Annotated in this window: 33 protein-coding genes; 5 read left to right on the top strand and 28 right to left on the bottom strand. The window is 45.3% G+C overall.

From position 1 onward, the window contains the following. Window positions 1-385 precede the first annotated feature (385 nt). On the top strand, window positions 386-772 hold the full coding sequence (locus tag ACK5MF_RS11890) for a DUF2061 domain-containing protein (protein WP_416922468.1): 387 nt from the start codon (window positions 386-388) through the stop codon (window positions 770-772). A 68-nt stretch (window positions 773-840) separates the two neighbouring features. Here the strand turns inward: ACK5MF_RS11890 and ACK5MF_RS11885 are convergent, their stop codons facing one another. The 28 genes from ACK5MF_RS11885 to ACK5MF_RS11750 form a co-directional block, all read right to left on the bottom strand. Beyond that, complete coding sequence (locus ACK5MF_RS11885) at window positions 841-1617, bottom strand: glycosyl hydrolase 2 galactose-binding domain-containing protein (RefSeq protein WP_416922466.1); 777 nt, start codon at window positions 1615-1617, stop codon at window positions 841-843. A gap of 122 nt (window positions 1618-1739) precedes the next feature. Beyond that, window positions 1740-2165: a ribonuclease E inhibitor RraB gene (gene rraB, locus ACK5MF_RS11880; RefSeq protein WP_416922464.1), complete on the bottom strand. Its 426-nt coding sequence runs from the start codon at window positions 2163-2165 to the stop codon at window positions 1740-1742. Window positions 2166-2268: 103 nt separating this feature from the next. Continuing rightward, window positions 2269-3714: a metalloprotease TldD gene (gene tldD, locus ACK5MF_RS11875; RefSeq protein WP_416922462.1), complete on the bottom strand. Its 1446-nt coding sequence runs from the start codon at window positions 3712-3714 to the stop codon at window positions 2269-2271. A 43-nt stretch (window positions 3715-3757) separates the two neighbouring features. After that, window positions 3758-4591 carry a carbon-nitrogen hydrolase family protein gene (locus ACK5MF_RS11870; protein WP_416922460.1) on the bottom strand — a complete coding sequence of 278 codons (834 nt, stop codon included), beginning with the start codon at window positions 4589-4591 and terminating at the stop codon, window positions 3758-3760. A gap of 86 nt (window positions 4592-4677) precedes the next feature. Continuing rightward, window positions 4678-8568, bottom strand: a complete 3891-nt coding sequence (locus ACK5MF_RS11865) for a YhdP family protein (protein WP_416922458.1) — start codon at window positions 8566-8568, stop codon at window positions 4678-4680. Between the two features lie 11 nt (window positions 8569-8579). Next, window positions 8580-10049 (bottom strand): ribonuclease G, encoded by a 1470-nt coding sequence (gene rng / locus ACK5MF_RS11860; RefSeq protein ID WP_416922456.1) that lies wholly within the window; start codon window positions 10047-10049, stop codon window positions 8580-8582. Between the two features lie 17 nt (window positions 10050-10066). After that, the gene (locus ACK5MF_RS11855; protein WP_416922454.1) at window positions 10067-10687 is read right to left on the bottom strand and encodes a Maf family protein; all 621 of its coding nucleotides are present in this window, start codon (window positions 10685-10687) and stop codon (window positions 10067-10069) included. A 1-nt stretch (window position 10688) separates the two neighbouring features. After that, window positions 10689-11177 carry a rod shape-determining protein MreD gene (gene mreD / locus ACK5MF_RS11850; RefSeq protein WP_416922452.1) on the bottom strand — a complete coding sequence of 163 codons (489 nt, stop codon included), beginning with the start codon at window positions 11175-11177 and terminating at the stop codon, window positions 10689-10691. Next, window positions 11167-12054 (bottom strand): rod shape-determining protein MreC, encoded by an 888-nt coding sequence (mreC, locus tag ACK5MF_RS11845; RefSeq protein WP_416922450.1) that lies wholly within the window; start codon window positions 12052-12054, stop codon window positions 11167-11169. The genes mreD and mreC overlap by 11 nt, the downstream gene beginning before the upstream one ends. Window positions 12055-12111: 57 nt before the next feature. Then, window positions 12112-13155: a rod shape-determining protein gene (locus ACK5MF_RS11840; protein WP_416922448.1), complete on the bottom strand. Its 1044-nt coding sequence runs from the start codon at window positions 13153-13155 to the stop codon at window positions 12112-12114. A gap of 149 nt (window positions 13156-13304) precedes the next feature. Continuing rightward, entirely contained in the window at window positions 13305-16592 is a 3288-nt protein-coding gene (locus tag ACK5MF_RS11835) for a DUF6701 domain-containing protein (protein ID WP_416922446.1), read from the bottom strand. Beyond that, window positions 16589-17026, bottom strand: a complete 438-nt coding sequence (locus tag ACK5MF_RS11830) for an MSHA biogenesis protein MshP (protein ID WP_416922444.1) — start codon at window positions 17024-17026, stop codon at window positions 16589-16591. Before ACK5MF_RS11830 ends, ACK5MF_RS11835 begins: the two co-directional genes overlap by 4 nt. Further along, on the bottom strand, window positions 17016-17705 hold the full coding sequence (locus ACK5MF_RS11825) for a PilW family protein (protein ID WP_416922442.1): 690 nt from the start codon (window positions 17703-17705) through the stop codon (window positions 17016-17018). The genes ACK5MF_RS11830 and ACK5MF_RS11825 overlap by 11 nt, the downstream gene beginning before the upstream one ends. Then, window positions 17705-18241 (bottom strand): type IV pilus modification PilV family protein, encoded by a 537-nt coding sequence (locus ACK5MF_RS11820; RefSeq protein WP_416922440.1) that lies wholly within the window; start codon window positions 18239-18241, stop codon window positions 17705-17707. Before ACK5MF_RS11820 ends, ACK5MF_RS11825 begins: the two co-directional genes overlap by 1 nt. Further along, window positions 18241-18708, bottom strand: coding sequence for a type II secretion system protein (locus ACK5MF_RS11815; RefSeq protein WP_416922470.1), 468 nt, complete (start codon window positions 18706-18708; stop codon window positions 18241-18243). The genes ACK5MF_RS11820 and ACK5MF_RS11815 overlap by 1 nt, the downstream gene beginning before the upstream one ends. Before the next feature lie 111 nt (window positions 18709-18819). Next, window positions 18820-19332 carry a type II secretion system protein gene (locus ACK5MF_RS11810; protein ID WP_416922438.1) on the bottom strand — a complete coding sequence of 171 codons (513 nt, stop codon included), beginning with the start codon at window positions 19330-19332 and terminating at the stop codon, window positions 18820-18822. A gap of 31 nt (window positions 19333-19363) precedes the next feature. Further along, window positions 19364-19927, bottom strand: a complete 564-nt coding sequence (locus ACK5MF_RS11805) for a type II secretion system protein (protein ID WP_416922436.1) — start codon at window positions 19925-19927, stop codon at window positions 19364-19366. Between the two features lie 137 nt (window positions 19928-20064). Next, complete coding sequence (locus tag ACK5MF_RS11800) at window positions 20065-21288, bottom strand: type II secretion system F family protein (protein ID WP_416922434.1); 1224 nt, start codon at window positions 21286-21288, stop codon at window positions 20065-20067. A 10-nt stretch (window positions 21289-21298) separates the two neighbouring features. Beyond that, entirely contained in the window at window positions 21299-23023 is a 1725-nt protein-coding gene (locus ACK5MF_RS11795) for a GspE/PulE family protein (protein WP_416922432.1), read from the bottom strand. Beyond that, window positions 23013-24248 (bottom strand): tetratricopeptide repeat protein, encoded by a 1236-nt coding sequence (locus ACK5MF_RS11790; protein WP_416922430.1) that lies wholly within the window; start codon window positions 24246-24248, stop codon window positions 23013-23015. Before ACK5MF_RS11790 ends, ACK5MF_RS11795 begins: the two co-directional genes overlap by 11 nt. After that, complete coding sequence (locus tag ACK5MF_RS11785; protein ID WP_416922428.1) at window positions 24248-25090, bottom strand: ExeA family protein; 843 nt, start codon at window positions 25088-25090, stop codon at window positions 24248-24250. Before ACK5MF_RS11785 ends, ACK5MF_RS11790 begins: the two co-directional genes overlap by 1 nt. 5 nt (window positions 25091-25095) lie before the next feature. Continuing rightward, the gene (mshL, locus tag ACK5MF_RS11780) at window positions 25096-26736 is read right to left on the bottom strand and encodes a pilus (MSHA type) biogenesis protein MshL (protein WP_416922426.1); all 1641 of its coding nucleotides are present in this window, start codon (window positions 26734-26736) and stop codon (window positions 25096-25098) included. A gap of 14 nt (window positions 26737-26750) precedes the next feature. Continuing rightward, window positions 26751-27095, bottom strand: a complete 345-nt coding sequence (locus ACK5MF_RS11775) for an MSHA biogenesis protein MshK (protein ID WP_416922424.1) — start codon at window positions 27093-27095, stop codon at window positions 26751-26753. Then, window positions 27088-27822: a type II secretion system protein GspM gene (gene gspM / locus ACK5MF_RS11770; protein WP_416922422.1), complete on the bottom strand. Its 735-nt coding sequence runs from the start codon at window positions 27820-27822 to the stop codon at window positions 27088-27090. The genes ACK5MF_RS11775 and gspM overlap by 8 nt, the downstream gene beginning before the upstream one ends. Continuing rightward, the gene (locus tag ACK5MF_RS11765) at window positions 27819-29270 is read right to left on the bottom strand and encodes an MSHA biogenesis protein MshI (RefSeq protein WP_416922421.1); all 1452 of its coding nucleotides are present in this window, start codon (window positions 29268-29270) and stop codon (window positions 27819-27821) included. Before ACK5MF_RS11765 ends, gspM begins: the two co-directional genes overlap by 4 nt. A gap of 6 nt (window positions 29271-29276) precedes the next feature. Then, window positions 29277-31268 (bottom strand): RNase E specificity factor CsrD, encoded by a 1992-nt coding sequence (csrD, locus tag ACK5MF_RS11760; RefSeq protein WP_416922419.1) that lies wholly within the window; start codon window positions 31266-31268, stop codon window positions 29277-29279. A 511-nt stretch (window positions 31269-31779) separates the two neighbouring features. Beyond that, window positions 31780-32610, bottom strand: a complete 831-nt coding sequence (locus ACK5MF_RS11755) for an Abi family protein (RefSeq protein WP_416922417.1) — start codon at window positions 32608-32610, stop codon at window positions 31780-31782. Window positions 32611-33216: 606 nt separating this feature from the next. Beyond that, on the bottom strand, window positions 33217-33759 hold the full coding sequence (locus ACK5MF_RS11750) for a single-stranded DNA-binding protein (protein ID WP_416922415.1): 543 nt from the start codon (window positions 33757-33759) through the stop codon (window positions 33217-33219). Between the two features lie 291 nt (window positions 33760-34050). On the opposite strand from ACK5MF_RS11750, the gene ACK5MF_RS11745 reads away from it, so the two are divergent. The 4 genes from ACK5MF_RS11745 to ACK5MF_RS11730 all read left to right on the top strand — a co-directional run bounded on the left by ACK5MF_RS11745 (window position 34051) and on the right by ACK5MF_RS11730 (window position 40779). Next, window positions 34051-34698, top strand: a complete 648-nt coding sequence (locus tag ACK5MF_RS11745; RefSeq protein ID WP_416922413.1) for a LuxR C-terminal-related transcriptional regulator — start codon at window positions 34051-34053, stop codon at window positions 34696-34698. A gap of 148 nt (window positions 34699-34846) precedes the next feature. Further along, window positions 34847-35716 (top strand): UTP--glucose-1-phosphate uridylyltransferase GalU, encoded by an 870-nt coding sequence (gene galU, locus ACK5MF_RS11740; protein ID WP_416922412.1) that lies wholly within the window; start codon window positions 34847-34849, stop codon window positions 35714-35716. 296 nt (window positions 35717-36012) lie between these two features. Beyond that, on the top strand, window positions 36013-38838 hold the full coding sequence (gene uvrA / locus ACK5MF_RS11735; protein ID WP_416922410.1) for an excinuclease ABC subunit UvrA: 2826 nt from the start codon (window positions 36013-36015) through the stop codon (window positions 38836-38838). A 174-nt stretch (window positions 38839-39012) separates the two neighbouring features. Further along, a complete protein-coding gene (locus ACK5MF_RS11730; RefSeq protein ID WP_416922408.1) occupies window positions 39013-40779 on the top strand; it encodes a PglL family O-oligosaccharyltransferase in 1767 nt (588 codons plus the stop codon). The last annotated feature ends 288 nt before the right edge of the window (window positions 40780-41067 follow it).

Here is a 41067-nt window from a genome sequence, read left to right as displayed (position 1 = left end):
CAATTAAAAATGAATTTGAACCATGCATAGTGAAAACATGAGCCCAATAACGAACATGTTTTGTTGGGACAGAATATTTTTCAGCGAGCTCTCGAGGAGTGGAGCCATCAAGATACTTTTTAGCTACTTTGAACTTTAACTCGCGACTGTATTTGGACATAAATAAAAGACCCCCAATAATTGGTTGTCCAACTATTGGGGGTCACTTCAGAGCATGGGAACGAGAGATTTTCTTAACTGATTGGCATTGCGCTTAATGCGCCTTTACCTATTTGTTTTTACCTATTAGCTTTTACCTATCACAGCAATTCAAAAATACCACTAGCGATAATGCGAATAATTATCAATAATAAGTTCAACAAAGAGATACAAGGTTGGACTTATTATGAAAAAGACTATCAGTTTTGCAGCATTACATTTCAGCATTGCCTTTACCGTTGCATACGTACTGACAGGCGATATCATTTTAGGCAGCCTGATTGCAATGTTAGAGCCAATGGTCAATACGGTGGCGTTTTACTTCCACGAAAAAGCGTGGGACAAATACACTCCGCTACAAGGTTATGCCCATAATCCAAGAATCAAAACCATGAGTTTTGCTGTAATTCACTACAGCGTGGCTTTCAACGTGGCATACATGCTGACAGGCAGTTGGTTAATTGGCGGAGTTATGGCATTGATTGAACCGAGCTTTAATACCTGTGCTTACTACTTCCATGAGAGATTCTGGCAAAACAAATTCCACAATAATCACTGGCGATGTGCGCACTAAGAAAATGCCCCAACTTTATGAAGTCACTTCAGAGAGCTGGGGCTTTTGGTTTCTATATTGGGTATAGCCTATACGAAGTGAGTCACGCAGAGCTCTCTAGATAAACCGAGCTGACACACTTTTCTCTGCCCATCCAACTGGATGCTTAACTCATAAAGATCGTTCGGATTTGGATTCGCTTTGTCGTAATACTTAGGGGCTTCAACCTGAAATAGAGCACTGACATGATCACTACGAATATCAATCGGTAGCTGATACGTCATACCATCAAATTTAACCGCAGCTGAAACTAATCCCGGAGTCAATGACGTGAAATGTAGATTGACCATCAGTTCGCAGCCGCCACCATGGTGCCAGATTTGTTCAGTGGTGACAGCGCCTAGACGCACATGGCGAATGAAGTGTAAATAAGGTTCACGCCAGATACCAATTCGGTCATCGTACTTTTTCACCTCTTCACTCAACAAACAGACTTCAGCATCTTCTTCATCCGGTTGCAGAAACAAAATCTCAAATCGGTTTCGCCCCAAATTCAATTGTGGAAGAATATCTTTTCGATAGATTTTTTGCGAGCCATCACAATCAAACAGAGCAACGCCGTTCAATCGAACCTCTGCGTGATAATCGATACCTTCAAGAACCAGATCAATAGCGCCAAAATTGAGCATGCTTTCATCCACATCAAGATCATGCATCAGATGCCACTCCTGCTGAGCGATCTCTTCTTCCGCCAAACAGTTAGGCAAAACCGCACTGAGCGGCGATGGAAAAGTAATATCGTCCTGTGGAATAGATAAGTCTGTGAGCGGTGAAAGTTGCCATAAACCGGCGAGAGAAATTTGCATAATACTTCTTATTGATTAATTGACTGACTGAATTTGTTTTTGTTTTGTTATATAAGCATCTTAATCATTTAAACATAGCAGCTATAAAAAATACCAGCCTAAGCTGGTATTTGTTTTATGACTTACTCTTCGTCGTCATCTTCATCTTCGGCAGGATCAGGATATAGAGCGTCTTCGCCCTCATAGTAGGTGCCCCAACCGTCATAAATGATGTCGTATTTTTCAGCCAAATTAACCAACTTCTCCACTTGCGCGTCGATTGTTGCGGGATCAAGAGCCGATTGCATTGTCGCATCAAAACAAAGCAGCTTGCTGCCGTCTTCATCTTCAGCTTCTTCCGCTTCAGCAACTTCAAAGCCCATTTTGAAAGCTTCAACAGCCACTTTTTCTAGCTTATCGAAATCTTCAGCGAAAAAGTGGTGCTCAATTTCATACAGCGCTTCAGGGTCACTGCCATCTTCCAGCAGTGCTTGAATGATTTCGCGAGTATCTTCCTTTTGAATTTCCAGCAAGTCTTCCACTGATAGATAATCATCTTGTTGAGACATAAAATGTGCTCCAAAGTGTACAAAAAGGGTAACCATTTAATTGCGCGCAATATCGCATGGATCGAGGTCAATTACCACTGAACTAATGATCTTAGAGCGATCTTTATTCTGTACCGCCCACAGTTAAAGCATCCAGTTTGAGTGTTGGCTGACCAACGCCGACAGGCACACTTTGACCAGCTTTACCGCACACGCCAACACCGCGGTCAATGCTCAAGTCATTACCGACCATTGAAACTTGCTGCATGGCTTCGATACCAGAGCCAATCAAGGTGGCACCTTTGATCGGACGAGTCACTTTACCGTTTTCAATTAAGTAAGCTTCTGAAGCAGAGAAAACAAACTTACCGGAGGTGATATCCACCTGACCACCGCCAAAGTTAGGTGCATACACCCCTTTCTTCACCGTAGAGATGATCTCTTGCGGTGTGTACTGACCCGGCAGCATGTAAGTATTGGTCATGCGAGGCATAGGCAGATGCGCGTAAGACTCACGACGGCCGTTACCGGTTGGTGCGACGCCCATTAAACGAGCGTTGAGCTTGTCTTGCATGTAGCCTTTAAGCACACCGTTTTCGATCAGCACATTGTATTGACCATTGACCCCTTCATCGTCCACGTTCAGCGAACCACGAAGATCTTTCAAGGTGCCATCATCGACAATAGTACAAAGATCAGACGTCACTTTCTGGCCAACTTTGCCGGCGAACACTGATGACTCTTTACGGTTAAAGTCACCTTCTAAACCATGACCGACAGCTTCATGCAGCAGAACGCCCGGCCAGCCAGAACCCAAGACGACAGGCATAGTCCCCGCAGGAGCAGCATCAGCCTCAAGGTTCACCAGCGCCTGACGAATCGCTTCATCCGCGTAAGAGAACACGATTTTCTGCCCATTCTCTTCATTGAGGAAGTAATCATAGCTGAAGCGACCACCACCACCAGCGCTGCCACGTTCACGGCGATCGCCACGTTGAGCGAGAACGCTAATCGACAAACGCACCAATGGGCGAATATCGCCAGCGTAGGTGCCATCCGTTGCCGCCACTAAAATTTGTTCATGCACGCCACTTAAGCTCACGGAAACTTCTTGAATCAATGGTTCTTTGGTGCGGATATAAGCATCCACCTGCTGCAATAGCTCGGTTTTTTTCTGTTTTTCCCAGCTTTCTAGTGGGTTTACCGCATCATAATAAGTTTGGTTACTGTTGCGTTTAAACGCCTGTACTGAGCCAGACTGACCTAGCTGCGCAATACCGCGAGCCGCAACAGCACTCTGTTGTAGCCCTTCTAACTGGATCTGATCGGAATAGGCGAAACCGGTTTTTTCACCCGTCACAGCACGTACACCCACGCCACAGTCGATGTTAAATGAACCATCTTTGATAATGCTGTCTTCTAACACTAACGATTCATGCCAGCTAGACTGGAAGTAAATATCGGCATAATCAATCTGACGGGTTGCGATGCTCGACAGAGTATCTGCAATGTCCTGCTCGGTGAGCCCTGCCGGTTTTAATAATGCTTCTTCAATGCGGGTAATACTCATGTTTAGCTCTTTTCTCTATGACATTGATTATGAAAAATATGGATTATGAAAAAATAAATTGATTGTGAAAGCGGGTGTGAGCACTAATAGGCATAGCGGCACGCACACTCTCTATTTGTTGTAACTCGATGTCAGCAATCAAACTTGCCGCCTCCTGACCTAGCGAAGCAATAACTTCACCCCATGGGTTAATCACCATTGAGTGTCCCCAGGTTTCTCTGCCGCAAACATGATGTCCGCCCTGACCGACAGCAATCACCCAACACTGGTTTTCAATCGCACGAGCTCTTAGCAGAACTTCCCAGTGTGCTTTACCGGTTACCGCAGTAAATGCAGCAGGGACTAATAATATTTGCGCACCTAAATGACGTAATTGCGAATAGAGATGCGGAAAACGAACATCGTAGCAAATAGACAATCCCAACATACCAAATGGCGTCTCAGTGACAACCACTTCATTGCCCGGCGTAAAGGTTTCCGATTCACGATAACGCTTATGGCCATCAGCGACATCAACATCAAACATATGCAGCTTATCATAGTGAGCGACAATTTGACCTTGCGGATTAAACAAAACAGACGTAGTCGTCACTCCATGATTCTCCGCTGAAGTTCGGAGAATCGGCATACTGCCGATAACAATCCAAACCTGCTGCTCTCCAGCTAAGCGCGACATTCTTGCCTGAATAGGTCCATCACCCAATATTTCTGCATGGCGGTGGTAATCCTCTTTTTTACCAAACACCACTGCATTTTCCGGGGTAATGACCAACTTAGCGCCTTGTTGCGTCAATAGTGCGGTTTGCTGTTCAATATAAGTAAGATTATCATTCACATCCGCGCTGGATGTCATTTGAATTAAACCAATACGTTCCATGTTGCCACCTTAGCTCCGCACTCCCTTGACTAATCTTAGTTCGTTATAAATCTTAGCTCGTTATAAACCTTAGTTCGTTATTGACCTTATTTCGCGAGATCTCTCAGTTTTTTCGGCAGCTTAAATTCACCACGGCTACGAGAAATTTCGTTGACTATTGGCGAATCCATTGGGCCTTTCACTTCGTAATTAACTTCCGTAAACACTTCCACTACAGGAGCAATCACGGTAGTAATCGCTAACACATACAAGACAGTTTGCGGTGTAACCGCAAAAGCGGTTAACACCGGGATGCCCGAGGTAATGTCCGGCACAAAGTTAACTTCAGCATCCACCGTACGAGTGTTGAGATCCGCTAATCCTTTAATCGTCATGTCACCCGCGACGGCATCCATCTTAATATCATTGGTAACAAAGACGCCTTTATCAACCTCTCCGCTACCGGTAATCGAGTCAAAAGCCATGCCTTTATCGAAAACGTCACTGAAATCGAGCTGCATTTTTCGAATAATGGAATCCAAACTGAACAAGCCCAGAAACTTAGCCGCGCCGCTAACATCAGATATCACGCCCTTGCCCAATTCAGTTTTTACCTTGCCTTGTACTGTACTGACCTTCATTGACCAAGGCGCACCTTCCCACTGTAAATCGCTCCACATGTTGAACGACGCTTTCTGAATGCCTGAACTGATACCAAACCGCTCCATCAGATCACTGTTGTTTTCACCCTGAACTTCCATTTTAAGCTGAGTGTGACTGCGACTATCGGTGAGTGTCCAGTTGCCGGTCATATGCACCGTATTGGTACCGCTGACCACATCAATCTTTTTCCACTCTAACGTGTCGCCTCTGCGTTGGAAGTCAACGTTGACGTTACCGACTTTATAGCCTTGCAACCAAAAATCTTGAATAGCCAAAGTAAGATTCGGCATTAAGCGATGGAATTCCCGGTCGAAGTCTGAAATTAACGGTTCAGCTTGATTATTATGCGCCGCAAGCAATGGTTTTGGCTGCTCTTCATCAAGAGCGGGGACAAACACATGCAGACGATCAAATGAGATGGACAGATCGTAAGGCTCGATGTAACTGGCTTGCCCTTGCGCTTCCTGGCTCGTCAAATTCATCACCCAGCCAAGTCCTTTCTGGCGGGCATTAAAGTCCACATCGTGCCATTCGATGCCAGCTAACGTGAGCTCCTGAGTCTTTACATCTACCCGCTGAGGAAGCGGTATTTGCGGAGTGTTCATTTTATCGAGACTCGACTTACCCGCTTTTTCTGCGGGTTGGTCATTCATCAGCGAGATCCAGTTATCCAGATTAAAACGGTCAATGCGAACTTGTGCATGATGCCCCACCACAGGACTGATTTTAAAACTGCCCTGACCAAGCACTAAGTTGCTTGCTGTTAACACTGGCGTGTCGGGTCTAATATCAATTTCAGCCTGATATTTCGTTTGTGGAAGCTGAAGACGAGCCGTGATGGACTCCTGATTACCGGAAGCCTGAAGCAGCGCTTTAGCGGCGACTTTCGACTTTTTCCTCAACGGATACGGATATTCACTGGCGACCATTTTCAGATCAGCAGAACTTTCTATCTGATAAGTAAAGCCAACATCATTCAGTTGCAAAGCGACGCGGGTTTGCCACGGTGCATGGCCCTTCAACGGTTTTAGCCAACGCTCGCCAACATAGGGCACCAACGGTTTCACATCCCAATCACCAATCACATCGATATTAACCGCATAACCTTGGGGGGTGCTTTCCCCCTGGAAGTCAAAAGAGATCGGCTGCGTTAACAGTTTCGACGATAACCCTGCCGCCGTGATCACATCATTGTCAAAATTGATTCGACCAGAAACGGAGTCGAGCTCCATTGGCGGAGCTTCAATATTGACATGGTTTTTAGACAGATCGGCCCATCCCCAAGCGCGCGGCTGTTGATCGTGAGTAAATGGAATGTTCAGTTGAAACTCAGAAGTCACTTCACCACTCACCTGCACCGCATTGAGAGCAGCACCGACAGAATCAACCAAAGGGGTTGCCGTCATATAAGCCCGAACCGCATTACCGTCGGCAACCGCGCTTGCTTCAATCTCGATATGACCATCGGGTGCTAAACTCGGTATGCGCCCAGTGATACGTTTTGCCGTCACATCCATCAAGGTTGCCGAGTGCGAATCCAGATACATGGCTTCGTTTTCAAATAACAAATCCAACTGTAAGTTGTTGATCGTCGGCCAAGAGGTATCAAAACTAAACTTGCCCTCTTGTAGCCCAACCCATGCCTGAAATACACCATTATGATTCTGATACGGAAATGAGCCTAAATCCCCATACCAAATCAGTTTGGCAGTATCGACACGGCCACCCTGAATGGCGGTCGACAAATAATCGGTCAGATCATCCCCTAACGCCAGAGTAGGCAAATAACGCCACGTTTCACCGGCATTATAAGCATCAGCTTCAAGGTAAAATGATAAGAATGGACTTTTATCATGAGGGAAATCGAGACGAAATGCGCCCAATGCCTGTAAATCCGGCGTGGCGACAGAGACTTTATCAGACCAAAGTGACCAGCCTTCACTATTGGTTTGCCAGACTAAATTCACATCACCATAGCGGATATTCAACGGAGCCTGAAAGACCTCGCCATAGGGCAGCGAGTCATCAATCAAGGTCGCATGAATGTTGGCGATATCCGCTGAGCCGGTGATCTTTGCCTGAAGTTGATGAACCTCAGGCAATAATTCCCATTGAGCGATACGACCTGCCGATAACTGCGCAGAATAGCGAAGAGAGTCGGTGCTTTCGCCCATGGAAACACGGATATCTTCCAATAAACCGCCCGGTTTCAGGTTGTCAACCATCTGAGTGGTCTGTTGAGAATCCGGCATTAAGCCAACCATAGGTAGTAATGATTCAATATCCAGTTGCGACAGGTTGAGCGTCCATCCTTCGGGCTGCCAATCCAAGGCGAGGTCCAAATCGGGCCAAGGAATATCATTGGTACGTAGCTGCAATGAATGGCCATTAACCTGCCACCCTTTATCCGCAGGAAGCAATTTCACTATCCCCGATTCGAGCAACAACTCGTTTGATTGACCGTCTTCACCCCAGATCAGTTCTGAGGGCTTCAATTCCACGTAACCATCAACCGGTTGGTTATGATCGAGTGTCATCCATGCATTAAAACTAATGCGTCCTCGTTCAATGCCGGTTTCTTCTTTGACGTAACGGGTCAGCCATGGCGTAACACGCAGGTTGTCAGCACTGACATAGAAATTCCCCGAAATATCAAGCAATGAACCGTGGTCTTCAAAGTCAGCACTGACTAACAAAGAGTTAATACTGGTATCGGCAAGGCTGACTTCACCTTCAGCAAAATGGCGAGAACCACGGTTTCGCCAGCGTAGCTTGGCAATATCCAACTGACGAATTTCGCCCGCGATCGTTTGATACAAAATGGTAGAATCAATCAGCGAGAAATTATCTAGCTGACGAAGGAACAAATTATCCAGCAGTTTAACAACCTGCCCTTCACCTTCACTAACGTCAGATGAGTTCGCTGGTGAATTATTACGCTTCAGTTTGTTCCAATCGATGGAGCTGATATCCAACTTCATGCCATGAATACTCATATCGGCAATCACCGGATTGCGCGTTAACAGAGACTCAAACAGGTCAAATTCGATATCAATTTGTTGCGTAGAAATGCGAACGTTACTGCTGGCAGGCAAATCAGCTCGCACAGCAGTCAGGGCAAGAGAAGGGTGAGTGTTTTTCCAGAAACCACGTACATCGGTAATCTTAAATTGGATGTTGGACTGATCGCTGACCCAGCGTTCAATCTCACCTTGATAGCGATTCATCTCAGGCAGCAGCATACGCAATGCTGTGACAGCAATAGCCAATAAAACCAGTAGGCTAACAATCAGCCATAACACAAATCGCCCAAGGCGGGTAAAGGTTGAGATCACTCAATATCCTTTTACATCATCACAACATCAAATTGTTCTTGGATATACAAAGGTTCGGCTTGAATACGAACTTCTTTACCAATAAACAGCTCCAACTCAGCCAGCGCATGAGACTCTTCGCCTTGCAAAGTATCTGCCACCGCAGGAGAGGCGTAGACCACAAACTTGTCAGAATCGTAAGCGCGGTTAACCCGGGTAATTTCCCGTAGAATTTCAAAGCAAACCGTCTCAACGGTTTTCACCGCACCGCGGCCTTCACAGGTTGGACAAGTAGAACACAGTACATGTTCAATACTTTCTCGCGTACGCTTACGCGTCATCTCAACTAAGCCCAACTGGGTAAATCCGTTGATGTTGGTTTTAACTCTGTCTTTGCTCAGTGCTGCATCCAACGAAGCGAGTACTCGCTTACGGTGGTCATCGGAAGCCATATCGATAAAGTCGATAATGATAATGCCGCCCAAATTACGCAGACGAAGCTGACGAGCAATCGCTTGTGTGGCTTCAATATTGGTGTTGAAGATGGTTTCTTCGAGATTACGACGACCGACAAAAGCACCGGTGTTGATATCAACCGTAGTCATCGCTTCAGTCTGGTCAATAATCAGATAACCGCCCGATTTAAGCTCAACCTTACGCTCGAGAGAACGTTGAATTTCGTTCTCGGTATCGTACATATCGAAAATAGGTTTATCGCCTTCGTACAATTCAAGTTTGTCGGTCAACTCGGGAACGAATTCGCAAGTGAACTCTTTTAAGTTTTCGAATTCCAAACGTGAATCGACCATAATGCTGGTCAGCTCGGTACCGACGAAATCACGAATAATACGCTGTGACAAGCCCGGTTCACCATACAGTGTTGAACGTGTTTTGTACTTAGAACGACGCTCCATCACTTTGACCCATAAGCGCTTTAAGAAAGCCGCGTCTTGCGCCAGTTCTTTTTCATCCGCACCTTCTGCCGCAGTACGAATAATAAAGCCACCGTTCTCATCGCAGTACTGGGCGACCACGGATTTTAATCGATTACGTTCCGCTTCGCTTTCTATACGTTGAGAGACGCCAACGTGCGCCGACCCTGGCATATAAACCAAGTAGCGAGAAGGTAATGTGATATCGGTAGTTAAGCGAGCCCCTTTGGTACCGAGTGGATCTTTCACCACTTGCACAACAATGTCCTGACCTTGGCGAACCAACTCAGAAATGTCACGCACTTGAAACTGCTGTTTTTCATTTTCCGCCACACATTCAGTGTGAGGAACGATATCTGAAGCGTGTAAGAAAGCGGCTTTATCTAAACCAATATCGACAAAAGCGGCTTGCATACCGGGTAAAACCCGACTGACTTTACCCTTATAAATATTTCCGACAATGCCCCGTTTTGCTTCACGTTCAATATGGATCTCTTGAAGAACACCGCCTTCAATCATTGCCACACGCGTTTCACTTGGTGTGACATTTAAGATCAACTCTGCACTCATGAGCGCACCTCAATGTTTTAAAATAATAAGAATTCGTGCAAGAGCTGGTCAGTTTCATAGAGTGGTAGCCCTACCACCGCGTGGTAGCTACCTTCAATCCTTGTTACAAATCGCCCACCCAATCCTTGAATGCCATAACTGCCAGCTTTATCGCAAGGTTCACCGCTTTGCCAGTATTGTTCTATTTCTTGCTCTGACAAGGGTTTGAACCATACGTCCGTGGTCACGACCACAGTATGATATTTTTCTTTTGCTGCGACCGTCACAGCCGTCATTACTTGATGTCGAGCACCGGATAGATACTCAAGCATCTGTTTGGCATGAGAAAAGCCTTGTGGCTTTTCTAATACTCGATCATCTTGAACCACTATGGTGTCTGATCCTAAAACCACATAGTTTTGCTCGTCTACATCGTGCTTAGTCGTGTTTTCTTTTGCTAGTTCTAAACCAGTTGCTAGTTCTAAACCAGCTAACGCTTTATCACGCGATAGACGCTCGACATACTGGACAGGAGACTCGCTGTCTAAACGCTTCTCTTCAATATTAGGCACTAACACATCAAAGTGATATCCCAATTGAGCGAGAAGTTCTTGGCGTCTGGGCGAGCCTGACGCCAGAATTAAGTGTTGTTTAGTCATGCTATTTTATGTGCCAATGGCGACGAACACGACGCAGCAATAAAAACATCCATGGCCAAAGTATACAGCTAATTAAACCACTCCAGAGAGATAATGGGTTAAACGTGACATCCCGAATGAGATATTCACCAAAGAATATCAGTACCTCAAGTGCCATCGCCAGCAATCCCATCACGAATGCTTGCTGCCACAGCGCCATATTTCGCATCACCAGGAAGTTCATTGCGACGAGATACACCACTATCGACATCATCATGCCGCGGATACCGAGAGTCGAACCAAGCAGTAAGTCCCAGAGAAGACCGAGAATTAACGCTGAACCGACATTAACACGGTGAGGAAGCGCCAAAACCCAGTAGCAAGTCACTAATAAAATCCATGAAGGTCTGAGTAGATCAAGTGTCCCCGGCCAGGGGATGGTTTGAAAAATTAAGGCAAAAACAAAAGAGCCCCAAATAACAAAGCGACCTTTCCAATGACTACTGGTCATCTGTTGTACCTTCTTCGATATCTTCAGGGTTGGCTAACAATACTTTTTGCTGGCGATCTTCATTTGGCCAGATCAGCAGCAGATAACGTAAGCGGTCAAAATCCACCACGGGTTTTGCTTTAATCGAGGCGAATTCGCGGCGAGTATCTTTATCGACGTCAGTAATGTAAGCCACCGGATAACCTTCAGGATAAACACCACCAAGCCCTGAAGTCACCAGCATGTCATCAACGTCAATGTCGGTACTGGTTGGGATGTGCTCTAACTGAATCTCATCGCTCTGTCCGTTGCCAGAAGCTATTACACGAATGTCATTACGAATATTCTGTACAGGAATGGCGTTGTTTGGGTCAATAAGCAGTAACACGCGGCTATTGTGCGCGGCAACGAATGTTACCTGACCGACAATGCCTTTTTCATTGATCACCGGCTGACCTTCATACACACCGTCCGTTCTGCCTTTATCGATCACCACTTGATGACGGTAAGGTGAGGTATCGACAGCCATGACTTCGGTAACCACTTTCTTCTCGTCACGGACAAATTCCGATCCAAGCAGTTTACGCAGACGTTGGTTTTCTTCACGGTATTGGTCAAGCAGCGTTATGTCGCTTCTTAGTATCATCACTTCGCGTTTCAGATTTTGATTCGAGCTCATCAGTTGATCACGCGTGCTAACCAACGAATAAAAATCGTTAAACATGGTACGCGGCAGATCCGCCGCATACTGAATGGGAGCCACTAAGCTATTGAGCAAATAACGTACATTTGCGAATGCTCCTAAACGACTATCAGCCAGCATGAGGCTGGCTGATAAAATGACTGCGAAAAATAGTCGTTGTTGGAGAGAGGGTCCTCGACCAAATATTGGCTTCATCTTATAACAATCCTAGATTTGTATAAGGCACCTCGTTACAAGGTGCCTGACAAGCCATTACTCATCGCTGAACAGATCACCGCCATGCATATCGATCATTTCCAGAGCTTTACCACCACCACGAGCAACACAAGTCAGTGGGTCTTCAGCAATAACAACAGGAATGCCTGTTTCTTCGGTTAATAGACGATCAAGATCTTTCAGTAGTGCGCCACCGCCCGTTAGCACCATACCGTTTTCAGAAATATCGGAAGCCAGCTCTGGTGGACATTGCTCAAGTGCAACCATCACAGCAGAAACAATACCGGTTAGCGGCTCTTGTAGCGCTTCCAGGATCTCATTTGAATTGAGAGTGAAACTGCGTGGAACACCTTCAGCCAGGTTACGACCGCGCACTTCAATCTCGTCCACTTCATCACCAGGATAAGCAGAGCCGATTTCGTGCTTAATTTTTTCAGCCGTCGCTTCACCGATTAAGCTACCGTAGTTACGACGCACGTAGTTGATAATCGCTTCATCAAAACGGTCACCACCGATACGTACAGAAGATGAGTAAACCACACCGTTAAGAGAGATAACCGCAACTTCAGTCGTACCACCACCGATATCAACCACCATTGAACCGGTCGGTTCAGAAACGCGTAGGCCAGCACCGATAGCGGCTGCCATGGGTTCATCAATCAGATGCACTTCACGCGCCCCAGCCCCCAGTGCCGATTCACGAATCGCACGACGCTCAACCTGAGTGGAACCACAAGGCACACAAACCAGTACGCGCGGGCTTGGTTTTAGGAAGCTGTTATCGTGAACTTGACGAATAAAATGCTGCAGCATTTTTTCTGTCACGTAGAAGTCCGCAATCACACCGTCTTTCATCGGACGAATTGCAGAGATGTTGCCCGGAGTACGACCTAACATTTGCTTAGCGGCGTGACCGACAGCCGCTACGGTTTTTCCGCCACGACCTTTGTCCTGGCGAATAGCAACTACAGAGGGTTCGTCAAGAACAATACCTTGACCTTTAACATAAATAAGTGTGTTGGCAGTACCTAAGTCAATTGATAGGTCGTTTGAAAACATGCCACGAAGTTTTTTGAACATACTCTTCGTTCATCCTGCAAGAATTGAAGATAAAAATTGCACTAAATGTACCAATGCCTTGCCGTCACAGCAAGGCATTGACGCATAAACATGGACACAAACACGCAATTTCTAACAGTTTTCTAACTTAAAGCCGAAAAAATTGCTTGCTATTGTCCTGTGAGACCACTTTCCCCTCGGAAAATAATACGGTCGTTGCCACGATAAACACCAAACGTCACCACGGCAGATGGATCTTCATCACCCTGATCACGCCAGTTATATTGTAGCCAAGGTTGGTCGGTAAAACTGCTACCACAACTTACATTTAATTCTGATCGTTGTGGTGATGTATCGGACATTCTTAGCCAAAAACGAATTTGTTCTCGACGAGAATTGTTATTGTCAACATTATGCGGTGTAGCAAACAGCTCTGTACTAGCACCTAAATCAACGTTTGTATCTATAGGTACTAGAGAAGAATTTGAACTATCTGAACCACCCGTATGATTCTCATCAACCCAAACACTTTGCGTACATACGTAATCATTATTTGAATGATAATGACTCCCTGAATCGTCGGTATTTGTCACGAAACGCAAGCCATCCCAGTATTGAACTTTAAGTGGAATATTGATTTTTTCCTGAGTAGATGTACCACCTACGTCACTCATTACCATACGGCCATAGCGAATATCGGGTTGTGTATCAAATAGTCTTCCTACATCAGAGTCGAATAACAAAGCATCTTGACATGCTATCTCAGTGTCACTATCGGCATCACACACTTTAAATTCAACGTCATCAGCAGTGCTAGTTATGACTAAACCAAAACCATCGGCAAACGGACCATCAGGCGTGCTGCTTTCACCATCATATTGTTTAACAAACATAAAATCTTTATCGTCAGGGGTGAATTGAGCACTAGACCAAGCACCAATATCACCATAATCAGAGATGAGATCTTCAAATTTGTCAATTCGCTTGATTAAATTCAGTAATTCATTTTCTTTATTATATTGAACTGCAAATAGTTTAATTTCAGCGCGTAATGCCGGAGAAAACTGGCTGTAATTACTCGTAGCATCACCATTTATATTCTGAGCTTCAACAACAAAGTCATAGGTGATCGGCTGACTCATGTACATGAATTCATCATGGTTTGATGCGTAGTCCCAATTATTGCTGATAAGAGACAACCACGCCGGATAAAAACGACCGATATCCCGATAACCTAAGTTGACATTCATCTGCAGATAGTTTGCAGCGGTATCAGCTTTGACTCTCAGCACACCGGCTTCACTCCAGCTTAAATCGCTAAAAGCAAGATAGCTATTATTGCTGCCTTCATTATTGGACTTACTGAGCGTGCCGCTCAATGTGCCATCCGCACCACCGGCGGGTTGTGCCACCTCATAGCTCAGTTCAACATTAGCTGTAACTGAATTGGCGGCAAAAAAGTTTTCCGTCACCGGAGCGTTGCAATAAGCCGAAGTGTCAATCTCATCGCTGCCATTGAGCGGGTCGCTATCACTACCACCAGCGACCCAACGTAGTGGGCGAATATTTAACGCAAAAGCTTCGCCTGCGGCGGCAAAACCAAGGCTGTTTTTGTCGCTGATATCTCCATCCATGGCACTACCCGTGGGCGAACAGAGGGCAAATGTCCAAGGGCGGGAATAGACGGTGAATTGACCTGTTAGCGTATCGCTACCGTTAAATGGGCAGCTATCAAAGCCAGTGCAATCAAAGTTGCTGTCTTGCAGAGTAATGGTGGCTTGTCCGGCATCTTGCAGTGTCAGTTCCGCACTGGCCTGACCGTGACTAAATTGTGGCGCATAGATCACCTCCCCCACACCGTTAGTCGGGATCACCCACTCACGTTGTGCACTCGGTGATCCACTGTAGCCGGCATCGACCGCACTGCCATTGCTACACGCCATCGCCTGTGCCGTCACGGTTTGCGGTTTATTGGCAATCACATATTGCTCATCCACTTTAAAGGTGTAGGGCACAAACTGATAGCTGCCGGAGACGGAAGCGACATCGGAATGATCCACTAAGCTGGCAGTGACGGCAACGGCGTTGCTCGCACCACCACTGGACAGGGTAATATTGGCGGTACCGTTATTGACTGCCACATTTTGCTTGATGCCATCAATGGTAACCGAAGCAGAACCATTAAAACTATTCGCTAAAGAGCCGCCCGACATCACGCTAAGCGTTGGAGATAGGTCATCACAAATTAACGAATAATCACTGGCAGGAGTCAACACCAATTCATAGGAAGAAGGTTGAGTTCCGGTACAGTCAGCTAGATTTGTCCCCACTAAAAATGAATCGTTACCACTAACGCTGATTTTACTGGCAGTGATACTCCCTTGAAATATAAAGCGGTCAGCTTGCACCGTCACACCATTGGCATAGCCATCAGCATCAAGAAATAGCGATGCATGAATAGTAACGTCATTTTTCGCTACTCTGAAATCCTGAGTACCACTATGCCCCAATAACCACAAATCGTCAGGGTCGCCAGACTCATTGATTTTGATTCTGTCCCCTTGCAATAAAATACTATTGAAATGCAAAATCACCTTGCCGGAAACGCTTAACTTAGCACCATCGCTAGAAAAGACCAGATTATTTACCCAGTATTCCCCTTCTGAAAGAATGACATGGCTATTGTTACGTCCAATTTCTATTTTGTTATAACTGCCCGGTGAGAGTTCTTTGCTGCAGCCATCCATACAAACCACATCTGAACCATTACCGACAAAGCCAGATAAGTTCGCGGGAAATTGATCATAAATTAAATTGGCATCATATAAACAACTTTCGACACTGCCATTAGCGTATTTACACCCCGTACTATTACCAGAGGTAATTATCTGAGAAAAGGCTAACTCACGCTTCGTTGACAAAGAAAGTGTCGTACGGTCACCGCTTAATGATAGAGTGCTATTTCCAGAATTCGCCAAGGTATTTGATTGAAATGAATCAGGGAAATAAGCACATTGGCTGAGTTCGAACTCGTCAGGCTCTTCAACTTTTTGCTGACAAAATTGGAAATTACTTATAGTCCAGGAAAGCAAACGGATGTCACTTTCCTTTTTAAGTTGGTGCCAATTGGAATCATATAAGCTGTAGTTGAAGACTACATACCCTAGACCATCATAATAGTTCACTCGAACATGGTAGGTTTTACCGTCTTCCAGATCATCTTCATGAAAAATATAGTGGGAGCTATTTTGTTCATCTCCGGCATACCAAAGATAGTAAGTCTGCCACCATAACAACTCTGCTACATCGACGGAAAGCGATTGAGTACTCCCTCCCTGAACTTCAAGATCAATCGTATTATTATGCGGAGTTATAGAGGTACAAGTCTGCTCAGCAAATACTAAGTGATTAAAGAACAGCAGCAGAATAAAAAAACAACGAATTAGTTTACTTCTCATTCCTTCACCCATACATCTTGCTGGCGTTCAACCAGATACGGACCACTGCCGCAGCGTACCGCAGTATCTATCCGGTAATACTTAACAGAATCTAACGTGCTAAGAGGGTTACATGACGTCACCACAGTACAGCCTTCAAACTGACTGATCAGGCTATTGGCATCACTGGCTGACCAGTTACTACAAGCCGTATCCACCACGCTGGTGCTGCTGTCGAGCGGATACAAGTGAGTTAGCGCTAACTCATTAACCGAGTGTGCCGCCAACCAGGCGCGAGTACCGAGCAGATCTTTGGATAAAGCATCGCTGTTGGACCACTCCATTCTGGCTAGTGCATCGGCGAGAAAGCCCATAACGACAATAACAAAAATCGCCACAATATACAGATTGCCGTTCTGTTTTTTGATTGTCGGTAAACATTTTTTAGGGAACATTGAGCACCTGCACGTCGGTTTCAAACGAGCTCGACTCGCCATTTTGCTCAAAGGTCAGCGCAATATGGATCACCCCGCCGCGTTGCAAAGTCGGATCGGCATAACGAAACTCACTTTTACTCACATCAAGGTGATCCGCCACCTGCACGCCATTACGGTTAATCTGCTTGGTAGCGCTATCCAGACAATAAGTCACCTGCTGCTGATAGATATAAAAGCGTTTGGCCACCGACTGACTGGCTAACGGCGCTATGGTAATGGTGGTGCTATTACTGTTCAGATCAATGCCTGAGCTAAATTCACTGTAATGGGTCGGGTTAATGATCATCTTCTTGCCCGTCAGTGCCGGCGAAGAAGTTGGATCGACAGAGCTTTGACCGACAATAAACGACAACTGAGTATTATCGTTGTCTGCCACATGGTAAAAGCCAGAGTAGTCGATGGGATAAAAAGAGAGACAGTCATTGCCCGCATAAAAACTGTTGGGCACTGCATGGCGGATTTCACGAGTCATTTTTTCCAGCACAAACTTAGCCTGCGTCTGCAACGTCTGCCGCGCCACGGTATCGGCATAGCCTTTACTGCCGAGTTGAACAAAACCGGCAATACCTAAAATCAAAATCGAGCCGATCACCATGGTCAGCACCATCTCTACCAGCGTAAAACCACGGGTTTGCATCAGTAGTTCCCCCGATAGCCGACAAAATCGAACTGACCGTAACGACCGGTATCAATGGAGATATCGACTTTTTTCATCACGCGACCATGACTGTAACCCACGCGGATAATCACGGTAAAATGGGTGTACTTGCTCACCGTATCCCCCCCTAAAATATTGCTTAACGGGCTGGTCGGTGTGTTGCTGCCACAGTCGCTAACACTGTCGGTCCACCAGCAGCCGATATAGTCATCGACGTCATCAAATTCATTGGGCGAGCTTTCACCTTCTGCGCCCAGCGTGGAGGAGCAGGCAGAATACCCCGTTTCATCGCAGCGCTGCAGCCCGCCATCAAAATCACTGTGCTCATCAAAACCGCGCGCCAGAATCTGGCTCATCAGGCTTTGGCCTAAATTGGCAGCGCGGGTCTGATAGTGTGGCGCCGCCGAGCGTTCAATTTGCGGGTACAAAAAACTGGCTAAGGTCACCATGGCAAAGCCCATGATCACCATCGCCATAACGCTTTCGATTAAGGTAAATCCGCGACGTTTATTCATCAGCAACCACTCACATAACCTTGTGCGTTAATGCAGACGGCGCTGCGGCTGCCACCAGCCTCAATATCAATCGTCACACTACTGGAAGGGTTACCGTAGAGATCGAAGCTGATCTCACTGTGCGCAGCAGAAAACTGCACATTTGATGGTCGCAAGCGATCGCTGCGTGAATTGTCACCAACGGGCAGGCTACAGACGTAGACCGAACCCAAGCAGTCGGTTTGGATTGCCAGTTTAAAATAATTGTCTAGCTTAGGATCGGCAGCAAAACGGTCAGTGGATAAATTGGACTGCATGCGGTCAATTTGGATCTGGCGAATCATTGAAATCGCCTGCTCACGCACCGCATAGGCCGACACCGACGACACGCCGGAGAAACGACTGGCCGCGTAAACAGACAAAATAGAGACCAACAAGATCACCACGATCAGTTCGACTAAGGTAAAACCTTGTTGGTTGCTCTGCATGGGTTTGCTCGCGATAGTAAGCGGTAACGAGTGCAAATTATAGATGAAATGGCGCAGAAACCTTGCGTCATTTCATCATTTGTAATTAGAGTGTTCTACACACTGAATTAATTAACAATCCGTTGTGCTGGCCACAACAACTGCTTTAGCTGCTTTATCTACATCAGCACCTGTTGCCTGAGAGTAAGTTACATAACACTTTGTGTTCTTAATAGCGTCAGCAGTAAGAGGAGTGGTCAAAGAATTAGAAGGGAAAGTGACAAACAATGTCGTTGTACTTACTTCATCAACTGTATCTGTAGCAGCAGCACTCACCCAATCAGAGTTCAAACCTACTACTGCTTTACCAATACCATTTGTTGCATCTGCCGTTGGGTAACCGTAGATAGTATTAATTTGATCAACAGGAGTTTCCGATGCTGAATTTTCAACACCTTCAATCGCCGCTTTACCATAAACAATACCAGCAGCGCCATCCATTGCACCTTTCAAACCTTGCAGTGCTGACACGCGAGCATCACCTTGTAGGTTTAAAAAACGCGGTGCAGCGGTGACGGCAAGGATGCCCAGAATGACGATGACCACGACCAATTCGATAAGGGTAAAACCACCTTGTCTTTTCATGAATTTTCTCTCTTACTAAATAGACTAAAGATTAATTAAAATTGACCGCTACCCGGCCGGTTGTAATGTCATACACAAACTGATGGGCAGTGCTCTTCTCTTGTTGAATATAGAGACAACTATTATCACTAGCTTGTGCGGAATACTGAACGGAACTATCGCTATTGGCTTCACTGACCGTAGCCACTTTCGGCGAACTATGCAGCAGGTTTTCCATTAAATCAATACACGACTGATCGCTGATTGCATCAGGAAACATTTCGCCTTTCAGTGCAATCGGAAAACCATCACGAAAGCCCGTATTACTGCCTGAACTATTAGTGGCTCGTGTTAACCAAAACTCGACCCCATCGTAGTTCACGGCATTATATTTTTCCCCCCCTATGGTCACGCTAGGGCGATTCCCTGCTTCCCACTGGGTACGAGCCGCCATCACACCAGAGGAAAAACCGCTGGCAATACCTTGAATACTCGCCTGTTTTGCATCATCAATTGTGCTAACAAACCTAGGCAAAGCAGTGACTGCAAGTAAAGCAATAATGACAATCACCATCACCAGTTCAAGTAACGAGAAACCCGACAGCGTTTTTTTCATTCCAGTACTTTTTTCATTCCAATATTTTTCTCATCCCCGTGCTGTGGTGATTATAATCTCACATACGGAATAATATATGAGTTACGTCAAACTACCAGTAAAATCAATGAATTGATGAGCTGTTTTCCTCATCATCATTAACCTTTCATTGCATCCATCATATTCCACATCGGCAGGAAAATACCCAACGCAAGAATCAGCACCATACCCGCCACAATCACCAACAAAATCGGTTCAATGCGCGCGGTTAAGGTTTTTAAATCGTAATCCACTTCTCTGTCATAAAAATCAGAGACTTCTAATAACAATTCGTCAATGCGCCCGGTCTCTTCCCCCACAGAGATCATCTGAATCACCAGCGGGGTAAAAATATCCGCATTGATCGCCGTGGATGACACACTGCTGCCCGCTTCAATTGCCGCTTTCATCTCCATCAGACGAGCTTCTAGGAATTTATTATCTAAAGCCTCGGCTGACAATGCCAAAGATTGATTTAGCGGAACCCCTGAATGCAACATCAGAGAAAACGTACGTGAAAAGCGCGATAACTGCGCACGATTGACGATTCCGCCAACAATCGGCATACGCAAACGAAATTTATCCCAGCGCTCTCTTCCTTTCGAGGTTCCCAACCAAGAGCGAAAAGCGAAAAATGCCGCCACCATCGCCACTAGCATCAGCAACCAATAGTTAACAAAGAAGTTGGACATGCCGATCAAAATCCGCGTCGGCAAAGGCAAATCGACACCAAAGCGGTTAAACATGGTGGCAAATTGCGGTATCACCTTAACGTTCAAAATAAACATCGCCAGCACAATAAAGCCAATCACAAAGGTGGGGTAACGCATCGCGGTTTTAATTCGCTTACGGGTTTCCACTTCCTGTTCGTAGTAATTCGCTAATTGCAGCAGTGCTTGATCGAGTCGACCAGTGTTTTCGCCGACATGCACCATAGAGACAAACAATGAGCTAAATACTTTGGTATGCAACTGCATTGCCGACGATAAACTGCGACCATTGGTCACTTCGTTACAAATCTGCTCTAACGCCTCTTTCAACTGTTTGTTTTCACAGTTCTGCGCCAATCCGCGCATCGAACGCAGTAAAGGAACGCCCGCCTTGACCAGGCTGTATAACTGGCGACAAAAAATCACCAACACTTCCAGCGGCACAACCGGAGCAAACAGCTCTTTCCAGTCAATGGTGGCAGCACCAACGCCGGATTTTCCCTCACGAATGGCCGTAGGAATAATGCCTTTATTGATCAGCGTTTCAGCAGCTATGTCTTCATTGGGCGCTTCTAAGCTGCCTTTGGTTACACTGCCATCCAGATTACGCCCTTGGTACTGATAGGTCGCCATGCTCTATACCTTACAGATAAATCGGCTCAACTGCGGCGATGGCATCCCCTTCGCCAAGCGCCATCACTTCGTCAAAACTCACTATCCCTTTTATCGCCAGCTCCATCGCTGATGCGAGTAATGGTTTATAGTTTTCTGAAGCACGAGCGGCCGCAGCAAAACCAATCGCATCATCAGAGCGCAATGCATCCATCATGTGATGTTCCAACTCTAGCATTTCAAACACCCCAATTCGCCCTCGGTAACCGGTCAGGTTACAGTTTTGACAACCGCGACCTCGTACAAATGGTGTGTCGACCTGATTGGGGAATCGAACGGTCAGCCATTGCTTCTTCGCTTCATCCAGTTCGTCGTGCGTCTTACAATCCGGGCACACTTTACGCACCAAGCGCTGAGCGATAACGGCACGCACCGCACTGGCAACGAGATAGCCGGGAGCGCCCATATCAATCAAACGCAAAGCGGTTTCTACGGCATCATTGGTGTGTAACGTACTGAGCACTAAGTGGCCAGTGAGTGCCGCCCTTAGCCCAATCTCAACCGTCTCTTGGTCACGCATCTCACCAATCAGGATGATATCCGGGTCCTGACGCAAGAAAGTTCTTAGCAGGGTTGAAAAATCCAACCCAATGCGCGAGTTAACCTGCACCTGCTGAATGCGCGATAAACGATATTCCACCGGATCTTCCGCGGTGATGATCTTTTTGCCGACTTCATTCAGTTCATTCAACGCGCCGTATAACGTCGTGGTTTTACCAGAGCCTGTCGGACCGGTGACAAGAATCATACCATGTGGGCGCTTAAGTTGGCTGCGCAAGCGCTGCAACAGTTCGTCAGGAATGCCTGATTTATTTAACTCGCGAATGCCTGCCGACTGATTCAGCAGTCGCATTACTACGGATTCGCCATACTGCACCGGCATGGTCGACATACGAATATCCACCGACTGCCCTTTAGCGCGAATGTTAAAGCGACCATCCTGCGGTAAGCGTTTCTCGGAAATATCAAGGTTTGCCATCAGTTTCAAACGAGAAACCAGTGCCGATGATATTCCCACTTCGTTAAGAATCGTTTCGTGCAGAATGCCGTCCACACGTTGACGAATACGCAATAATTTAGAATCCGGCTCGATATGAATATCCGAGGCACCGACCTGAATCGCGTCTTCAAACAGTGAGTTGATCAGCTTAACCACCGTCACTTCTTCACTGTCGTCATTGGCGATATCAAAATCAAAGGCTTCGGCGACCTGGTGCTCGGCTTGCAGTTGTTCAGCAAACGAGGCAATTTCTTTGGTGCGACGGTAATAACGGTCAAAGCCATCCACCAGTTGTTTCTCTGCGGCAATCACAAATTCAAAGCTGTATTGAGGCAGTTGGTTGAGTAAGGATTCCTGAGCAAATAAGTCCGCCGGATCACTCATCGCAATGCGTAATGTATCTCCGCTGCGACCAATTACTAACGCACGCAGACGACGAGCATGCACTTCCGACAGCAGTTGTACCGCATCAATATCGACCGTTGCCCGGCTAAGATCGATAAGTGGAATCGCCAGTTGCTGAGACAAAAAGCTCAACATTTGCTGTTCAGATAAGAAACCTAACTCAATCAGGGTATCGCCTAACTTACGACCGGTATTTTTCTGCGCAGCAAGCGCCTGACCTATTTGTTCGTCGGTAACAATGCCTTCTTCGACCAGCAAGTCACCCAGTCGTTTTCTTAACTTAATTTGCATTGCTACTCTCCTCCAGGTGATTCAGCACGTCGAGACGGTTACGAATAAAGGTTTGCGACTGAATCGACACCCCGACTTTTGTTAATGCATTCTGATACGAAGCCTTCGCCTCTTCTAACAAAAATGAGCGCTCTTGCTGAATGGCTAAACCAAGCCACCAGCGACCATTGTTGGTCTCTTTTTCTGTGAGTTTTTGATAACTTTCCAGCGCAATTTCATTCTGTTTTACTTTTTGCGCCACTGCCGCACGTAGTGAGAGATATTCGACACTCACCTTAGCGGGTAAATACGCCAGTGGTGTCAGTGCCGCTTCGGTTTGCTGCTCTTTGATTAACAGTTTGGATAAAGCAATTCTTAGCGATTCACCCTCAGGGTTTAACTCAATTCCACGCTGCATCAGGTCAAACGCTTTACGGACTTCGCCTTTGCCGTAATACAAGGCCGCGAGCTTTTGACGCACCGATTCATTGTTCGGCGTGTAACGAAGCGCTTCACCGTAAGCACTGACCGCGGTTTGAAAATCATTGGAATCCATCGCCTTAGTCGCGCGCGAAATGGCTTTTTCTGCCAGTTTCTCTGCGCTCATATCAACTTGTTCAATCATCACAGTTTCTGCTGCAGGCTCAGCGCGGTTGGCAGCAACAGAACGCTGTGGCTGAGAAGAGGCGTTACTGGCTAACTGCATTTCTTGTTGATGAACGGCTTGTTGACGGATTGCTTCTTCATGGACTGACTGCTGATGGACTGGCAGCTGATGGACTGGCGGCTTACTCGTAGAGCGCGCTTTATTTGTCACCACAGTTGGAGGCGATACTTTTGCTGATTTCGCAGGGTCATCGATCTGTGTCACTTCTGTTACTTCAGAAGACGAGAGCAACGGCTTTTCTATCGGTGTCGAACGGTACACCACCACATCGGCTTGACTCTCTTTTTGTGTCGGTGATGGAACAACAACCGAGGGTTCAACCAATACCTTAACTGGCATTGGCTGCTCAACGAACTGACCGGTCGCTTGAGTGGCTTGAACTTGCGTTTCCTGCTGAGATACTGCCCAGCCACCAACCGCTAAACTCAAACCAAACCCCGCAATTATCCACACCCAAACCGGGCGCGTTTTCATTGGCTCAACCTGTGCTTTTTCTATCGACGCAAGTGATGCTCTCGGCTCAAGTGATGACTGCTGCTTCTCGGCAAGTTGAGATAACGCTTTGTTCATAACACTCATCAATGGCTCCATCCCCAGATAACTGGAGTTTTGTGTTTGGGTTTACAAGTATCGTAGGTATCGTGTATTGCGCTATATAAGTGCTGGTTTTTCACCTGCATTGCCTGCTCGTAAAATGCGAGTAACAAGGCTTTGTGGCACACCTGATTAATCAGGCGCGGCGTGCCATGACACGCTTTCCAAATCGCTTTTTTCTGCTTTAGGCTAAACAGTTGCCCTTGATGACCGGATTTGGCAAGGCGGTTGTCAATATAAGCCACAGTTTCAGCCATATCTAACGCTCTTAACTTAGCATTAAATGTGATGCGTTGACGAAACTGCCTTAAATGGTATTGCTCAAGCCTTTTATCCAACTCTGGCTGACCGATCAATACCAGTTGTAATAGCTTACGGTGCTCGGTTTCCAAATTACCGAACAATCGCAGCACTTCCAATGCTTCATCTGAAAGAGCCTGCGCTTCATCCAACAGTGCAACGACTCGTTTACCACTACGATGATGTTCAATCAGGCGCGCCTGAATCGCTTCCACCAATCCGACTCGGCTGCAATCGCTGATATTGAGCTCAGTAGCGATGGCAATACGTAACTCATTACCGCTTAACGCAGGATTGGGCAGATAAATCAGTTGTACATAGTCTTTCAAGTGTGCCAACAACATGCGACACACCATGGTTTTTCCGGTGCCCACTTCACCGGTCACTTTGATCACCCCTTCGCCCATCTGCAACGCAGCACTCACGGTCTGAATTGCTTCGTAATGAGGGGCCAGCCCCAGAAACAAAGCAGTATCAGGCGTCAAATGAAAAGGAGGTTTACTAAAACCAAAGTGCTGCAAATACATAAAGCTTACTGCGGATCAGGGAACCATTCCTGCAACAAATCACGTGAACGCTCCAGCTCTTTTTGCCAAGTATTCACACCAACCACGGTTGGTTTTAGCAAGATGACCAATTCTGTTTTCTGCGTCACTTGAGATGTGTTACGGAATGCATGACCTAATCCTGGAATATCGCCTAAAAATGGCACTTTTGATGTTTGGTTGAGAATATTGGTTTTCATCAAACCACCGATAACAACAACATCACCATCTTTAGCACGAATAACCGAATCGGATTCACGGATAGAGCTTTTCGCCAGTGGCAGAGAAATCACTTTATCGTTGTAAGTAATGCTTTTCGTTTGTTGTTCAACTTCAATCACCGCCGGATGCACATGCAATAACACATGACCTTTGTCATCAATTTGCGGAGTGACATCGAGCGAGATGCCAGAGAAGAATGGCGTTAGTTCTACGTCCGGTGACGCTTCTGAGTTATCGCCACTACCCACTACACTCGATAGATCGGTAACGTAATACTCGTCCGTACCCACTTTAATCACCGCTTTTTGGTTATTCGCCGCGGTAACGCGAGGGCTTGATAGCACGTTTAAATCACCTTGCGTGGACATAAAGCTGAGAACCGATTCAAAGCTGCCGCTCGACATAACAATGTTTGTTTGCCCACCAAGTAAAGTACCAATCGTATCTAAACCCGGTAAGGTTGAGATAGCCGAAGTATCACCGACGCCAATTTGATAACTGGTTCCATTCGAGGTGAACATTTTGTTCCAGTTGATGCCCTGTTGGTAACCATCGTTCAATGTGACTTCAAGGATCTTCGCTTCCATGATCACCTGACGGTGCATACGCTGTTGCGAAACTCCCAAGAAACGGCGAACTTCGCGAATTTCGTCCGGATAGGCGCGCACAGTGATAACACTTGCCTGCGGGGTCACAACCACACTCTGACCGCTTCCTGAGCCGACTAACTGAGTAACTGCGGTTTGAAGCTGCGGCCAGAAATCGCTCTCGCTGATGGTTTCTATCTCAGTACCACCCGCCTTAGCTGAATTATCGCTGCTGCTTGAGCTACTGGAACTACTCGAACTGTTGGAACTGCTCGAAGAGCTATCATCTGAGTCTGAATCCGCAGTGGTCAGAGTGCCGGTAGTAATACTCGTTAGTGAGCGACCACTGCGCTTAAACTGCAGGTAATCAACAGGAATTGTTACAGTACGCAAGCCCGCAGGATAGACTTGAATAACCTTGCCAACTTTCTCAATCTGATAACCGTAAAGATCACGAACCACTTCTAACACTTCGTCCAATGTGACTTCAGATAAATTGACGGTAATTTTGCCGTCTACCGACGGATGCAGCGCAACACTGTATTCAGTGCCTTTCACCAGACTGGCAAAAAATGCTTTCGCTTGAACATCATTCGCCTGAATGCGAAAACGTTTTAGGTTTTGCTCTGGTGTGGTCACCACGCTATCCATATCCGGCATAAGGTCAGCCTCTACCGATGGCGGTAGATTATCCAGATTACGGCTATTCGCTTCATTGATAGACTGATTCAGCGATTGTTTGGCTTCCTCTGGGTCACGATGTCCCATAGAGCAACCCACTAAACTCACCATCACTGCGCCGATGATCATATTACGCATACGAATTCTTAACCTTATTTCTTTATGTCCAGAGAGAACAGCTTGAGTGTCCAACGTTTTTGACCTTGTTTCAGCTCAACTTGCGACGACGTGACATGAGTAACTTGATAACCAGAGACACTTTCGCCTTTATCGACCACCTTATCATTGAGAATGGCATAGCATTGATTATCGTCTTTACAAACAATGCTTTGTAGCTCAGGAACCGGTACCGTTTTTTTGGTTTTTCTCACTTGTTCTGTTTTCATCCAACCTAATGGTGCAGTTGGATCTTGTTCTTGGTTCGCCGAGGCGGAAACCGCAACGGCAGCAAGTATCATTAACCACCATGCCTTATTTGGCGCCGATATCTTAACCACCAATAAATTCCTCACGAGTTCCAAGCGTATAAACTTCCAATATCAATTTAGCGTTTGGATAAGTTTCAACTTGATACTGAAAGCTGCGCCAATAATATTTCACCGGTAAGTTTTCTAGCGCGTGCAGATAATCTCTAATCGCCCAATAAGTGCCAGTCAGCTCCATCCGAACCGGGTGTAGGAAATATTGCCCATTGTCTGTTGTCTCATTTGTGGTACTAGTCACATTTTTACTATTCGTCTCATTTGTAGTGCTAACCGAATTTTTGCTATTCGTCTCATTTGTGCTGCTAGTTACGGAATTAATCGGTGTTGCGGCCAACGAAGTCAGGCTCACCACTTTTAATTTGGCACTTTTGTCGAGCACGCTCTGTAACAGCTCGGCCATTTGCGAGGGCGAAACCAGATTGCTCATTAACGCCGACAACTGTTGCGAAAGCTCCTGACTTTGTGCCTGCAATTTCGCCAGTTGCTGATTGACTTCCGCATCGGGATCTTTGGCTAACTCACGCTGCAGCACGATCACTTCACTTTGCATCCGTTGATTGGTCGACTGCTGCGCGAGAAGTTTTTGCTGCCCCTCTTTATGCTGCTTTAGCAGCGGATCGATCAGCAAGGTTTGCATGATCAGCATTAATGCAACCACAGAACTCACGACGATCAGCCACTTCTCACGAGGCGCTCTGGCGGCGAACAGTTGACTCCACTGGCTCCAACGTTGCTTCATTTTTTCTCCGCTCCTCGTTTGGATTTCAGCTCAAAGGTGACAATATCTTGCTCATCACGACCAATGGTCAGTTGTTCAAAGTTCCGTCCATTCAGGCTGACTTGATGTTTAAATTGAGCAATCCAGTTCGGGATCACCTGAGCATCACGCGCTATCCCTTTGACATCTAAAATCGCATCATTGATCACGATCTCCGTCAGACTAATATCGCGGCGGGAAAGTTTGGCTAAACCATCCATCACCCCGGAATAGCCGCTCTGTTGCGATATATCATAGCGGCTAATCGCTGCCAGTGAAGCTTGCTGCGAGGCAATTTCCTGTTGATAACGCTCAACTCGCGCCAATTTATCCGTGGAGAGCAGATGTTTGGCCTGCTGCTGTTTCAACTGTGCCAGTTGCGCCGTTAGTTGAGTATTACTCTGACTGCTTAGGTTCATCTGTTGTTGCAGTTCAATCGCCTGCCACTGAAACCAAGCAAACAAGCAGAGCATGATCACGGCTGCCGAGCCGCAAGCAGTAGCAAAAACCGTTAGGGTCAGTAGCTCTTTTTTCGGTTTCAGATGATCCTGATAAAAGTTGATCGCATTTTCCGATACCAAGTGCGCGTTACGCGCCAACACCTGACCTGAGACCAACACCTCATCGCCAACCACCAAAGGCGATACTTTGACACTCAGCCTTTCACTGAGCGCCTGCACAAGTTCCGCCTGATTCTCTTCATCACAACAGACTTTTAACTGATGAAGAGAGGTGCTTTTAAACTGAGAAGACAGATAGTCAATGGAACGTTGTAGCTCAAGAGCCAAACCATCCAATTGTAGTGCTGCGCTGGCAACACCAGTAATAGGTGCCACCACGCCACGCAGTGTGCGCTGGAAAATACAACGCTGGTTGACAAAGGCATCCAGCTTAAAATGGCTGCCTTTGCTGCGCTGCACTAGCAAATAGTTTTTTAGCTCGCCGTCGTATCGCCCCCACACTTCTTGTTCCGGCACTACGGCTTCGAGCTGGCAACCGATGCTTTCTAACAATTTCGCGGTTTCGAGCACCAATTTTTTATTAATCACATACGCTTGAGCTTTGTTACCACTTTCCAACGGATAAGCATCAGCAATCACATCAGCGGCTTTTTCGGTGATGAGATCTTTGAGTAAAAAGGGCAGAGCATTAGGCCATTCTGATTCAGGAATAGCTGGCTTATCAATTTGATAACTTTGACAGAGCTGGGCGTGCAGCACCACATGAACACTCAGTCCTTTCACACCCGCAGTAAGAAGCGCATTCACTAAGGCTTGTGACCAGCTGTGATTGCTCAACGGATAATGCTCAGGTAAGGCAATCGATTCTGCTGATGAGAAATAAATCGCATCAGGTTGAATCACGGCATAGACAGCCAGTTGCTTCGATTTTTTTCTGCCAAGCCGCTTTAATAATGCATCAATCTTCATTTATCACTACTTTGTACGCCATCGGTTTCGTTTACCGGGCTTAATTTGACGTTCCGTCACGGGTAATTTATTCGGATTCAGTGGTTGCTCAATTTCAAATAAGCGCCCCTGAACACCATCGACACCAAAATTTTGTAACACCTGCAACTCAGACTGAGTTTCAACACCCACAGCAATAACCTGCGTTTGTGTACCCTTACATACCCCCAAAAGGCTGCGCACAATCAACTGATTCTCGTGTCTTTGATCGATTTGCTTAATCAAACTTCGATGCAGCTTAAGATAGTTGATTTTTAAATCTTTAATATAGTGAGTTGCTACAATTGTCCGACCAGCTTGCCCAACCACTAACTGACAGCCAAGTGCTGAGATAGTCCGCAATATCGGACGCATATAATCCAGATGCTGCACTAAGTGTCCTTCGGTAAATTCAAAAGACAACTGACCACGCTGACCGAAGGTTAATTGCATTAACTCATTACGGAACCAGCGAAAATACTGTTTGTCAGCAAAAGGAAGCACATACAGGTTGATGGATAAAGGCGACGCATTCGTGGAAGACTTTATCAATTGCAAAGTTCTTCTTATCACCGCTTTATCTAAGACAGCTTGATACCCCACTGTCTCTATAGCAGAACTGAATCGAGATGCTTTAAGCACCCCTTTATCAGGGTCGTTAATTCTAGCGAACAATTCGTTATGCAATAATTCTAAGTTATTCGCCGAATTGGACAAATAACACGCCTGTCGGAATAGGATGATATTGTCATCAATAAGCGCCTTATCAAACAAGGTACGCCAGCGAACACTGCCTCTATCATCAGAAACCGCCGCCTTTTCAAACCGGTTCCAGGCATTCACTCTCTGTAACTGAGCACCCTTTAATGCAGTTTCTGTCTCATCAATAATTCGACCTCTGCGCTCGCCTTCCTTATACATACTGACACCAATATGGAACCAGTTGTGTTGATCCAAAGGCGTTGGCGGCGTTAACCGCTCAATCAGTTTCAGGCATTGTGTAGCAACATGAGAAACATCTTTATCGGCCTGATGAGGCATAAACAGAGCAAATACCGCATCATAATAACGGGATAAGATAACATCTGGATAGCGGGAGATCACGTTTGATATACACTGTCCAACTTCAACAACAAAATCGTCAATCAGCCGTTTTTCATTCTCTTCTTTGGCTAAATCAATGTCATCAATACGCAGCATCAACACGCCACCTTGCGCACCGCTTTCCTGCAGCGCAGACTCAAGCTTGCTATCAAACAGAACTCGGTTTGCTGTCCCTGTGAGCTGATCCAAAAATGTTTGTGTGCGGATAAAGGTATCAAATCGGCTGCGCTCTTGACGCGCGTCTTGCAACTCTTCGATCAATACATCCAACGCTTCACTGGCGGTATAAGGCCACTCTCTTTCATCACCTTTTGCGTATTGCTCAACCCGGCCAGCCAATATCATTCGACCTCGCTCTTCAAGCAGTTCTGAGCCCAAAAGTTGCGAACGAAGCCATTTAACACTTTGTATCAGACAAAAAACAATCAATAACACCGCAAGAGTTATCGACCACATAGCACCGATAGAATAGCTAAAGCCTACATATGGTGGGATAACTTTGAAATGAACGGAATAGCCTTGAATACGTGGCAAGGGGAATTCAGCTTGATATAAGCGTTCAGGTTCGATTTTAGAAGAGGTGTCTTTGAAGCGATAAATAATCCCCGCTTGCGAAGATAATTCCATTTCCACAATATTACTGGCTTGCAACATCTTAGGCATCCAACGCTGCATTGAATATGCAGCATCAGGATCTTCCATTTCTTTATCCACTACTTCAACAATACCTTGCATATAGTGATTAAGGTACTCTTGCCCTAGCCGCTGAAAAGATAAGGTTCCGCCAATAAACAGAATAAACATAGCACTGGTCACTATCAGTGTCACAAACACAACTAAGCGAGTACTAAGTTTGAGAGTTGGCGTGTAGCGCATAGAAATTGAATTCCTTTTCAATTTGTCGATGTGTGGCATTATCCACCGAACAAGGCTGCTCGCAAAAATTATGTCAACAGTGTGCTAAGTATATAAAAAAAGCCACAAAATTTGTGGCTTTTTTAAAATCTGGACTCTTAGAATGGAAGTGCACAATTTTTTGTATACTTTCATCTGTGTGTGGGATTTAGAATTAACGAGCAATAAAAACAATGAGATAAAAAATCAACACACAACAAAAATGCACCAAAAAACGCCAAACAGCATTAACAACAACTTCTTTGATTACTTTTCCACAAAGCACCATCTAACTATACACTTTATGAAAAACATAATTAATATCAGTTTGTTAAAAGCATAACTGTTTCACATTATTTCTGACGATTACTCGCCCTGATACTCCATTCCTCGTAAAGCATTCAATTGTGACTACTCACCGCCCTATCGGGCGATGCTTCTTATTTCGTTAACCAGCAGAAAAACAATTACGTTTTTCATCCACTCATTCGGGCTATTTAGCTTTCCATAAAGTGGAAGTTTCCCACCCATCAAGAAATCCCATATCCTTAGAAGTAACAACATCTGGAGCTTGATCTATTAATGACACTAAGCGTTCTGTTAAACCATTTGAGATTGAAACTTGATCTGATAAATGTTTGATCACACATAATCGGCTGTATAGCGTATTTTTTCGCTCCATATGCACTTTCAGATCTTTTGTATCTTTAGGCATGAAAACCTGAAAACTCCGATTCCAAACTCGATTATGGTGTGCACATAGATTTCGAAGGTGTGACAGGCAATGAAACCAAGACCCCATAACTTCTGGACTTTTAATATCAAATTGCTTGGCTACTGCTTTTTGGTCTGACAAAAACAAATCCGCATAAAGGCGTGACCATGTACCGAAAGTCAGAACTTCAGTTATCATCCAAGATGGAGGTAACGCAGGCGACTGATAATGATCATAGTAATGAGAGATGAATAGTTCTTTCGCATCCTTGATACGGGCATGAAAACCATCGTATTCAAATGTTGGACTCATTATGGCTAAATTCATAAACCAATGTGAACCATGATTATTTGCCATGTGCTCACTTAGACAAGTTCGCAGCCCTACTTCAACTTTCTGAATTTCCTCAATAATGAGCAAACGGACTTTACGGTCAAACTCATAAAGAGAAAGTATATCGTCAAAAGTAGTTCCCTCAATAAATGTCTTAGGCGATACAGGTCGAGGTTTTCGCTCTTGAGTCATTTGATAAAAAGGATAACAATATCCTCGAAGACGGAAATAACCGATAAACTTTAATGCATGTAAGGCGGAATTTTCGTCAGACACAACCAAACCTCTCTGCTGAAGCTTATCTAGCAAGGACAGAGGGGACATAGTAGGTTTAGTATAGTGCTGCTTATTTATGTCCGTGTTCTTAGACATTCACAATAACCATGTAAAAAAAAACCCGCCTATTTGCGCTATTCATAGAAAGAAGCGTGGCGGGTGTTGTTACCATAAAATTTACCACTGCTTCACGAATATGTCAATAACTCAGGCATATCAGTCCTACTTAGGTTCCACTTACGTTCAGTTACCACTCTCACCGAGCAGGTGCCAAAGTTGTTGGATATAACAACCTTCTAATCATAATTGTCATAAACTTTGGTAAGACTCCTAAACTATCGTGAGTCATAGATATCCCGAAACCCACTATGAACTATGATTCAACCAATCAGGTTTAACCTTATAGGACTTGCAATGACTGGCGCAAAGTAGATAGTTTCCCCGCCACCAGCCTTTTACCCGACATGCTGCACTCCCCTTCCTTTTTCAAGGTTCAAGCTTATTACTAAGCAAGGATAAGTCGGGCTCGCAATAGGCTTTCCAACAGCCTATACTTGTGATTATAAATAACCGTAAACGATTGATTTTCAAATAAAAACAGCACACCTAAAACGGGATATCGTCATCAAAATCCATTGGCGGCTCGTTGTATTGCGGCTGTGGAGCCTGTTGCGCTGCTGGTTGGTACGCTGGCTGGCTCTGTCTCGCAGGCTGTTGAGGCTGACCCCATCCACCTTGCGGTTGCTGAGACTGAGACTGCGGCTGCTGGCCTTGATTCATGCCACCGCCTTGTTGCTGACGAGAACCTAACAATTGTACTTCGCCATTAGGCCAACGAACGACAACCTCTGTGGTATAACGTTCCTGACCACTTTGATCTGTCCACTTACGAGTTTGCAGTTGACCATCAACATAAACTTGAGAACCTTTACGAGCATATTCGCCCACAAATTCTGCTGTTTTGCCAAATACTGCAACACGGTGCCACTCCGTTCTTTCACGTTGTTCACCAGTAGCTTTGTCTCGCCATGTTTCAGAGGTTGCAATAGTAATATTCGCCATTGCATCGCCACTCGGCATATAACGTACTTCAGGATCTCCGCCTAAGTTGCCGACCAAAATTACTTTATTCACGCCACGGGTTGCCATGATTTGCTCCGTCTATAAATCGTCTATATTTTGAAAAAATTTCAAACAGTCAGGTAGGATAACATGCTTTTTCCTGAGCTTAAATGACCGTTGAAATTGTTATCAGAAACTCATGCAAATTTCACTTCTAACTTGCTAATTTTCGGGATAAATCTTTCATTTATTAGATGATAAAAAACTCATTTACTTATTGAGTTGAAATCCCACGCAAAATTACTATCTCAATTCGCGCTACGATTTAATTTTAGGCATTGTTGAGGCATTTGACTGCATCCAGTTAAGGAATAATCCATGCCAAAATACAACTATGCCCGAACCATTTATCTTTTATGTATCGACGACTTATGCATCCCAGACTCACTGGATACAGCGTTAGATATGCTTGATCTGCCTGTACCTAAAATTTATCCAAAACAACTGATCGAAAATTATCAAAAGGACAAACATAAAATTTTGCTGATTGACTACCTTGATCATCATCTGATTCAACAAACGTTAAAACTATTCCAACGTACTAGCCCTCACTTTGAAACCATTCTATTTAATGTTGGAAAAAGATTGCACACCGAAGAAATACTCTCTTTTGGCAATTTAAAAGGGCTGTTTTATGAAAATGATTCCGCAGAGTGTATTTGCGAAGGGTTAGAAGAAATTATCAATGGGCAAAGCTGGCTTCCTCGTCAGGTTTCAAACCAACTGATTCATTATTATCGCCATCACTTTCATGAATACCATATCAAAGCGTCAATAGACTTAACCATACGCGAAGTTCAGATTCTTCGTTGCTTGCAAACAGGCGCCTCTAATATGCAGATGGCTGACAGCCTATTTATCAGCGAGCATACGGTGAAGTCTCATCTATATCAGATATTTAAAAAACTAGCGGTAAAAAACCGCGGGCAAGCTATCAGTTGGGCAAACCAAAATTTACTCTCATAAATGTGTCTTCCTGCACATTTTCATTTCCATGACATAGAATGTGCTGAATATCACGAAAATAACATGATAAAGTCTACAATAATTCTATGTTTGAACATGGCAAATTCGTTCAAAGACAATAAACCAAACCGTTTAACAGGGCTAAAAAATGATTAAAAAATGCCTTTTCCCGGCAGCAGGCTATGGTACTCGCTTTCTACCGGCAACTAAATCTATGCCAAAAGAGATGATGCCAATTGTAAACAAACCGCTAATTGAATATGGCGTTGAAGAAGCAATCCAAGCTGGAATGAACGGCATGTGCATTGTGACAGGTCGTGGCAAGCACTCGATCATGGATCACTTTGATATGAACTTTGAATTGGAACATCAGATTCAAGGCACCAACAAAGAAGACTTGTTGGTGGATATCCGCGACATTATTGAGACAGCAAACTTTACTTTTATTCGTCAACGCGAAATGAAAGGTTTAGGGCACGCAATTCTCACTGGCCGTGAACTGGTGGGTGATGAGCCGTTTGCGGTGGTATTAGCCGATGACCTTTGTGTAAACGAAGAAAAAGGCGTGCTGGCACAAATGGTGGCTTTATATAACCAGTTCCGTTGTTCCATTGTTGCTGTACAAGAAGTTCCGGCAGAAGAGACACACAAATACGGTGTTATCTCTGGCGAGATGATTAAAGACGATCTATTCCGTGTCGATGACATGGTTGAAAAACCAGAGCCTGGAACTGCGCCAAGCAACTTAGCGATTATTGGTCGCTACATCCTTACCCCTGATATCTTCGAGTTAATCGAACAAACTGAACCGGGGAAAGGCGGAGAAATCCAAATCACAGACGCACTGTTAAAACAGGCGCAATCAGGTTGTGTTCTGGCTTACAAGTTTAAAGGCAAGCGTTTTGACTGTGGTAGCGTAGAAGGCTACATCGAAGCAACTAACTACTGCTATGAAAATTTGTACAAGAAAAATGAGCAGCAAGTTTCTTTAGCAAAACATTCAACACGTAAGAGCTAATACCGAACACCACGGATGACAAACCCAATATCGTCTTGTGAATATCGTCATTCTTGCGAAGGCAAGAATCTAAATCCTAGCATTATGCACAAGAGCTAGATCCCGGATAAATGCTACGCATTTTCCAGGATGACGGTTATAAATTTAACACAGACCTTGTCAACAACCCCAAGAGCCACTTGATAGTGGCTCTTTTTATTTACTGTTTTTATATCCAGTATTTGTTGCACATTTCTCAAGCTATGTAATACTTGCTCGACTTAGCCTTTAACGAAGCCAAAGACAGAGCAAATCAAATGGATAAAATCGAAGTACGTGGTGCTCGTACCCATAACCTGAAAAATATCAATCTCACGATTCCTCGTGACAAACTGATTGTCATTACTGGCCTCTCTGGTTCAGGGAAATCGTCTTTAGCCTTTGATACCTTATACGCAGAAGGACAGAGACGTTATGTTGAATCTCTCTCTGCCTATGCTCGCCAGTTCTTATCTTTGATGGAAAAGCCAGATGTAGACCATATTGAAGGCTTATCACCCGCTATCTCTATTGAACAGAAATCAACATCTCACAACCCTCGTTCCACCGTGGGTACGATCACTGAAATCTACGACTATTTGCGTTTGTTGTTTGCCCGAGTCGGCGAGCCTCGCTGCCCTGAGCATAAAACACCACTGACTGCGCAGACCATCAGCCAAATGGTCGACAAAGTGCTTGAACTGCCCGAAGGCTCAAAGCTGATGTTGTTAGCGCCAATCGTCAAAGAGCGTAAAGGTGAACATGTTAAAACATTAGAAAACTTAGCCGCCCAAGGCTTTATTCGCGCCCGGGTTGACGGTGACATTTGCGATTTGACCGATCCACCGACCCTAGAACTGCATAAAAAACACACCATCGAAGTGGTGGTTGATCGTTTCAAAGTGCGCTCAGATTTGCAGCAACGTTTGGCAGAATCGTTTGAAACCGCTCTGGAACTTTCCGGCGGTAACGTGGTGGTTGCGCCAATGGATGATGAAGTCGGCGAAGAACAAATTTTCTCAGCAAACTTTGCTTGTCCGCACTGTGGCTACAGTATGCGAGAGCTTGAACCACGGTTGTTCTCATTTAACAACCCTGCCGGTGCCTGTCAGACTTGCGACGGTCTTGGCGTGCAGCAATATTTTGACCCTAGTCGTGTTATTCAAGACGAAAAATTGAGCCTCGCTGAAGGTGCTATTCGCGGTTGGGATCAGAAGAACTACTACTATTTCCAAATGCTCAGCTCGTTAGCGGCTCATTACGATTTTGACCTTCACACCCCATTCAACAAATTGGGTAAGAAACTGCAGGAGATCATCCTGCACGGCTCAGGTCGTACTGAAATTGAATTCAATTACATCAATGACCGCGGTGACATTCGAGTCAAACGTCATCCGTTCGAAGGTATATTAAATAATTTGGAACGCCGCTATCGCGATACTGAATCCAATTCCGTGCGCGAGGAGTTAGTTAAATACATTTCCAATAAGCCATGCGCTCACTGTGAAGGTACTCGCTTGCGCTTAGAAGCTCGTAACGTCTTCGTCAATAACACCGCGCTACCGCAAGTAGTGGAGCTTAGCATTGCGCAGGCGCTTGAGTTCTTCCAGTCGCTGAAACTTGAAGGTCAGAAAGCACAAATCGCCGAAAAAATTATGAAAGAGGTCAACGACCGTCTGCAATTTTTGGTCAACGTAGGCTTGAATTATTTGAATTTGTCGCGCAGTGCTGAAACCTTATCGGGTGGCGAAGCGCAGCGAATTCGCTTGGCGAGCCAAATCGGTGCAGGGCTAGTCGGCGTAATGTATGTACTTGATGAACCGTCAATTGGTCTCCACCAGCGAGATAACGAACGCCTGCTTAAAACGCTCGAACATCTGCGCGATTTGGGTAATACCGTACTGGTGGTAGAGCATGATGAAGATGCGATTCGTCTCGCTGACCATGTGATTGATATTGGTCCCGGCGCAGGTGTACACGGCGGCAATGTTGTGGCTGAAGGTAATGTCACCGATATCATCAACAACTCGAATTCACTCACGGGCCAATACCTGAGTGGTGTGAAAAAGATTGAAGTACCAAAACAGAGAACGGTCAAAGATGACAAAAAAACCGTAGATCTCATTGGTGCAACGGGTAATAACCTGAAAAATGTCGATTTATCGATTCCTGTGGGGCTGTTTACCTGCGTAACTGGTGTTTCTGGCTCCGGCAAGTCAACGCTGATCAATGATACTTTCTTCAACATCGCACACATAGCTTTAAATGGTGCCACAACTTCAACGCCAGCGCCGTACAAATCAATTAAAGGTCTCGAGCATTTCGATAAAGTCATTGATATTGACCAAAGCCCAATAGGCAGAACGCCACGTTCCAACCCGGCAACCTATACGGGCATTTTTACCCCCATTCGAGAGCTCTTTTCTGGAACTCAGGAATCTCGTTCGCGCGGCTACAAACCAGGGCGGTTTAGTTTTAACGTTCGAGGTGGTCGCTGTGAAGCGTGTCAGGGCGACGGCGTCATCAAAGTTGAAATGCACTTCTTACCGGATGTCTACGTTCCTTGTGACGTATGTAAAGGAAAACGCTACAACCGCGAAACCTTAGAAGTTCGTTATAAAGGCAAAACCATTGATGAAGTGCTCGAGATGACCATCGAAGATGCGCATGCGTTTTTTGAACCCGTTCCCGTCATCGCACGTAAACTGCAAACCCTAATGGACGTAGGTTTGTCATATATCCGCCTTGGGCAGTCTGCAACGACCTTATCTGGTGGTGAAGCGCAACGGGTCAAACTTTCGCGCGAACTTTCCAAACGTGATACAGGCAAAACGCTGTATATTTTGGATGAGCCAACCACAGGCCTGCACTTCCACGATATCCAGCAACTGTTAAATGTTCTGCATCGTCTGCGTGATCACGGCAATACCGTCGTGGTCATTGAACACAACCTTGATGTGATTAAAACCGCCGACTGGATCGTTGATTTAGGACCAGAAGGTGGTCAGGGTGGCGGTGAGATTATTGCTGAAGGTACACCTGAAGAAGTCGCAAACAGCAAAGTCTCCCATACCGCTCGCTTCTTAAAGCCCTTACTGAAATAGAAAATCGTATTGAAGTAGAAAACCGTGTTGAAATAGACAAGCCGTATTGAAATAGAAAGCGACGCTAAGCTAGAAAAGATATATCGAATCAGAAAAAAACGGTAAATTAGGGCTCTCAGCCCTAATTTATCTGCTCAGCGTAGTAGTTAATTCGTAAAGGACATTGAAACACTTATGGCGACCTTGCTGCTAAGCGGAACACAACTTGAGCCTCATACACCGAGTGTGCCTAAAAACAAACCTTTCCTCATGACGGTTAGCTTTGTCTATCTAATCGCAATGCACGTTTATATGCCCAATTTGGGTGGTGATGGATTATCGCTTCCTTTCAATGCCACCACTTGGATTGCGATTAGTTTTCCCATTGCCCTTGGTCTATATCAAATGGCCAGTTATCAACACCTAAGATATTCCAAACTGACGATTGGTCTTTGGCTATGTTGTGTGATCATGACGATGCCGTTGTTTTTTACTAACGCACAATGGCATAGCGAACTTAGCCGAATCATTGGCTTATGGGGTGGGTTTTCACTGTTCTTTGTTTTGCAGCAATTTCATTTCAGCAGTAAAAGTAAGCAAAAATTTCTTTTCTATATTGTATTCGCATCGCTCATTGAAGGACTATTTGGTCTTTATCAATACACGCTATTAAACGCAGAAAATATATTTAACTATGACACGGTGAGAAATTTGCCCTATGGCATTTTCCAGCACCCTGATGCGATGGCGAGTTTTCTTGCTACTGGCTTGGCTCTTTCTGGTTATCTGTTGGCACGCCAACCTAAAAAATATAATAAGAAGCTGAGTGAAGTGAGCCTGCTGTACATTACACCCGTCGTTTCCATTCCGATATTGTTAGTGCTGCACTCTTTGGTGGGTTGGATTTCATCCGCATTCGGTGTTTTGTTTATTCTGCCTTATTTGTATCGATTTTCTCCTCGTCAACGTTTTGTAAACTGGGTAACCGCTGTCGTTATAGGGTTCATGATTGGTTTAGTTGCGCTGAACTTCCAACACTATCAAGATAAGCAAACTGAACATTATATTTCATCGATTCCATACGGAAAAGTGCTTCCACAAGCTATCGACATGTTGATAGAAAAGCCGTTTACCGGTTATGGCTACGGGAAATTCGAAGCGAGTTATATGCTGTATACCGCTAGGCAACACCAGCTAAACCCTGGTTACCAAGCTGGAATTCCCTCAATGGAGCATCCACACAATGAAATTCTATTTTGGGGAATTGAAGGCGGTTTATTGCCGGTTTTAGGAATGATATTGGCGGCGAGTTTTGTGCTCGTTCGGATCTACTCCGCCAAAAAAGGCACTCGTCTCGCCATGTTTGCGTTGCTGCTACCGATCGTTATTCACTGCCTGGTTGATGCACCTTTTTACCAGTCGAGCATTCATTGGCTGACATTTATGATTTTACTGTTCTGGATCGATCAACGCGTGGCGAAATACAAGGTGTTTCGCTTTAGCAAGGCCAGTCGAACACTGCTTCGAATAGCGAGCTTTATTCTGCCTGTCATCACCTGTTTTTATATGGTAAGCGTACTGCACACTAACTACTATTTGACCAAATTTGAAACTTCCACACCAAAGCAATTGGCTATATTAAATAACATTATCAACCCGGTATTGATTAAAGACAGGGTTGATTGGGAGATGTACAGCACTTACTTAGACCTAGGGTTAAATGAGAAGAAAGCGCAATACATCCAACCCTATATCGATTGGTCTTTGCAGATTATCCAAACTAAACCAAGACCGGGATTGTATGAGAATCTGATCAAAGCATACCAAGCCATAGGCGATACCAGCAGAGCGGAGCAAACGAGAACTGAAGCGCTGTTTTTGTTTCCAGAATTAGATTTTAGCCATATCAATTACCCGCTTTTAATTGAAAGCGAAGCTGAAACAGAGGGTGATACAGAATAATAGAAGGTGGCTTATGCCTAATGTCTGTCAGTTAAGCTCAAAAAGACAGAGTTATCGTTCCCACGGTCCCCCGTGGGAATGCATACCAAAGCCAAAATAGGCAGTTAATCTGACTTTCTGTTAGTCAAATATGCATTCCCACGCAGAGTGAAGTGACCCCCAATAGTTGGACAACCAATTATTGGGGGTCTTTTATTTATGTCCAAATACAGTCGCGAGTTAAAGTTCAAAGTAGCTAAAAAGTATCTTGATGGCTCCACTCCTCGAGAGCTCGCTGAAAAATATTCT

Source organism: Vibrio sp., assembly GCF_047973365.1.
Lineage (GTDB): Bacteria > Pseudomonadota > Gammaproteobacteria > Enterobacterales > Vibrionaceae > Vibrio.
The sequence above is the reverse complement of the archived record's forward strand: the minus strand, read 5'-3'. Positions and strand labels throughout refer to the sequence as shown.

Excerpts from the sequence above, each read along its gene's own strand:
- ACK5MF_RS11890 (WP_416922468.1), top strand. The coding sequence starts at position 386 with ATGAAAAAGACTATCAGTTTTGCAGCATTACATTTCAGCATTGCCTTT.
- ACK5MF_RS11885 (WP_416922466.1), bottom strand. The coding sequence starts at position 1,617 with ATGCAAATTTCTCTCGCCGGTTTATGGCAACTTTCACCGCTCACAGAC.
- rraB (WP_416922464.1), bottom strand. The coding sequence starts at position 2,165 with ATGTCTCAACAAGATGATTATCTATCAGTGGAAGACTTGCTGGAAATT.
- tldD (WP_416922462.1), bottom strand. The coding sequence starts at position 3,714 with ATGAGTATTACCCGCATTGAAGAAGCATTATTAAAACCGGCAGGGCTC.
- ACK5MF_RS11870 (WP_416922460.1), bottom strand. The coding sequence starts at position 4,591 with ATGGAACGTATTGGTTTAATTCAAATGACATCCAGCGCGGATGTGAAT.
- rng (WP_416922456.1), bottom strand. The coding sequence starts at position 10,049 with ATGAGTGCAGAGTTGATCTTAAATGTCACACCAAGTGAAACGCGTGTG.
- ACK5MF_RS11855 (WP_416922454.1), bottom strand. The coding sequence starts at position 10,687 with ATGACTAAACAACACTTAATTCTGGCGTCAGGCTCGCCCAGACGCCAA.
- mreD (WP_416922452.1), bottom strand. The coding sequence starts at position 11,177 with ATGACCAGTAGTCATTGGAAAGGTCGCTTTGTTATTTGGGGCTCTTTT.
- mreC (WP_416922450.1), bottom strand. The coding sequence starts at position 12,054 with ATGAAGCCAATATTTGGTCGAGGACCCTCTCTCCAACAACGACTATTT.
- ACK5MF_RS11840 (WP_416922448.1), bottom strand. The coding sequence starts at position 13,155 with ATGTTCAAAAAACTTCGTGGCATGTTTTCAAACGACCTATCAATTGAC.
- ACK5MF_RS11835 (WP_416922446.1), bottom strand. The coding sequence starts at position 16,592 with ATGAGAAGTAAACTAATTCGTTGTTTTTTTATTCTGCTGCTGTTCTTT.
- ACK5MF_RS11830 (WP_416922444.1), bottom strand. The coding sequence starts at position 17,026 with ATGTTCCCTAAAAAATGTTTACCGACAATCAAAAAACAGAACGGCAAT.
- ACK5MF_RS11825 (WP_416922442.1), bottom strand. The coding sequence starts at position 17,705 with ATGCAAACCCGTGGTTTTACGCTGGTAGAGATGGTGCTGACCATGGTG.
- ACK5MF_RS11820 (WP_416922440.1), bottom strand. The coding sequence starts at position 18,241 with ATGAATAAACGTCGCGGATTTACCTTAATCGAAAGCGTTATGGCGATG.
- ACK5MF_RS11815 (WP_416922470.1), bottom strand. The coding sequence starts at position 18,708 with ATGCAGAGCAACCAACAAGGTTTTACCTTAGTCGAACTGATCGTGGTG.
- ACK5MF_RS11810 (WP_416922438.1), bottom strand. The coding sequence starts at position 19,332 with ATGAAAAGACAAGGTGGTTTTACCCTTATCGAATTGGTCGTGGTCATC.
- ACK5MF_RS11805 (WP_416922436.1), bottom strand. The coding sequence starts at position 19,927 with ATGAAAAAAACGCTGTCGGGTTTCTCGTTACTTGAACTGGTGATGGTG.
- ACK5MF_RS11800 (WP_416922434.1), bottom strand. The coding sequence starts at position 21,288 with ATGGCGACCTATCAGTACCAAGGGCGTAATCTGGATGGCAGTGTAACC.
- ACK5MF_RS11795 (WP_416922432.1), bottom strand. The coding sequence starts at position 23,023 with ATGCAAATTAAGTTAAGAAAACGACTGGGTGACTTGCTGGTCGAAGAA.
- ACK5MF_RS11790 (WP_416922430.1), bottom strand. The coding sequence starts at position 24,248 with ATGAGTGTTATGAACAAAGCGTTATCTCAACTTGCCGAGAAGCAGCAG.
- ACK5MF_RS11785 (WP_416922428.1), bottom strand. The coding sequence starts at position 25,090 with ATGTATTTGCAGCACTTTGGTTTTAGTAAACCTCCTTTTCATTTGACG.
- mshL (WP_416922426.1), bottom strand. The coding sequence starts at position 26,736 with ATGCGTAATATGATCATCGGCGCAGTGATGGTGAGTTTAGTGGGTTGC.
- gspM (WP_416922422.1), bottom strand. The coding sequence starts at position 27,822 with ATGAAGCAACGTTGGAGCCAGTGGAGTCAACTGTTCGCCGCCAGAGCG.
- ACK5MF_RS11765 (WP_416922421.1), bottom strand. The coding sequence starts at position 29,270 with ATGAAGATTGATGCATTATTAAAGCGGCTTGGCAGAAAAAAATCGAAG.
- csrD (WP_416922419.1), bottom strand. The coding sequence starts at position 31,268 with ATGCGCTACACGCCAACTCTCAAACTTAGTACTCGCTTAGTTGTGTTT.
- ACK5MF_RS11750 (WP_416922415.1), bottom strand. The coding sequence starts at position 33,759 with ATGGCAACCCGTGGCGTGAATAAAGTAATTTTGGTCGGCAACTTAGGC.
- ACK5MF_RS11745 (WP_416922413.1), top strand. The coding sequence starts at position 34,051 with ATGCCAAAATACAACTATGCCCGAACCATTTATCTTTTATGTATCGAC.
- galU (WP_416922412.1), top strand. The coding sequence starts at position 34,847 with ATGATTAAAAAATGCCTTTTCCCGGCAGCAGGCTATGGTACTCGCTTT.
- uvrA (WP_416922410.1), top strand. The coding sequence starts at position 36,013 with ATGGATAAAATCGAAGTACGTGGTGCTCGTACCCATAACCTGAAAAAT.
- ACK5MF_RS11730 (WP_416922408.1), top strand. The coding sequence starts at position 39,013 with ATGGCGACCTTGCTGCTAAGCGGAACACAACTTGAGCCTCATACACCG.